This window comes from Sphingobacterium ginsenosidimutans (assembly GCF_039536865.1).
Lineage (GTDB): Bacteria > Bacteroidota > Bacteroidia > Sphingobacteriales > Sphingobacteriaceae > Sphingobacterium > Sphingobacterium detergens.
In genome coordinates this window covers 327,855-385,525 of sequence record NZ_BAAAZK010000005.1, presented here as the reverse complement: position 1 = coordinate 385,525, position 57,671 = coordinate 327,855, and the positions used below count along the sequence as shown (strand labels likewise).

At 40.3% G+C, this 57,671-nt stretch carries 31 protein-coding genes and 5 tRNA genes (1 of these 36 only partly in view); 22 read left to right on the top strand and 14 right to left on the bottom strand.

Annotated features, from left to right (window positions below):
• From nusG to ABFX33_RS10515, 8 genes are all read right to left on the bottom strand, one after another.
• On the bottom strand, positions 1 to 216 hold the beginning of the coding sequence (gene nusG / locus ABFX33_RS10550) for a transcription termination/antitermination protein NusG (RefSeq protein WP_046672242.1). It extends 330 nt beyond the left edge of the window; the window shows 216 of its 546 coding nt (coding positions 1–216); its start codon is at positions 214 to 216; its stop codon lies off the left edge, out of view.
• A gap of 19 nt (positions 217 to 235) precedes the next feature.
• Entirely contained in the window at positions 236 to 430 is a 195-nt protein-coding gene (secE, locus tag ABFX33_RS10545; RefSeq protein ID WP_028072657.1) for a preprotein translocase subunit SecE, read from the bottom strand.
• 23 nt (positions 431 to 453) lie between these two features.
• A tRNA-Trp gene (locus ABFX33_RS10540) sits at positions 454 to 524 on the bottom strand.
• 160 nt (positions 525 to 684) lie between these two features.
• Positions 685 to 1,869, bottom strand: a complete 1,185-nt coding sequence (gene tuf / locus ABFX33_RS10535) for an elongation factor Tu (protein WP_346085992.1) — start codon at positions 1,867 to 1,869, stop codon at positions 685 to 687.
• A 72-nt stretch (positions 1,870 to 1,941) separates the two neighbouring features.
• Positions 1,942 to 2,013 (bottom strand) — tRNA-Thr (locus ABFX33_RS10530).
• Between the two features lie 96 nt (positions 2,014 to 2,109).
• Positions 2,110 to 2,182 (bottom strand) — tRNA-Gly (locus tag ABFX33_RS10525).
• A gap of 49 nt (positions 2,183 to 2,231) precedes the next feature.
• Positions 2,232 to 2,312 (bottom strand) — tRNA-Tyr (locus ABFX33_RS10520).
• Between the two features lie 26 nt (positions 2,313 to 2,338).
• Positions 2,339 to 2,411: transfer RNA gene (locus ABFX33_RS10515), tRNA-Thr, on the bottom strand.
• Positions 2,412 to 2,736: 325 nt separating this feature from the next.
• Here ABFX33_RS10515 and ABFX33_RS10510 point away from each other — a divergent pair.
• On the top strand, positions 2,737 to 3,900 hold the full coding sequence (locus tag ABFX33_RS10510) for a BamA/TamA family outer membrane protein (RefSeq protein WP_346085990.1): 1,164 nt from the start codon (positions 2,737 to 2,739) through the stop codon (positions 3,898 to 3,900).
• A 207-nt stretch (positions 3,901 to 4,107) separates the two neighbouring features.
• Here ABFX33_RS10510 and ABFX33_RS10505 read toward each other — a convergent pair whose 3' ends face one another.
• The 4 genes from ABFX33_RS10505 to ABFX33_RS10490 form a co-directional block, all read right to left on the bottom strand.
• Complete coding sequence (locus ABFX33_RS10505) at positions 4,108 to 4,698, bottom strand: hypothetical protein (RefSeq protein ID WP_346085988.1); 591 nt, start codon at positions 4,696 to 4,698, stop codon at positions 4,108 to 4,110.
• 204 nt (positions 4,699 to 4,902) lie between these two features.
• The gene (locus ABFX33_RS10500; protein WP_346085986.1) at positions 4,903 to 6,222 is read right to left on the bottom strand and encodes a sensor histidine kinase; all 1,320 of its coding nucleotides are present in this window, start codon (positions 6,220 to 6,222) and stop codon (positions 4,903 to 4,905) included.
• Positions 6,223 to 6,225: 3 nt separating this feature from the next.
• Complete coding sequence (locus ABFX33_RS10495) at positions 6,226 to 7,587, bottom strand: sigma-54-dependent transcriptional regulator (RefSeq protein WP_346085984.1); 1,362 nt, start codon at positions 7,585 to 7,587, stop codon at positions 6,226 to 6,228.
• 31 nt (positions 7,588 to 7,618) lie between these two features.
• Complete coding sequence (locus ABFX33_RS10490) at positions 7,619 to 9,001, bottom strand: TolC family protein (protein WP_346085982.1); 1,383 nt, start codon at positions 8,999 to 9,001, stop codon at positions 7,619 to 7,621.
• A gap of 325 nt (positions 9,002 to 9,326) precedes the next feature.
• Here ABFX33_RS10490 and ABFX33_RS10485 point away from each other — a divergent pair, with 325 nt between their 5' ends.
• From ABFX33_RS10485 to ABFX33_RS10410, 16 genes are all read left to right on the top strand, one after another.
• The gene (locus ABFX33_RS10485; RefSeq protein WP_120261624.1) at positions 9,327 to 10,580 is read left to right on the top strand and encodes an efflux RND transporter periplasmic adaptor subunit; all 1,254 of its coding nucleotides are present in this window, start codon (positions 9,327 to 9,329) and stop codon (positions 10,578 to 10,580) included.
• Between the two features lie 35 nt (positions 10,581 to 10,615).
• Complete coding sequence (locus ABFX33_RS10480; protein ID WP_346085980.1) at positions 10,616 to 12,982, top strand: ABC transporter permease; 2,367 nt, start codon at positions 10,616 to 10,618, stop codon at positions 12,980 to 12,982.
• A 101-nt stretch (positions 12,983 to 13,083) separates the two neighbouring features.
• Positions 13,084 to 13,767 (top strand): ABC transporter ATP-binding protein, encoded by a 684-nt coding sequence (locus ABFX33_RS10475; protein ID WP_104385115.1) that lies wholly within the window; start codon positions 13,084 to 13,086, stop codon positions 13,765 to 13,767.
• A gap of 103 nt (positions 13,768 to 13,870) precedes the next feature.
• The gene (locus ABFX33_RS10470; protein WP_346085978.1) at positions 13,871 to 16,288 is read left to right on the top strand and encodes an ABC transporter permease; all 2,418 of its coding nucleotides are present in this window, start codon (positions 13,871 to 13,873) and stop codon (positions 16,286 to 16,288) included.
• Positions 16,289 to 16,331: 43 nt separating this feature from the next.
• The gene (locus tag ABFX33_RS10465) at positions 16,332 to 18,737 is read left to right on the top strand and encodes an ABC transporter permease (RefSeq protein WP_346085976.1); all 2,406 of its coding nucleotides are present in this window, start codon (positions 16,332 to 16,334) and stop codon (positions 18,735 to 18,737) included.
• 127 nt (positions 18,738 to 18,864) lie between these two features.
• Positions 18,865 to 21,240, top strand: a complete 2,376-nt coding sequence (locus ABFX33_RS10460; protein ID WP_346085974.1) for an ABC transporter permease — start codon at positions 18,865 to 18,867, stop codon at positions 21,238 to 21,240.
• 88 nt (positions 21,241 to 21,328) lie between these two features.
• Positions 21,329 to 23,746, top strand: coding sequence for an ABC transporter permease (locus ABFX33_RS10455; RefSeq protein ID WP_346085972.1), 2,418 nt, complete (start codon positions 21,329 to 21,331; stop codon positions 23,744 to 23,746).
• 56 nt (positions 23,747 to 23,802) lie between these two features.
• Positions 23,803 to 26,205, top strand: a complete 2,403-nt coding sequence (locus ABFX33_RS10450) for an ABC transporter permease (RefSeq protein WP_346085970.1) — start codon at positions 23,803 to 23,805, stop codon at positions 26,203 to 26,205.
• Between the two features lie 38 nt (positions 26,206 to 26,243).
• Positions 26,244 to 28,652, top strand: coding sequence for an ABC transporter permease (locus tag ABFX33_RS10445; protein WP_346085968.1), 2,409 nt, complete (start codon positions 26,244 to 26,246; stop codon positions 28,650 to 28,652).
• Positions 28,653 to 28,710: 58 nt separating this feature from the next.
• On the top strand, positions 28,711 to 31,092 hold the full coding sequence (locus ABFX33_RS10440; RefSeq protein ID WP_346085966.1) for an ABC transporter permease: 2,382 nt from the start codon (positions 28,711 to 28,713) through the stop codon (positions 31,090 to 31,092).
• 85 nt (positions 31,093 to 31,177) lie between these two features.
• Positions 31,178 to 33,538, top strand: a complete 2,361-nt coding sequence (locus ABFX33_RS10435; protein ID WP_346085964.1) for an FtsX-like permease family protein — start codon at positions 31,178 to 31,180, stop codon at positions 33,536 to 33,538.
• Between the two features lie 213 nt (positions 33,539 to 33,751).
• Positions 33,752 to 36,142 carry an ABC transporter permease gene (locus tag ABFX33_RS10430; RefSeq protein ID WP_346085962.1) on the top strand — a complete coding sequence of 797 codons (2,391 nt, stop codon included), beginning with the start codon at positions 33,752 to 33,754 and terminating at the stop codon, positions 36,140 to 36,142.
• 22 nt (positions 36,143 to 36,164) lie between these two features.
• On the top strand, positions 36,165 to 38,528 hold the full coding sequence (locus ABFX33_RS10425) for an ABC transporter permease (protein WP_346085960.1): 2,364 nt from the start codon (positions 36,165 to 36,167) through the stop codon (positions 38,526 to 38,528).
• 35 nt (positions 38,529 to 38,563) lie between these two features.
• A complete protein-coding gene (locus tag ABFX33_RS10420) occupies positions 38,564 to 40,948 on the top strand; it encodes an ABC transporter permease (protein WP_346085958.1) in 2,385 nt (794 codons plus the stop codon).
• A 29-nt stretch (positions 40,949 to 40,977) separates the two neighbouring features.
• Positions 40,978 to 43,383, top strand: a complete 2,406-nt coding sequence (locus ABFX33_RS10415) for an ABC transporter permease (RefSeq protein ID WP_346085956.1) — start codon at positions 40,978 to 40,980, stop codon at positions 43,381 to 43,383.
• Positions 43,384 to 43,433: 50 nt separating this feature from the next.
• Positions 43,434 to 45,818 carry an ABC transporter permease gene (locus tag ABFX33_RS10410; protein ID WP_346085954.1) on the top strand — a complete coding sequence of 795 codons (2,385 nt, stop codon included), beginning with the start codon at positions 43,434 to 43,436 and terminating at the stop codon, positions 45,816 to 45,818.
• A gap of 35 nt (positions 45,819 to 45,853) precedes the next feature.
• Here the strand turns inward: ABFX33_RS10410 and ABFX33_RS10405 are convergent, their stop codons facing one another.
• Positions 45,854 to 46,129, bottom strand: a complete 276-nt coding sequence (locus ABFX33_RS10405; protein ID WP_346085952.1) for a fibronectin type III domain-containing protein — start codon at positions 46,127 to 46,129, stop codon at positions 45,854 to 45,856.
• Positions 46,130 to 46,776: 647 nt separating this feature from the next.
• Here ABFX33_RS10405 and ABFX33_RS10400 point away from each other — a divergent pair.
• Together ABFX33_RS10400 and ABFX33_RS10395 are read left to right on the top strand one after the other, a co-directional pair.
• Positions 46,777 to 49,182, top strand: a complete 2,406-nt coding sequence (locus tag ABFX33_RS10400) for an ABC transporter permease (RefSeq protein WP_346085950.1) — start codon at positions 46,777 to 46,779, stop codon at positions 49,180 to 49,182.
• A gap of 27 nt (positions 49,183 to 49,209) precedes the next feature.
• A complete protein-coding gene (locus tag ABFX33_RS10395) occupies positions 49,210 to 51,606 on the top strand; it encodes an ABC transporter permease (RefSeq protein WP_346085948.1) in 2,397 nt (798 codons plus the stop codon).
• A gap of 150 nt (positions 51,607 to 51,756) precedes the next feature.
• Here ABFX33_RS10395 and ABFX33_RS10390 read toward each other — a convergent pair whose 3' ends face one another.
• Complete coding sequence (locus ABFX33_RS10390; RefSeq protein WP_346085946.1) at positions 51,757 to 52,431, bottom strand: hypothetical protein; 675 nt, start codon at positions 52,429 to 52,431, stop codon at positions 51,757 to 51,759.
• 136 nt (positions 52,432 to 52,567) lie between these two features.
• Here ABFX33_RS10390 and ABFX33_RS10385 point away from each other — a divergent pair, with 136 nt between their 5' ends.
• The 3 genes from ABFX33_RS10385 to ABFX33_RS10375 all read left to right on the top strand — a co-directional run.
• A complete protein-coding gene (locus ABFX33_RS10385; protein ID WP_257093817.1) occupies positions 52,568 to 52,792 on the top strand; it encodes a helix-turn-helix domain-containing protein in 225 nt (74 codons plus the stop codon).
• 418 nt (positions 52,793 to 53,210) lie between these two features.
• Positions 53,211 to 55,649 (top strand): ABC transporter permease, encoded by a 2,439-nt coding sequence (locus ABFX33_RS10380; protein ID WP_346085944.1) that lies wholly within the window; start codon positions 53,211 to 53,213, stop codon positions 55,647 to 55,649.
• Positions 55,650 to 55,673: 24 nt separating this feature from the next.
• The coding region (locus ABFX33_RS10375) for an ABC transporter permease (protein ID WP_346085942.1) at positions 55,674 to 57,671 on the top strand (1,998 nt) is incomplete at its 3' end.

Below are 57,671 nucleotides of genomic sequence, written 5' to 3'. Positions count from 1 at the left end.
GGCTTCTAATAAAACGTATCCAGGGTAGTAGTTACGCTCTTTAGCGACCTTCTTACCATCGCGCATTAAGTAATATTTTTCCATTGGAATCAACACTTGAGGAATCAAGTGTTCAATACCTAAACGACTAACCTCGGCATCAATATATTGCTTTACTTTCTTCTCTTTCCCACTTACAGCACGAACTACGTACCATTTTAAACCTTGATCTGCCATAAATAAATACTATTGAAAATTAAGAAGCAATACCGTACAAGAACTCTAACCCTACACTTGAAGCCTTATCCATTACAAAGACTACCAATGCAATAAGAAGAGATGCAACAAGCACAATAACAGCTGAACTTTGCAACTGAGACCATGTAGGCCAAGTCACTTTCTCAGTGATCTCTACATAAGAGTCTTTAAAAAAATCAAGTACTTTTGCCATTTTAGTTTATCTGTTTTTATAAGCACGGGCACCAGGACTCGAACCCAGACCAAAGGTTTTGGAGACCTTCGTTCTACCTTTAAACTATGCCCGTGTATTTCTTATTTTGTGATGCAAATATAGTGTTTTAAACCACCTTCTGCAAATCTTTTTGAACTTTTTTTTATTTTAATCCGATAAATCGCTTATCGAAAAAATAAGCTAATCAACTTCAGTCGATTAGCTTATTTTATATTTTTCTAGATCTTTACAGACTAGATGATTTCAGTTACCTGACCAGCACCTACTGTACGACCACCCTCACGGATAGCGAAACGTAGACCTTTTTCCATTGCAATAGCAGAAATTAATTTCACGCTGATTGTAACGTTATCACCTGGCATAACCATTTCAGTACCTTCTGGTAAAGAGATCTCTCCAGTTACGTCAGTTGTACGGAAATAGAATTGAGGACGGTATTTGTTGAAGAATGGAGTGTGACGACCACCTTCTGCTTTTGACAATACGTAAACCTCAGCTTTGAAATGATCGTGAGGAGTTACTGAACCTGGTTTACAGATAACCATACCACGTTTGATATCAGTTTTCTCAATACCACGTAACAATAAACCTACGTTATCACCAGCCTCACCGTAATCTAAGATTTTACGGAACATCTCAACACCTGTTACTGTAGATTTCAAGTTCTCAGCACCCATACCTAAGATCTCAACTGGATCACCAGAGTTGATCACACCTCTTTCGATACGACCTGTAGCAACTGTACCACGACCTGTGATCGAGAATACGTCTTCTACTGGCATCAAGAAAGGTAAGTCAGTTAAACGTGGAGGAATTGGAATGTAGTTATCTACAGCATCCATTAATTCCATGATTTTCTCAACCCACTCAGGCTCACCATTCAATGCACCTAAAGCAGATCCTTTGATTACAGGGATGTCATCACCTGGGAATTCGTAGAATGACAATAACTCACGAACTTCCATCTCTACTAAGTCTAACAACTCAGAGTCATCAACTAAGTCAGTTTTGTTCATGAATACTACTAACGCAGGAACACCTACCTGGCGAGCCAACAAGATGTGCTCACGAGTTTGAGGCATAGGACCATCAGTCGCAGCAACTACGATGATAGCACCGTCCATTTGAGCAGCACCAGTTACCATGTTCTTAACGTAGTCAGCGTGACCTGGACAGTCAACGTGTGCATAGTGACGGTTAGCTGTAGAATATTCTACGTGTGCAGTATTGATTGTGATACCACGCTCTTTTTCTTCAGGAGCAGAGTCAATTGAATCAAATGAACGAGCTTCTGACAAACCTTTATCAGCCAACACTTTAGTGATAGCAGCTGTAGTTGTAGTTTTACCGTGGTCAACGTGACCGATAGTACCAATGTTTAAGTGTGGTTTACTACGGTCAAATTTCTCTTTTGCCATGTTTATGCGAATTAGTAATTATAAATTATTTCTATTTGTTATATACTCTTGCTTAACTTTTACACAAGTACGAGCCAAAGATGGGATTTGAACCCACGACCTCTTCCTTACCAAGGAAGTGCTCTACCCCTGAGCTACTTCGGCTTACTAAAAAAACCTTATTTACGTATTAATGCCCCCACCTTTAGATACATTATTATCAAAGAAGATAGAGACTAAATTTAATACTTGAAAAATTTGAGCGGAAGACGAGGTTCGAACTCGCGACCTATAGCTTGGAAGGCTATCGCTCTACCAACTGAGCTACTTCCGCTTAATAATTAGAAACTAGAGTAAATCTAAACTCCAATTAAAAAAAAGTGTGGAGGGAGAAGGATTCGAACCTTCGAAGCCGAAGCAACGGATTTACAGTCCGTCCCATTTGACCGCTCTGGAACCCCTCCAGACCTGTAACTTTCGTTACATTTAGAGCCTCTTATCGGAATCGAACCAATGACCTACTGATTACAAGTCAGTTGCTCTACCAGCTGAGCTAAAGAGGCTTCTAATATTTTTTAAATAACTTACGTTCTATCAACGCCTACCAGATGTTTTATCTTTTCAGCGAGTGCAAATATCGAATTTACTTTTGATTATTGCAAGTTTATTTTTTACTTTTTTTTTCATTTAAAGAACTAAGCAAACTTCGTTGTTAAGAACCGTTGTTCCCTTGTTTGCTGATGCAAAGATAGACACAAAACTCACTTTACAAAAATATTTACCAAAAAAAAATAACACTTTTTGTCAATTATACTGATATGCAGCACAATAATTTTTAATTGTTTATTTGCCTATTTTGGTTATTTGCCTAATGTACTATCTTTGGGCATGCAAATTTTACCGCAATCACTTTCAAAACTTACTCGGTATGCAGCGCTCTGCACCCTGTTTATAGCCGGAACAAGCGATTTGAAAGCTCAAAATATTATTCAAAAATTGAGTAAAAAATTCCTCTCTGCCGAAAAGGACTCTACCCGTTCAGGCAGTTTTATGGTTTTACCTGCCGTCGGTTACGCACAAGAAACTGGAGTAGAATATGGATTAGCCAGCTCATATAATTTTTACCTGGACAAGTCAGATCCCCATATTCGTACTTCCACGATGACATTGATGGGAACCTTTACATCCAAACGTCAGTCAAATTTTAAATTTCAAACTGATCTTTGGACAAAAAATAACGACTACCATTTTGTCAGTGAAATCCGTTACCGCAACTGGCCATTTAATTATTACGGCATTGGTATGGATACCTGGAAGGCAGATGAAGAACGCGTCGATCAAAAGCTATTTCGCGTAAAATTGGAGGCGGAAAAAAAAGTCGGTAACAATCTGTATTCCGGAATCAATATACAGTACGATAATTTTTCGATCCGTAGTGATAGTAGCGACCATATATTTAACCGATCCGATCTTATTGGAAAAGAGGGCGGACAACAATTGCTGCTCGGTGTATCTCAGTTATTTGACAACCGGGACAATGTTTCCTATAGTACCCGTGGTTATTATGCCAAATTGCGGCTGGCTTACGCACCTAAGTTATGGACCAGCACAGACTTTAATGGAGCTAATCTGGATCTAGACCTCCGCGGATTTATTCCATTACATAAAAAAGTCACACTGGCCCTTCAAGGGATCTTTCGTTCGACATTTGGAAAAACAATTCCTTTCTATAATTACCGTGAATTAGGTGGTGATATGATGATGCGCGGGTATTACCTCGGGCGTTATCGTGACAAAAACTACCTCGCTTCGCAAGCTGAATTACGCTATCGCTTTCATCCTCGTTTTGGCATTGTCGGTTTTTCGGGAATTGGATCAACCTTTTCAAAAGAAAATAGCAGCAGGTATGTACCCAGTTATGGTGGCGGATTGCGCTACTTCTTCAGTTTAGAACACAATAGTAGTATTCGATTTGATTATTCTTATGGCGAACAGAGAGCTGGTGAGAAACGTCAATCAGGCTTCTATCTATCCCTAAGTGAAGCTTTTTAAAGAATATCTTCATGCGTTCACCGACAGCTACGGCTATGAACGCATGAAGATTCTTACTGACCGCCTCGAGTCCACGTCAAGTCCACCTTTTCAAGTGGAGTCATTATCCAGACAGCCTGCTTACGCTCCAGTCATAACACGAAGTTAATAGCTTTCAATATCCTGAGTAAACATTCATTAAAGATTTTAGGAAGGACATCGAACATGCTAAAACCTGATCAGAAAATTTTCTTTACGTTGCCCGGCTCTAAAAAAGACCAAGCCAATTCGATACAAATCTATGCTGACAACTACGCGACCATCATCCTTTAGCCTGTTCCAATAGTCTTCACGTTCTGCTGACGAATGCGGTTCGTTCACAATCAGCATATCCCTTTCATTGATAACATTCAGAAAATCCAGGTCAAGATTCATCTGATCTATATAATAGATCTTCCGAAAAGAATAACTCCCGACCCTATCTTTGAATAGCGTCTCGTAATTCGCTAGAGGTTTTTCGGTCAAAAGCATAAACTGATCATAAGCAAAAGCCCTTAATAAACGATCGACCAACAGATATTTTTTTTCCTCTGCCTTTCCTCCTGCCCTGATGTCGTGCGGTAAGTTTGAGACCGTATCACGATCATCTTTCTGATAAATTACTTCATCGACTAATTTATAAACAAAGGGAGAATGTGTCCCATGTCGGCTATGGGAGATGAAATAATGGCGCCAATACTTCAGGTGGTAATTCATTTTGCTGCAAACATCGAAAAATTTACCCTGATATACAATTAAATTCTCGCTCTGTAGCGGCATATTTAATCATCTGTAGCACTAATAAAAAGCATTTCACGTCCGAATCCAGCAAGAACCGACATTAGTTTTACATACCACAATACCGCTTTTACTAATTATTTCACATGGAACATTCAAGCACCTAGACATAAACAAGTCATTTAAAACCCTATTCGGGATATAAGGAGAGCTTCTGTATAATAAGACGTGTATCTGGGATGATATTTAAAATTGAAGTATAAAAGCACTACCTTCCCCCTCAACACTATTGAGAAAGATCGTACCCTTATGCAGCAACATAATTTGCTTGCTCAGGGTCAGACCAACCCCTGTTCCCGTTTTCTTTGTTGTAAAAAAAGGTGTAAATATCTGTTCCTGGAGATCAGCGGGAATCCCCGCACCATTATCTTCGATACGAATCTGCACACTTCCGTCAATTTCCAGTGCAGACAAACTGATATAAGCTTCCCCCCTGGTCTTTACTGCATCAATGGCATTTAGCATCAGATTGATAATAACTTGCTCAATCAAGTTGACATCAGCATATAGTATCAACCGGGTATTCTTTAAAATGATATCAACGTCAATATTTTTCTGAATTAACGTTGGCTCGAGCAACTGATAGATATGTTCAAATAATTGGGAAACCTGAATCGGAGCCACCTGTGGTTGATCCACTTTGTTGATCATGCGGTAGCTTTTTGCAAAATGTAAAAGCCCCTCGCTTCGACGTTTGATGGTAGATATACCAGTTTTTAAATCATCAATGTCCTCATGTCCCCTGAAATGATCCAAACGGCCGTTGAGTGTTTCAGCTAATGAACTGATCGGCGCAATAGAATTCATGATCTCATGTGTCAGTACACGCAATAATTTATGCCAGGCCTTTGTCTCAGTCTCGTCAATAGCTTCGTTGATATTTTGATAAACGACAATGCGAAATATGGCATCTTGTGTTTCAAAACTAGAACTCTGAATTAACAATTTTATCTTTCCTTTACTTGACTGAATAGACTCCATTTGTTGCCGCCCATTATCGAGTAACATAGTTTTTTCATAAAGGTCAGGATTTTTCTTTTTCAGTCCGGTGATATTCCCCAGATGTGGCAGATGAAAAAGCTGTTTGAAGGCATCGTTCACCCACATTACTTTTCCCGTATCCATTTCATAGAAGATAATAGCCGAGTTAAGCATATTGATGACACGATCGAGGTATTGATGCTGTATCTCCTGTTTAATGCTGATTTCCTTATAGGTTTCGTTAATCTGATTAAAAGCACGAAAAAGCTGCCCTTCAACCGATTTCGGGTTTTTCACCAAAAAACGTCGTGTGAAGTCGCGATATTTAACTGCCTCGGCAAATTCTACAAGCTGTCTTTCCAAAAAATTATATTGGCCATATAGATTAAAGCCAAGATAGAGCATAATACAAAAGATTAAAGACGCTTGTACATACTCACGCTTCAGCAAGAGGTAGGCACCCACAACCGCAGCTACCAACAGCAAAATAATCTTAATTACATTTAAAATCTTTCCATGTCTCATAGACTAGATATCGTATTTCTCCAAACGCCTATAGAGTGCCGCACGGGTAAGCCCCAATTCCTTTGCTGCCTTACTGATATTTCCATTATAACGTTCGATGGCCGACTTAATGGCTTTTCGCTCCAACTCTTCCAGATTTTGACTGCTAGGAACTGATTCAACAACGACCTGTTCTGCTTGCTGCTCAATAGGAGAGAAAAACAGATCATTTCCAGCAATACTTACTTGATCGGCCATGATAACAGCCCGTTCGATACTGTATTGTAACTCACGCACATTTCCGGGAAAGTGGTAAGCAAAGAGCTTTTTTATGGCATCCGGTTCAAATCCTTCTATCCGTTTATTGTACTTCTTCGCATAGATATCAAGAAAATGTGCCGCCAATAGTCTAATATCTTCTCCCCTATCCCGCAAAGGAGGAACTTGAATTTCCACGGTATTGATCCGATAAATCAAATCCTTTCGAAAACGGCTTTCATCAGCCAAGTGTTTAAGGGATACATTTGTCGCGGAGATTAGGCGTATATCCACAGGGATCGGCTGGTAAGAACCCAGTGGTGTAACCTGTCGATTTTGCAGTACAGTCAATAGCTTGGCCTGTTGCTGTAACGAGATATTTCCGATTTCGTCCAGAAACAACGTTCCACCATTTGCCGCTTCAAAACGTCCCTGACGGTCTTCCCGTGCATCTGTGAATGCCCCTTTTTTATAGCCGAAAAGTTCACTTTCAAACAAAGTCTCCGTCAATGCTCCTACGTCAACTTTCACATAGACCTGATCCGAACGTAATGAGCGCCGTTGAATAGCCTGCGCAATTAAATCCTTACCAGTACCATTTTCACCCAAGATCAAGATATTGGCATCCGTTGGTGCTATTTTCTCAAGCTTATATTGCAGTTCGTCCATGACCACCGAGTTACCGATCAGATCCGGGCTATTGCTGGAGCGCAATAGCGAACTCTTATTTTTCTTCTCTTTATTTTTTGATTCCGCAAGCGTGCTTTCAATTGTAGCCAGCAGCTGCTCGTTTTCCCAAGGCTTAACCACAAAATCAGCGGCACCCTGTTTCAGCGATTTTACAGCCAGATCTACCGCACCATAGGCAGTGATCATAATCACATGAACCTGCGGAAATTTCTCTTTGATACGCGACAACCAATATAAGCCCTCATTTCCGGTATTAATTGTGCTTTTGAAATTCATATCCAGAAGCACAAGGTCATAAGGCATTTTCTCCAAATGCCCAATCAGGTTCTCTGGATTAGATTCGACTTGAACGTGGCTGACTTTAGGTTTTAGCAAAATCCTTGCTGCTGTAAGTAAATCTTGGTCATCGTCGACAACTAAAATAGATGCTTTTTTCATATTCCCTGGCTTCATTCAGACACTAAGATAACTATAAATTTAACGAGCCTGCGTAATAATCATTGATATATTTTTGTAGCAACCACTCATATTGCTTGACAACCAATTGAATCTGACTATTATCATATTTGGTCTTTGCAGTTAAAAATATGACCGAATTACTGTTCCCCAGCTCAAAGACTACCTTAGCGATGCGAAATGATTCAGCGTAATTTGTATTTTGCTCATGTAATTGATTGATTGTATTGCTTGCATTTTTCAGGTTAAAAACCGCATTTGCAGTCTCGGCCCTCAAATTATTCAGTGCAATCTCACGTTGAAATTTACTTGATTCTAAATCCAATTTAGCCAGCTTAACATCATTCTTAACCTTAAATCTATTAAAAACAGGGATTGAAAGATTTAGTGATACATACTTCCCAACATTATTTCGCATCTGATACCAATAATCCCCATCCATTCCATTTTTGGAATAATTCGAGTTCAATCCACCATTTAAAGATAAAGAAGGCCAATAGGAGGATTGTGCTATTTTAATATTCTTTTCGGCTGCCTTAATTTTCCATTCCAGTGCAGGAATATCTGGAAGGCTCTCCGTCGCTAATTTATAAAGTGCTATAGCGTCCAATTTTTGTGCATCAGCTTTTAATTCCAATGCCTGCAAATCGCCCAATTGCGCCTCTTCAACATTTAAAAAACTGGCTAGCTTTACACGATTCGTATAAAGGATCTGTTTATTGCTTTCGATCGTATTAATATCGTTAGCAAGTTGCCCTTTTAGATCAAAATAATCACCGGGATTAATTGCTCCTTCTTTTTGCATCGCTTCAGCACGACGTACCTGCTCACGCGTGACCTCTGTTTGCATCTCCGATTGCTTCAACACATCTTGTGCTGTTAACACCTGAATATAAGCCGTAATAACATCCAGTTTCAACGTGTTGACCTGCGAATCAAACTCAAGTTTTCCAGCAGTCTTCGCATCTGCACGCATCCGAATATCATTCAATATGCGAAATCCATTAAAAACGGGTACACTAGCGTCCAACGAAAAATTTCCAGAGGAATTATTTCTCGTAATATACTGATTTGTGGAGTTATCAACTGAACGCCCCGAGGTAAGGCTATGACCTAAACGTCCATTTAAATCAGGCAATCGATTCGATTTGGCTTGTGAAAGATTCACCTCAGCACGCTTAACAGCTAATTCATTTTGTAATAAGGTAGGATTGGCTTTTATCGCCAATTGGATACATTCGGCCAAGCTGCGTTTTGCATCCTGCTTATCTCCATTAGCTGCAGCTTCTATTTTTAAAACATCCTTCTCCCCTGTTCCCTGCTCATGTTGCTGTGCTTCAACTTTTATATAAGTTAGCAAAAAACACAATGTACAATATATATAGATTCTCTTCATATCCACTTTTTGTTTTCCAAGCAGACCATCCCCATGCCAAACAATAAAATTTCTGATTATCAACAAGATGCACACCCCCCCCCAACGATCAATGTCCAAGTTCGTACAATCAACTGTCCGATATTGAACACCCATACTATCTTATTAAAATACAATAAAAATAAACGGTAAAAAATGCAGATAAGACCAGGGTTGTACGCCATCGTACATGAAGTGTCCGCTATCGAACACCGAACAGCAACACAAACAAAATAAACAACTAAAAATCAACAGGTTAAATTATTGGCACAGCTTTCATAGTTACATAGCAAATTGATATTAAATTATGGACAGACCTTTAGAAAAGAAGAAGTGGAATAGCAAACGTATCATGACCATTGTAGGGATTGCTGGCATCGTTGGATTAATCGGCGCTAGTTTTTACTTTACCTCGGGCAAAAGCAAGCTAAATGTAGAAGCGGACCGTATCTCTATTGTCGAAATAAAAAATGGTAACTTTCAGGAATTCATTCCAATCAATGGTACAGTGCTTCCAATCAGCAGCATCTATCTCGATGCTTCTGTAGGTGGCCGTGTAGAGGAAAAATTTGTTGAAGATGGTACTGTCTTAAAAAAAGGTGATCCGATTATGCGTCTATCCAATACAGATCAGGAACTCACGTTAGTTCAACAGGAAACACAAGTATTGAACCTTTTGACACAGTCGCAGATCGCGCAGACCAATGCCCAACAAGCAACTATTACCAACCGCAACCAGATGGCAGATGTCGAACAGGCTTTTAGAGAAGCCGAGCGTATCTATAACTTAAACAGAAAATTACTCGCGGAAAAAGCCATTGGCACACAGGAATTTGAAAAATCAAAAAACGAATATAATTATCAAAAGGAACGGGTCAATCTAACGAAACAGATTCTAAAACAAGACGAGATCTCCAACGCTCAAAAAACCAATCAAGATAAACAGACTTACCAACGTACACAAAGTGCGTTGGAATTAATGAAACGAAAAATTGGTGACCTCATCGTACGGGCACCTGTCGATGGTCAGTTAACCGCTTTTGATGCCGAAATCGGACAAAACAAAAATGCGGGTGAACGTTTGGGGCAGATTGACGTACTGACCGGATTTAAAGTGCGTGCTGATATTGACGAGCATTATATCAACCGTATTTTCCCAGATCTTCAGGGCGAATTTTCCATTGGTGACAAAACCTACAAGCTTCGCATTAAAAAGGTATACACACAGGTAACCAATGGCCGGTTCCAGGTCGATATGGAATTTATCAATGAAGTGCCCAAAGGAATCCGTCGTGGACAGACTTTACAGATACGTCTCGCTTTAAGTGATGAAACGAAAGCATTGTTATTAGCTAAAGGCGGTTTCTATCAACAGACTGGCGGCAACTGGATCTTCAAACTCGATAAGAATGGAAATACAGCCTATCGTGTCGACATCCAATTGGGCAGACAGAATCCGGAATATTATGAAGTGATCAAAGGATTGCAACCTGGAGACAAGGTAGTCGTATCAAGCTACGAGACCTATGATAAAGTACAGGAATTAAGTATCAAGAGGTAAATTTGAATAAGCAACACCAATTACGCAATACCACGATGATAAAGAACTTTATAAAAACAGCCTTTCGTAACCTTTGGAAAACCAAAGGGTACAGCTTTCTCAATATTTTTGGGTTAGCGATCGGCATTGCAGCGGCATCCTTGATCTTTTTATGGGTAGAAAATCAGTTAAGCTATAATGATAACTTCCCCAACAAAAAGGATATCTATATCGTCAAGTCAAAACAGACCTATGATGGTGCAACCTTTGTGTTCGAATCAACCCCCGGCCCCCTAGCGCAAAATATAGCGAAAGAGATTCCGGGCATTAAACATGCCGTACGCATGACATGGATTAGCCCAATGTTATTCTCTGTTGGTGACAACAATTTATTTCAGAATGGACTATATGCGGACGCGACCGTTGCCGACGTACTTTCGCTGGAATTTACGGAGGGGGATCGTAAGACCGCATTTGACAAAGTAGATAACATCATTTTATCAGAATCTGGAGCGAAAAAATTATTTGGTAGTCAACCAGCTCTAGGCAAAACAGTGAAGACCAATAACAAAGACCTTTACATCGTTTCAGCCATTACAAAAGACCTCCCTAAAAACAGCAGTTATAATTTTCAATGGTTAATTCCCTTCAAAAAATTTGAGTCTAGCCAAGACTGGCTGACCAGATGGGACAATAATGGTATCCAGACTTTGATCCAGGTTGAAGACAATACAAACGTTGATCAAATCAACAAACAGCTCATGAACTATGTCAAAAACAGAACCAATGGTGAGGTTACTTTTTCACAAAATTTCCTCTATCCAATGGAAAGATGGGTTACACATAACCGTTTTGATAACAGTGGAAATGAAATAGAAGGAAGTTTAAAAAATATTCGTCTGTTCAGCATTATTGCTTGGATCGTTTTGCTAATTGCCTGTATCAATTTTATGAATCTTGCTACCGCCAGATCCGAAAAAAGGGCAAAAGAAGTCGGTATGCGCAAAGTTGTTGGTGCAAGTCGTCAATCGTTGATTGGACAATTTCTCGCAGAATCATTGGTCCTAGCCACTATTTCCTCATTAGTTGCTATTTTATTGGTCTATATTTGTATTCGGCCATTTAATACCATGATTGGCCAAGACCTTCAGGTCGATTTATTCAAACCGATGCATCTTGCCTTTGTCATCACAATTACTTTAATATGCGGGCTATTTGCAGGAAGTTATCCCGCATTCTTTCTGTCTGCTTTCAAGCCACTATCGACTATCAAAGGAGCGAAGCAGAAAGCTGGCACCGGAAGTCTTATCCGCAAGGGATTGGTTGTGCTACAGTATACCGCATCGGTTGTACTGATCATTTGTACGATTATCATTTATCAGCAAATACAACATAACAAAAATAAAGACCTGGGTTTTGACAAGAGCCAGGTATTAACCACAGCATTACAAGGGGACATGGCCAAACATCTTCCCCTGATCAAAAACCAGCTCATCGCAACCGGGCTAGTGGAGCAAGTTGGTGTCAGTGATGTGAGTATTCTCAACATTTATAATAACACTTCTGGTTTTAATTGGGAAGGAAAAGATCCCAACAAGAGTATTCTGATCGGAATGTTGCGTGCAGATGAGGGCTTAGTACCAGCATTAGATCTTAAAATGTTTGATGGAAGAAACTTCCACGCCAACTTACTAGGAGATAGCACGTCGGTTCTTATTAATGAAACCCTTGCTAAATTAATCCGCAAAGATGGTCATGTAGTGGGTAGTATCCTTAATTACGGCGAAGAAAATTACACGATTGCCGGAGTCGTCAAAAACTTTGTTTATAACAACGTATATGCCGATCCAGATCCCATGTTATTTATTCCCTTAATCAGAGAGAGCGGTCTATTGAATATCCGAACAAAAGCAGGTATTGACCTGCCACAAGCTATTCAGCAAATTGAAAAGATTATTGTAAAAAATAATCCCGGATTTCCTTTCGATTACAAATTTTTGGATGAAACCTTCAATAGCAAATTTCAGGCTGAACTTTTTATACAACAGCTATCCAGCGTATTTGCCATCATATCGATTATTATTTCATGCTTAGGCCTATTTGGTTTAGCTGCCTTTGCGACAGAACAACGTGCCAAAGAGATCAGTATACGCAAAGTCCTCGGTGCTTCCGTTTCCGGTCTTATTCAGATGCTCAATCGCGAATTTATTATCCTTATTGGTATCTCCTGTATCATTGCATTCCCGATTGCGTGGATTTTCATGCACAAATGGCTCGCAGACTATGCACATCATATTACTATTTCTTGGACAGTCTTTGTACTGAGTGGCCTATCTGCAATAATTATAGCCTTATTAACGATTAGCTCACAAGCTTTTAAAGCAGCGATAGCCAATCCGACCAAGACACTCAGAGACGAATAAACAGAAAAATAAACAATTTAAAAGAATAGAATTAAACAGAATAATAACCGCCTAAAGCGATTGCCGAGGGCCCAAAACATAAAACCATGAGCGCAAAAAATATGATTAAAATAACCAATCTTCAAAAGTATTACCGTACGGAAGAAGTTGAGACTGTCGCATTGAACAATTTGAATATTCACGTAAAAGAAGGTGAATTTGTTGCCGTGATGGGCCCTTCTGGTTGTGGCAAATCAACTTTACTGAATATAATCGGACTATTGGATGATCTGGATGAAGGGAGCTATTTATTCAACGAGATCGAAGTGGCCAAATTTAAGGAACGTGGCCGTTCGGATCTGCGTAAGCACAATATCGGTTTCGTATTCCAGAGTTTTAATCTGATTGATGAGCTGACGGTATTTGAAAACGTGGAACTTCCTCTTGTCTATACCAATGTCCCTGCAGCCGAACGTAAGAAACGTGTCGAAGAAGTGCTAGAGAAGGTACAAATCATGCACCGTCGCAACCACTTTCCGCAACAGCTTTCCGGGGGACAGCAACAGCGTGTGGCCGTTGCCCGTGCTGTCGTCAATAATCCCAAATTAATTCTTGCCGATGAGCCTACGGGTAATCTGGACTCCAACAATGGTAACGAAGTGATGCAGCTCTTAACTGAACTGAACGAAGCTGGCACAACCATCGTCATGGTAACCCACAGTGAACATGACGCCAAATTTTCGGATCGTGTCATCCGTATGCTGGATGGTCAGGTCATTATGGAAACGACGTCATTAGGATCCTAGCGAAGCTAGCGACCCATTTTAAGGACAAGAAATGTTCTTAAAAATCTAAAGCGCTTACCTAAACAGGACCAAGAACTACGAAACGAGTTTAAAGTATAAAACGATGAAAGGTTTAAAATTAATTTTGAGACAATGGGGACGTAACCGTCTGTTTACCTTCCTTAATATCATCGGTCTAGCGATCGGGATCAGCGCAAGCTGGATTGTATTTAGAATTGTCAATTACGAATTCAGTTTTAACCAGAATCATCCCGACAAGGAACGGATTTATAAACTTTACTCGGCATTTAAGGAAGGTGAAAATATCCATCGCTTTGATGGGACTCCCTACCCTCTTGGTACTTATCTCGGCACTAATTTAAAAAAAGATCTGACCGGATTGGAATTGGTTGCACCTATCGCTAACCGATCATTTGAAAGCATTAAGGTAAAGCGTTCCAACAATGAAACGTTGGAATTCAATGCCCAGGACAAAATTGTCGCAGCCACTACAGACTATTTCAAACTTGTTCCCTATAAATGGATCGTTGGTAATCCAAATACCGCACTTAAAAACAACAATGAAGTTATCCTGACGGGCTCCCGCGCAAAACAATATTTTCCCGATGCAGATTTAAAATCCCTTCTTGGCAAAACAATACAATACGATGATCAGCTTCTTACGGTAACCGGGGTTGTTGCCGACTTAGACTATCCGAGTAGTTTTGTCGACAAAGAATTTATCCGTGTAAAGCCCAATCCGCAGGAAGCAGAAAACTGGGAGAATTCAAGTTCAAATTTCCATGTGTATGTTAAATTAACTGAAAATGGACAGCCTTCACAAGTAATTGCACTAGCAACCAAGAAGTTTCAGGAGATGGTCGGTGAGAAATTTAAACAGCACAATATAACGGCTGGTTATGAGTTAGCACCACTTACGGACTTGCATTTCAATAAATTCATCTTGAACGGAAGTGACAAGCAGGTGTTGTTCGGACTTATAGGTATAGCCGTATTTCTCCTTATACTGGCAAGTATCAATTATATCAACCTGACTACAGCCCGTGTTCCTGCCCGGGCCCGAGAAATTGGTATTCGGAAAACATTAGGAGAACAACCCAGACACCTGACGCGATCCTTTATCAAAGAAACCTTTTTTACCTGTCTATTTGGGCTGTTATTCTCCTGGCCATTGGTCAAGATATTTGAACTTACCTTTAGTTCATATCTTCCAGAAAATATAAACGCCTATTCGGATAGTCTACCAGTCTTTATCTTTCTATTGGGACTTATTATCCTATTAACGTTAATTTCCAGTCTGTATCCAGCTTACCTCATCAATAAGGTACATGTCGTAGAAGCCATCAAAATCCATGCAGCAGACAAAATTTCGTTTGGTGGTATTTCGCTCAGAAAGATCCTCATTGTCTTTCAATTTGTAATCGCTCAGGCTTTTGTCGTATTGACAGTGATCATGGGTTTGCAGCTACAACATGCCTTAAATAGCGATGTTGGCTTTCAGGATGATGCTGTTATTACACTCAAACTGCCCTATAAAAAAGCGGAAGATTCCGGCAAAAGTCCATTTCTGTTGAAAGAGCTTCTCCAAAAATATCCTGAAATTGATCAGGTTTCGCTAGGCCACCTCCCAATGAATAACGACCAATGGGGAAATAATATCGTTATGCAGAGCGATACCGGTCAGATCATGGTCAATATGCCTTTTAAATATATCGAAGAAAATTACCTCGATGTATTTAGAATGAAACTACTGGCCGGCCGGGCTCTCAAACTTTCGGATACAACTTCAGGAATACTGGTTAATCAAAAAGCCATTAGTAAATTTGGATTTAAATCCCCTGCGGAGGCCGTTGGAAAAACCGTTTCTGTAAACGATCGTCCAACGACAATTGTCGGCGTACTGGCCGATTTCCACAACTTTAATCTCCACGCCCCATTAGAGCCTCTTGCTATGCAAATATCAACCAACAAGGGCACGCTGCAGAATATTAATATCAAATTAAATGGAGATCCTAAAAAATGGCACCAGGCGATTGCATCCATAAAGACCGAATGGGAAAACGTATATCCAAATGCACCATTTACCTACCAATTTTATGACGAGCGGATCAAGGAACTCTATGAAAAAGACTATCGTTTTTATAAAATAATCAATTTATCAACGTCAATTACCATTTTATTAAGCTGCTTGGGATTGATCGGTTTAGTGACCTTAACTACACATCAGCGGACAAAAGAGATCGGTATCCGAAAAATTTTGGGAAGCACGGTCAGTGGAATTGTACTACTGCTATCAAAAGATTATATCAAACTAATTGTTATCTCGATCCTAATTGCTACACCGATTGCCTGGCTTGCGATTGATAAATGGCTAACCGACTTTGCTTTTAAAATAGAGCTCAGCTGGTGGATGTTTATTATTCCAGCAATAGTGACTATTGGCGTAGCGTTTTTAGCCATGAGCTATCAATCCGTCAGTGCTGCCCGTGCAAATCCAGTAGATAGTTTAAGAGATGAATAAAGAAGCATTTTATAAAAAATAAACCCAATAAAACCGAATTGTAATGAGTAATATGAAATTGATTTTTAGACAACTCTGGCGACATCGTCTTTTTACTTTGCTAAATGTATTGGGACTTGCAATAGGTATAAGCGCCTGTTGCTTTATCTTTCGTATTGTCAATTATGAATTTAGTTTTGACCAACAACATCCAGACAAAGAGCAGATATACAAAGTATTCTCGCATACACAAAGCGAAAAAGAAAGCGGAGATTTTGACGCAGTACCATTTCCCCTTCCTTATTACCTGAAAGAGAACTCGCAAGATGTCGAATTGGTTGTACCTTATTATAATCGTTATTTTGAAATTGTAACACCAGCTTCCAAAAGTGAAACACCCACGGAGTTTGCCCGACAGGAAAAGATTTTTGCAACGACAGCCGACTATTTTAAAATGGTCCCCTACAAATGGCTTGCCGGAAGTCCGCATCAGCTTTTCAAGCTCCAAAATGAAGTTGTTCTTACCGAATCGCGTGCGAAAGCCTATTTCCCAAAACTGCAAAGTCAGGATATTATAGGCAAGACCATTTCTTATGATACGACACAGTTTACTGTATCTGGCATTGTAGAAGACTTAAGTTATCCAAGTACTTTTATTGGTAAGGAATTTATCAAAATACCTGATCAGGATCCGAATTTAAACAATTGGTTGATGCTGATGAACTATTATCAGTTATTCGTCAAAGTCAAATCTGCCGATCATCTTAAAAATCTCGCCAATACCATCGATCAAAAATTAGTGCAGATGAATGGCGAAGAATATAAAAAAGAGAACTATAAGCAAACTACACGTTTTTCACCATTATCTGAGCTGCATTTTAACCCAATTATACAAAATCACAGCAACATCCAGGTACTCTATGGACTTATCGGAATAGCCGCATTTCTACTTGTATTAGCTGCTATCAATTATATCAATCTAAGTACCGCGATGGTACCTATGCGCGCACGATCCATTGGTATACGGAAAACATTGGGGGAACGGGAAGTCTATTTGACCCGAAGCTTTTTAACAGAGACTTTTTTGGTCGCACTATTCGCCCTCTTGCTTTCTTGGCCTTTTACAAAAATGATGGAAATACTGTTCAGCGATTTTATCCATTCGGACATCAACATGTACGACGATCAGTTCAATCTGTTGTTATTCATCATTGGGTTACTTGTCTTAATCACATGCTTCGCTGGAATATATCCATCGATATTGATCAACAAAGTAAAATTGATCGAAGTCATGAAAATAAAGAGTTTATCCAATAACTCAAACAAAGGCGTATACCTCCGCAAAGGACTGATTATTTTTCAGTTTATTATCGCTCAAGTTTTCCTTATTGGCACTTTCGTGATCACCATTCAGATCAAGCATATGCTCAAGAGCGATCTGGGATTTACTAAAGATGCTATTGTCACCGTATCAATTCCCAATCGGGCTGCTGATAAAGCGACAACAGATCCATTTGTATTTAAGCAGGCCTTATCCAAATATCCCGAAATCGCCCGTGTCTCCTTGGGCCATTTTCCTATGGATAATAGTTATTGGGGAAATAGAATCCGTAAATATGGCGAAGAGGAAATCAAAAATAGAATCATGCAATACAAGTATGTTGATCAGGATTACATTGACCTCTACGATATAAAACTTCTTGCTGGCCGCAAATTAATGACGTCTGATACGAGTTCGGGGATTATAATCAACCAAAAAGCAATGACCGAACTGGGATATAAAAATGTTGACGAAGCAATCGGACAATCTGTTATCTCCAGAGACAAAAATGTAAAAATTGTAGGTGTTATAGCTAATTTCCACAGCAAAGATCTTCACCAGCAGTTAAATCCTATTGTGATGGAAGTTTCAACCAATAGAGGCCCACTTGGACACATAAATATCCGTCTGGACAATGATCCTAAAAAATGGTCGACTGCCTTGGCGATCCTCGAAAAAGAATGGAAAAGCATTTATCCACATGCCAAATTCAGCTATCGCTTTTATGACCAGGAGATCAAATCTCTTTACGAAACAGATATGCGACTGTCCAAAATTATCAATCTGGCAACAGCAATCACCTTATTGCTGAGCTGCCTTGGTCTCGTTGGTTTAGTTACGATAACAACTGTACAACGCACAAAAGAAATTGGAATCCGCAAAGTATTGGGAAGTACCGTTACGGGTATCATTGGTCTACTTTCTAAAGATTACATCAAACTGATCATTGTTTCAATTTTGGTATCAACACCAATTGCCTGGTGGGCCATACACGAATGGTTGCAGGATATTACATTTAAAATTGAGATACAATGGTGGTTATTTTTTATACCCGCGGTACTCACGATAGGGATAGCATTTTTGACATTAAGTTTTCAATCATTGCGGGCCGCGCGTGCAAATCCAGTCAACAGTTTAAGAGATGAATAAAAGAAGCTCAATAGTGATCAGAGAAAGTGATGGGTCTCAATAATGAGCCCATTACAATCTCTATTTAATAAAAAGAGCAAACAGATATAACCAAAATATAAGGTCTAAAATTTCAAAACTAATCCGCATGATTAAAAATTATATTATAACGGCCGTTCGGGAATTGAGCAAAAAGAAATTCTACAGCATCATCAATATGGTAGGCTTGGCAATTTGTTTAACGATCTCTACGCTTATTATTTTGTGGGTGCAGGATGAAAAGAGCTTTGATACCTTTCATAAGGATTATGAACAGATCTATTCCGTTAATTCTATACTACAAAACAATGATAAAGAACAAGTTTGGACGACCTCCCCAGCTCCCTTATTCAAGTTTGCACAACAGTTGCCCGAAGTAAAAAATGCGAGTCGGGTAAATCTAGAAGAGAATGCCACATTAGTGGATGACAAAAAAAAGCAAACTTATTCGGATATAGATCTAGTCTATGTAGATCAAAACTTTTTCTCTCTTTTTAATTTCCCCCTACGTGCCGGATCCATCGAAAATTTTCAACAGGATCTCACGGCAATTCTAATTACCCAAAATCTTGCTAAAAAACTCTTTGGTGAAGAAAGTCCGATCGGCAAAAGTATCCGGAAAAATAATACCACCTTTGTGGTTCGCGCGATACTACAAGATATTCCCCAGAACTCAAGCATTCAATTTGATGCAATTATTCCACTCTCCTTTTATGCCAAACGATTTACTGAAAACGGAGGGAATGGTGAATGGAAAACAATTGATGAAGATCTGGGAAATTTTTATTACAGCAACTACATTCAAGTAAACAAAAATGCAGATCCAACACAGGTTGCTGCAAAAATAACCAATTACTATAAAAAAGCACAAAAAGCAGATGTTACTATACAGTACCGATTGGCCGCTTTAAAAGATATCCATCTCATTAGTCCAGAAGGAAACCAAACCGCACGCCGTACCGTACAGATTTTTTCGGTGATCGCAATTCTCCTGCTCGTTATCGGAGCGGTAAACTATATTAATCTGAGTACGGCGCGTTCGTTGGAAAGAATTAAAACAATCGGCATTAGAAAAGTAATTGGAGCAAGTAAAAAGCAGCTTTTTTTCCAATTTGTAGTAGAATCTGTTATCATCTTTAGTGTAGCACTTATCCTTGCTATTTCATTGGTCTTACTGTTAATCCCAAGTTACAATGAGCTGGCCGGAAAGTCCTTGGCCTTTACCCTGAGTAATCCCGAAATCTGGATCTATCTTACTTGCACCTTATTAGGCACCCTCTCCCTTTCGAGCATATATCCTGCGATCTATCTCGCTTCATTTCAACCGATACAATCGCTAAAAGGACAATCAACACAGCAAGATGGGACGAAGAGGCTTAGGAGATCATTGGTCATTATACAGTTCAGCATTTCCATTATATTGATCATCTGTACGATCGTTATCAGAAATCAACTCTCCTATATGCGTAAGATGGATTTAGGTTATGCTAAAGATCAAGTATTTACAGTTCCGCTCTCAGATGAACACATCAAACACGCAGACGCCATTATATCCGAACTCAAACAGTCTACATCCATAGCCGCAGTCTCACTGTCTGGATTTTATTCCATAATGGATTATGGCAATGCTACTGGCGACATTAGCTGGCCCAATAAAACGACGGAGAATCAAGCTATTGTAGGACGAGCGACCATAGACCAAAACTTTATTCCACTCATGGGAATGAAATTTGTCGCTGGCACCAATTTCACAGGACTTCCATCGGATTCTTCCAGTTATATTATCAATGAAACCTTAGCAAAACAAATGGGACTTAAACCGCCTTATATTGGAGCCCAAATGAGCTTGCATGAAGTTCCTGGCAAAGTAATCGGTATCTTAAAGGATTTCAACTTTAAATCCGTGAAAGAAAAAGTAGGACCAATTGTATTGTGGACACGTCAATTTAAAGGGACATTGTATATCAAATCAAACGCGGATCATATTCCTGAAGCCATCAAGACGATCGAAAAAATATACAAGGCACATCCTTCCGCAACACCATTTAGTTATAGTTTCATAGATGATCAATTTGACAAAATCTATAAATCTGAAAATCGGACGGCATTTCTTTTTAACCTTTTTGCTGGAGTTGCCATCTTTATTTCTGCTTTGGGTCTTTTTGCATTAAGTACCTATTCAGCCCAAATAAGAATCAAAGAAATTGGCATCCGCAAGGTCCTGGGAGCCTCCGTATTTGGTATTGTCAAGTTACTGAGCCGAGAATTCGTTATACTCGTATTTATTGCTATTCTCATTGCTTCACCGATAGCCTACTATCTTTCAACAAACTGGTTGCAGACGTTTGCGTATAAGATTAATCTCAATGTATTTACCTTTATTCTAGGTAGTATATTATCACTAGGCATTGCCTTATTTACGATTAGCCTGCAAGCAGTCAAAGCAGCATTGGCCAACCCGATACATAGTTTAAAAGATGAATAAATAAAATAATGATATGTCAAGCGGTTATCATGTCCCAGAAAAAGATGTAAAGGATGGCCCAGATAAACTTTCATAAAAAACAGTAACCATGATACAAAATTATATTAAAATAGCCTGGCGCAATATTCTAAAGAATAGAGGTTATGCCACCATAAATATTGTAGGCCTCGCCATTGGTTTGGCTTGCTGCTTATTAATTGTTATTTATGTACAGAATGAACTTTCTTACGATAAATATCATGTCCACAAAGACCGTATTTTCCGCGTTGTACATGATTATAAAGAAGTTGGTAGTACAGAACAACATCAGATCTGGGGAAATGCCCCGATCGGAGAAGCCCTGAAAGCCGATTTCCCAGAAATCGAGAAGATCGTTCAGTTCTCCGGGCAAACGTCCATCCTACTTAAACAAGGAGAAAATAGATTCCAAGAAGAAAATGTATTTTTCATGGATTCTACAGCATTCGATGTATTCAGTTGGAAAATCCTTGCCGGTAATCCGCATACAGCTTTAAAAAATGCATATTCTGTTGTATTGACAGAAAGCACAGCTAAAAAGTATTTCGGTGATCAGAACCCTATCGGCAAAACCATTGAAGGAGGATTAGCCGCCGGCCGTGCAGATGCAGGCCTGTATACCGTAACAGCCGTGATGGCAGATGTACCGGCCAACTCACATTTTACCTTCGATGCGCTATTATCTATGAGCACCTTCCGGAAAGCAAGACCAGGTGTCTTCGAAAAAGAAGGTTGGGACTATGTAGATTTTTATACCTACTTTTTGACATCAAAAGACTTTGATCCTACAAAGTTTAATCAGAAGGTAACTGACTTTCTCAAACGACATATCCCAGTAAATGAAAACGCCAATTCAAAATACAGTTTCCATATCGAGCCCATGCTTCAGGCATATATGCACTCCGCTGCGGATCGCCAACCGGGAACAACGGGTAGCTTTCAAAATTTGTACATTTTCGCGATTATTGGCGGATTTATCCTGCTGATTGCCTGTGTCAATTTTATGAATCTTGCTACGTCCAGATCCATGGAGCGTGCCAAGGAAGTCGGTGTCCGAAAAGCCATTGGGGCCAATAAAAGCAATCTGATTCTACAGTTTATGTCTGAATCGCTGGTACTCGTATTTATCGGCGGTATATTAGCTATCGCTTTGGTCATTGCCTTTCTCCCTTTTATGGAAGCTTTTTCCGGTAAACAGTTTGGTTATTCAACCCTCCTTAACGGCACCACATGGACAATTTTCTTTTTAGTAACACTAATAACCGGGATATTAGCCGCAAGCTACCCCGCATTGATCCTCGCAAATTTTAAACCGATTAAAGTTCTGAAGGGGACGTTTAGCAACAGTAAAGGTGGGACATTATTACGTCGGGGTCTCGTCGTCTTTCAATTTTGTCTTTCTATTGCATTGATTGCAGGTACGGTGATTGTATTTTCCCAATTGAATCAACTGCAACAGCAAGACCTTGGATTTCAAAAAGCACAACGTTTAATCATCGACTATAATTTCGATGAAAAAGTCAACAACAACTTAGAGGCAATCAAAAATACACTCGCAAAAGATAAAGATGTACAGTCGGTGACAGCCTCACGCACCATTCCGGGGGCATTTTTTCCAAATGCCGGAACAGAGATTATGTCTACCGATGGCAAAATGACCAATTTCGCTCCTTCACTATATGAAGTAGATATAGACTTTATCCCCAATATGGGCATCAAGATGGCAGCAGGAAGAGCCTACTCACGCGATTTCCCAGCAGATAGCGCCCATTCACTCGTGATTAATGAATCAGCAGCCAAATTATGGGGGTATTCAAACCCACAGGATATCATCGGAAAACAATTTAGACAGTGGGGCAAAGAAGGTACGGTCATCGGCGTTGTAAAAGATTTCAATTACCTGTCCCTGCATCGCAAAATTGAGCCATTAGCGCTACGACTTGAGCCAAGTAGCAGCCGTTATCTGACCGTGAATCTACAAAATGTCAATCAACAAACAGTGGCACGAATTGGTAAATTATGGGCCGAACTCGCCCCTCACCGTCCCTTTCTATATAGTTTCTTAGACGATAATTTTAACCGTCAATACGAAGCCGATTATAACTTCAGAAGACTCTTTACAGCCTTTTCAAGCCTAGCCCTTTTTATTGCCTGCTTAGGTCTACTGGGATTGGTAACCTATACTGCTCAACAGCGTACCAAAGAAATCGGGGTCCGCAAAGTGCTTGGTGCTTCCATATACAATTTAGTGCTCCTGCTTTCTTCCGATTTTATCAGACTATTAGTCATTGCGCTCTGTATCGCTACCCCGTTATCATGGATAGCAATGAACAAGTGGCTGGATAATTTTGCCTACCATATTGAGCCAAAATGGTGGATGTTTGCTTTTGCCGGATTTACAGCTGTTCTCATTGCCCTGGTTACCGTTAGTTTCCAAACGTTTAAAGCCGCTAAAGCCAATCCGGTCGATAGCCTAAGAGACGAATAAATAGTATACCATCAAGAACAAACTTAATATATCAGCACAACACAAACAGTACAATCATGATCAAAAACTACATAAAAACAGCCTGGCGAAGTATTCGGGCCAACCGATTTTTCAGCATCCTTAATATTAGCGGATTAGCGATTGGCATCTGTGTCTCGCTGCTATTGTTTGCTTTTATTCGTCAGGAACTGAGTTTTGATACGATGTATTCAAAAGCCGATAATATCTATCGTTTGCACATGCAGCTGTCGGCAGAATACAACCGGGAGAAAATGATCAACCTGCCCAATGCGGTGGGGCCTGCAATGAAATCAGATATTGCGCAGGTTGACAATATGGTGCGACTGGTAAAAGATGGCTTTGGAGCAACGGCTTCCATTCGCGCTGGAGAGGAAAATTTTAATGAGAAACAATTATACCTTGCCGATTCTACATTATTCTCCATTTTTGATTTCCAATTTATAGAAGGGAATATTCATACTGCGTTTCTAAATAAAAAAAGTATTGTCCTTTCTCAATCAACAAAAGAAAAGTTGTTTGGTAAGCGTGAAGCACTGGGAAAACTCATTTCCATTAACCAAAGAGATACCGTACAGGTCACCGGTGTATTCAAGGATCTTCCCGCAAATAGTACACTGGACTGTAATATGGTCATGAATATTATGGATTCTTGGATGGGACAAAATGTCTATTGGAGTAATGCCAGCTATGAGACGTATATATTACTAAAAAAAGGATCCGATCCAGCTGCTGTTGCGCAAGAAGCAACAAAATTGATTGACAAATACGTAGAAAAAGACAACCGGTATTTCACCGAATTTTTCTTACAACCACTGTTAAAGGTGCATCTCTACTCATCAAGTCTTGGAGAGGGAGTTACCAAACGCACAGGAAACATTGACACCATCCGAACACTATCCGTTCTTGCTTTTCTCGTCATCGCCATTGCCTGTATCAATTACATGAACCTGGCCACGGCAAAGTCACAAAAGAATGCTAAAGAGGTGGGTGTAAATAAGGTACTTGGAGCTACTCGAGGCCAACTCATTGTCCGCTTTTTTGTCGAAACCGCAACGATTAGCCTATTTGCGATGACAATCGGTGTGGTTTTGGCCATTATTTTGATCCCGCTATTTAATACCATCGGCAATACAAATATTACCGTGCAACAACTTCTGACCTGGGATATGCTAGGGATATTAGCGCTATCCTGGTTTATAATTACGTTTGTTGCTGGCAGCTACCCAGCCTTATTCTTATCAAAGATCAAATCGATCGCATTGATGAATAAAGGTTATAACAAACAAGGGAAAACCGTTCTGATCAGACAAATATTGGTGATATGCCAATTTACCATTTCGATTATATTGATCATCGGCATCTCTGTGATGCTCACCCAGATGAATTATATCCGAAATAAAGACCTCGGCTATCAACCGGAACATGTGATCTCTATCCCTATCCGTTCTTTCCGGAGTCAGGAAAAACTCAACACGCTCAATCAACAGGTCCAAAGCTTATCACATACGCTGTCTACCACATTCGTACAGTCCGTTCCTGGAAGCAATGAAAGCGGAAAAACAATCTATAAACTCAGCACAGATAAACAGGGATTACCGACACTAAGTTGTGTCACTTATGGAAAGACCGTAAATACACTTGGATTAAAACTGCTTGCCGGAAAAGATTTACCCGACATTTGGGGACGTCCAGATTCCACCTGTTATATGTTGATCAACGAGAAAGTAATGAAATACTTAGGGTATAAATCCCCACAGGAAGCGATTGGAAAACATATCGTCACCGAGATGAGCCCGACCAACTCGATCATCACGGGTGTCGTCCAGGATTTTAATTATGCAAACCTTAAATCCGAAATCGGAGGTTACAGCTATTACAGCATGAATGATCCCTCGGAATCACCACGCAACTTATTGATCCGCTATAAAACGACAGATGTTCAAGCATATATCGAACAAATAAAGAGGATATATACAGCTGTTGCTCCGGAAGCTGCATTCGATATTTCTTTTTTAGATCAACATGTGCAAGACCAATATGAAAATGAAATTCGGTCATCCAATGTCATGAGTATGTTTTCATTTCTTACTCTTTTTATTGCCTGTCTCGGTCTGTTGGGATTAGCAGCCTATACCACCGAAGCCAGAAGCAAAGAAATCGGTATCCGCAAAGTCTTGGGAGCTAGTGTTCCGGGCATTATTCATTTATTATCATCAAATTATATCAAACTGATTCTTCTCGCTTTTCTTATTGCCGGACCGATCGCTTATTATCTCTTCAGCCATTGGTTAAATGATTTTGTGTATCATATTGAGATGCCATGGTGGGCTTACCTGATTGCGATCGTATCGGTCACGCTGGTGGCGTTTATCACCATAGGATTCCAGACATTCAAAGCCGCGCTATTGAATCCGGTAAATAGCCTAAGAGACGAATAGATCTTCATCTGGTTGAATCAATTTAAAACTAAACGACAATGATTGGAAACTCACTAAAAACAGCCTATCGTTTTTTGAAAAAACATAAGTTGATTACATGTATCAATGTCATGAGCTTGGCCATTGGCATCACAGCGACATTAGTTATCTTTTTAATGATTCAATACGACTATAGTTTCGATAAAAATGTTCCCAACCGCGAACAGGTTTACCGTATTGTCAGCAACGGTGAGTTTAAAAATGCAGGTGTATACATGCCTTTAGTACGAACTATGGAAGAAGAGCTACCAAACCTCGACGCCATAGCTCCCATCTATCGAAGTCATGTTCAAAAATTGAAAATCACGACTGCTAGCAACAAAGTTCAAGTTTTTCCAAAAGAGCAACGTATTTTACTGACCAACAGCCAATATTTCAATATTTTACCACGCAAATGGCTATCCGGAAATCCACTTAGCCTAAATACAGCTGGTCACATCGTACTAACAGAAAAAACACTGGAAAAATTCTATGGCAATGAGTCTCCAGCCAATGTCATTGGCAAAACCATTGTCTATGCAGACAGTATCCCACTCCAGGTTGTCGGCGTAGTCGAAAATGCACAACAAAATTCAGATTTTAATTTTGACAGTTTTATCTCCGAAAAAACAATTCCACAGAACAACAGCCTGAAAGAGATGTTTAATTGGGAGGCATGGAACAGCATCTCCGATTCCCATCAGGTATTGATCAAAACCAAAGCAGGTACGGCTCCAAGTGCTATAGAAAGTAACATTGCAAATCTACTCAACAAATATAGGAACAAGAATGGTAAGACATTTAAAGATAAACTTATCTTACAGCCCCTATCAGAGGTTCATTTTGACACAACTTTCAATTATGGAGCGACCAAGCCCGAAACGCTCCGCAACCTGATTTTGCTCGCCATATTTCTTTTAGCATTGGGCGCTGTCAACTTTATCAACTTATCTACTGCACAATCCATTGAACGCGCAAAAGAGGTTGGTATTCGCAAAACATTGGGAAGTTCAAAATCCACTTTAATTAAGCAATTTTTAGTAGAGACATTTTTGATTACCCTAACAGCGACACTACTTGCCGTTCTATTACTCCCTTTGTTTTTACGTGTTTTTGAAGGATTTATCCCCCAAAATTTAAGTCTGGATTTGTTAGATAAGAAATTGATTGTATTGTTCCTATTTGCTCAGCTTATGTTGGTTACATTGCTGGCTGGTTTTTACCCTGCATGGGTACTGACGGGATATGCTCCTGTATTAGCCCTTAAAAATCAGCTGGGAAAAAACACCAATCTTTCCAGAAGTGCATGGATACGCAAAGCCTTGACCATTTTTCAATTTGTGATGGCCCAAGCTTTTCTGATCTGTGTGCTGATTGTGATTCGACAGATCAATTATCTATCCCACAAGGATATGGGATTTCAACGCGAAGCAGTCATCAACATCGATATTCCCGGAGCATTTCAAAATTCGGACAAAGGGCTAATGCTCAAAAACGAACTGCTGAAACTTCCCGAAGTAAAAGCCATAAGTTTTGGAAATATTGCACCGGCAATGAGTGGTTTTATGACCACTTCAATGGTGTATGATCAATCATCGGACAAAAAATCCTTAACTTTTGATAACCGGTCAGGCGATGAGAGCTATCTGGATGTTTATAAAATTCCACTTTTAGCAGGAAGAAATATTCGTTTACTGGACTCAACAAGTGAAATGCTGATCAATAAAAAAGGTTTAGAATTATTAGGTATCCAAAACCCACAGGATGCAATTGGGAAAACTTTTGAAAACGGAGAATCCACTATTGTCGGTGTTATGGAGAATTTTGATATCGCTTCGGCCCGTCAGACTGTCAAACCTGTACTCTACATCGGAAGCAAGACCGGTTATGTGCTTCATATCGCTTTAGACCAAAAGCATCCCGAAAACTGGAAAACAGCGATTGATAAAATTACCTCCACTTACAAAGCTTCCTTCCCTGACGATGAGATCGACCTCCGCTTTGTGGATGAGATTGTCCAACAATTCTATGAACAGGAAAAACAACTTTCCAAATTATTGTCCTGGGCTGTCGGGCTCTCCATATTTATTGCGGGGTTAGGATTATTTGGGTTAACCATATTTACCGCTAATCAAAGGACAAAAGAGATCGGCATACGTAAAGTTTTAGGTGCCTCAGTACTACAGATCACCTTTTTATTGCTTAAGAATTTATTGACGCTGGTAGCTATAGCCTGTTTGATTGCATTCCCGATCGCTTATTACTTTATGCATCATTGGCTAGATGATTTTGCATATCGTACTGATCTAAATCCATGGATTTTTGGGCTATCTGCCCTAAGCCTGATTGGATTTGCAAGCTTTGTACTATCAACCAAAAGTATTATGGCCGCAAAAGCAAACCCGGTAGATAGTCTAAGGGACGAATAGATCAGGCAATGACGGCGAGAATGGTATACAGTTAATTTTGAATCTAATACAGATTACAATGATAAAGAATTTCATCAAAACCGCATGGCGCAGTATTTTTTCCAACAAATTCTATAGCGCTATCAATATCCTCGGGCTGACTGCAGGATTAGTTGTGGGAACCTTCCTACTACTTTGGATAAAGGATGAATTGTCCTTTGATCGTTTTCATAAGAATCAAGGCTCTATCTACAAAATTGGGATTGAGGGTGGAACAGGGATCTCAAAACGCATATTTGGATCTATCATTGCCCCAGTTGGAAGTTTTGCCAAGAGAGAAATCCCTGAGGTTCAGGACGCCGTACGTATCTTTAGGATCGGTGATGCCACCATCAAGTATAAAGACAAACGATTTACAGAAAAGAATTTCGCTTTTGTAGATCCGAGTTATTTTAGTGTTTTTGACTTTCCTCTTATTCAGGGTAACCAGAAGCAACCTTTTCCCGATAACAATTCAGTTGTCCTTACCGAGAGTACCGCCCGTCGGTATTTTGCTGATGAAAATCCAATCGGCAAGACGGTGGTATTGGGAATAGAAGACCTATGCATAGTTAGCGGAGTTATCCCCGACTATCCCGAAAATTCTTCCTTTCAATTTCAGGTACTCCTCCCCCTTTCACGGTTTAACGAGCAAGCCTACATCAAAAATAAAACCACCTACGACAATAAAACCTATCTGTCATCGATGGATGAAGATTGGTCCAGTTTCGCCTTTGGAACCTACCTGCAATTGAGACCCGGTGCAAGCCCCGCTGTCGTGGCTCAGAAATTACAACAGATACATGAACGCAGTAAACCCGAAGATGCTCCTGTTCCTTACATTACACAAGAATTAGCGAAAATGCATCTTTATCAGATGGATGGTAGCGATGGCGGTATTGGCACGGTACATATTTTTATCGGAATCGCTCTGGTCATCCTTGTCATAGCCAGTATCAATTACATCAACCTCTCTACCGCGCGATCTTTATCCAGATCCAAAGAGGTTGGCATCCGTAAAATTATCGGAGCCGGAAGAAAAGAACTCTTTTTTCAATTTATGCTAGAGACCACGTTGCTCTTCACGATCGCCGCGACTTTAGCAATATGCATTGTTTTTATCTTTCTTCCCTTATTTAACAGTTTCTCTGGCAAACAGATTTCCCTGCAGCTGTTCAGTACTGAACTATGGAGCTACATTTTAATCATGCTGATCGGCACATTGCTATTGACCAGCATTTATCCGGCACTGTTACTTTCAAACTTTGACCCAATCAAAGTACTAAAAGGTAGATTCGGAATGAAGAAATCAAATTTTAGAAAGATATTAGTGGTCTTACAGTTTACAGTATCCATTGTTCTCATCGCAATGACGATCGTCATCGGCCGACAATTGGAATATATACGCAACAAGAATCTAGGATACGAAAAGAGCAATATTATCTCGGTTGCGATGGCACCAAAAATGGCGCAACATTTTGATGCCATCAAAAGTGATCTCCTAAAAAATAAAGGGGTAAGTGATGTCATTCGACTTGGACGGGATATGGTATATGGCGGAGTATCCACCGGCGACAACGATTGGGATGGAAAACCCAGTAATTCAAACCTGTGGGTCAGCATGACGTATTCGGATCAATTCGCGCTTGATTTTTTCAAAATAAAGCTAATTCAGGGGAAAAACTTCACCGGCTCGATGGCAGATTCTACGCACTTTCTCATCAATGAAACTGCCGTTCGTGAGATGGGATTAAAGGATCCAATTGGTGCCCGTCTACGGATCCGAACTGTTCCGGGAACCATTATTGGTGTGGTCAAAGATTTTAATTACGCAAGTGTACGTCAAAAGATCGAACCCATGGTCTTTCAATTTAGTCCGAAAGATTGCCAGCAGCTTTATATAAAAACAAACCCTGCCGGAACCGAATCGGCGTTGCATGCGCTGCGACAGATCTGGAAAAGCTATTATGACGATATGCCGATCAGTTATAGTTTCCTCGACGAAAGCTACCAACAGCAATATATGAGCGAGCAAAAACAAGGAACATTGTTTAATTTCTTTGCCATCATAGCGATACTGATTTCATGTCTGGGACTTCTTGGACTATGCACCTATACCGCACAACTGAAAACCAAGGAAATTGGCATCAGAAAAGTCCTCGGTGCAACGGTATTCAATATTATGCAAATGCTGAATAAAGAATTTTTGCTTTTGATCATTATCGCGAATATCATTGCAATTCCTGTTGCGCTATATTTCACTTCGAACTGGTTAGATGGATTTGCCTTCAGAACAACAGTGCCGATAACAATATTTTTAGGTGCGGGCATCCTAACGATTATGATTGCCCTGTTTACCGTTAGTTTCCAATCGATCAAAGCAGCTATTGCCAACCCCGTCAAGAGTTTAAAAGACGAATAGCTTATGTTCATAAAAATCAACTCTTTATATATTGGATAATTAATCAGTACACCAAAAACAACAAACATAAGCATCAAACACCGCCATGACTAAATTATTTTTGAAAACCGCTTTACGCAATCTTAAACGCAACCCCTTAAATACGGCAATCAATATTCTCGGGTTGTCTTTGGGATTTACGGTTGCTTTGGTGAGCACCTTGTGGATCTTGAAACAATTTTCCTTCAACCGCAATCATGAAAACTATGATAGTATCTATCAAGTCATGTTAACAGGTACCTTCAATAATGAAAAATCTACGGGTCCCTCTACTCCTGTCCCTTTAGCAAAGGTTATTGCATCTGATTTTACCAATGAGGTGCAGGATATTACATTGGTCACTAACGAAAGTAACAACCTTAAGGTTGGGGACAAGAAGTTCAACGTCGATGGTTTCTATGCAATGGGCAAATTTTCCGAATTGTTTTCATTAAAATCTGTACATGGAGATATTTCTACCCCTACCGCAGCATCCACCATGATAATCTCGGAATCATTAGCCAATCGTCTATTGGGGTCAACTGATGTAATCGGGAAGACTATTCAGCTCAACGGAAAAGAGCAATATAATATACTCGGTGTTTTTGAAGATATTCCCGAGAATAGTACTTTTCAAGGATTGGCGTATATTTTGCCTTTTGTCGATTACCTCCGCAAAAATGAAGGTATAGACGAAAGTTGGTCAAACTGCTTTTTTCGCACGTATGGCAAAATCGAGAGCCCACAAAATATCCCGGGACTCGAGCAAAAACTGACCAATATCTTTAGAACAAATCTTACAGATATCAACCCTGAGATCTTGTTGCATCCCATGTCCAAATGGAATCTTTATGATTCATTCAAAAATGGTAAAAATGCAGGTGGACAAATTCAATATGTGTGGATGTTTGCTTGGATAAGCATATTTATTCTTTTGTTGGCCAGTATTAACTTTATTAACCTCAGTACAGCCCGAAGCTTAAAAAGAGGAAAGGAAATTGGTATTCTAAAATCTGTTGGTGTAAACCGTCGGCAACTGATTGCCGGATTTTTAGTTGAGTCCATCCTCTCCGTATCCTGTGCTTTTCTGATAGCCCTTATAGTAAGCACTTTGCTTCTTCCGTGGATAAATACCATCACCAATACCGCATTACATGTTCCATTTACGCGTCTTCAATTCTACTTATACTCCTTTTTGGGGATTCTCTCTATTGGTGTTCTTGCTGGACTATATCCCGCACTATTCTTATCCTCTTTCAATCCGATCCTTGCGCTCAAAGGAAAGATGAACATCGGCAAACGGGGATTTAATGCTAGAAAGGGAATGGTTATCGTACAATTTGCGATTTCCATCTTTCTGATGATTGCAACCTATTTGGTCATCAAACAATTGCACTATACAAAGGATCGTCCGATTGGTTACAAAAGCTCAAACTTAGTCAACATCACCAGTACTAGTCAATTAATTTCCAAAAACTTTGAGATTCTTAGAAAAGAACTGATCGGTCAACGTTTGATCCAGGAGGCCTCACTTACTTCGAATTTTGTAAACAAACTCACTTTAACTGGTGGCGGTTTTAACTGGCAAGGGAATGAAACAAAGGAAGGATCCATTATGGGGATTTTCACGATAGACGAAAACTTTGCCAAAACCGTACAATGGAACTTTTTGAAGGGAAGAAATTTCTCCAAAGATTTCAAGACAGATTCCACAGGAGTAATCATCAATGAAGCAGCAGCCAAATTTATGGGGGTTACAGACCTGACGAGCAAGCAGCTATCCAAAAGAGGTATCAACTATACGATTATCGGTATTATACAGAACACCTTATCCGAGTCCCCCTTTAAGTCGATTACTCCTACAGCGTATTTTCTTGACTTCCTACCAAAAAATAAAATAACACTCAGACTGAATGAGCAGCAAGACATCAGTCAGACGATGAAAGCAATCGCTCAACAATTCAATCGTTTTGATCCAGATCTTATTTTTGATTACGCGTTTACAGATAAAGAATATGCCAAGCAATTTGAACAAATGGAAATGATCAAAAGCCTGACCAGTATTTTTACGGGGCTTGCCATACTGATTTCCTGTCTTGGGCTATATGCATTGGTCGCATTTCTAACCGAGCAACGTGAAAAAGAAATTGGTATCCGTAAGGTTCTTGGCGCATCAGAAGTTAGTTTATGGAAATTATTATGCACCGAATACCTCTGGTTGACATTGATCGGTTTCCTCGTTGCAGCTCCGCTGGCCTATCTGTTAATGGAAACATGGCTCAATGATTATGTTTATCGCATTTCAATTAGCTGGACTGTATTTGCCCTTACGGGATTAACTGCACTGGGCATCACCCTAATAACAGTCAGTTATCAAGCTATTAAAGCAGCATTGGCTAACCCCGTGAACACATTACGAAACGAGTAGATCCACATGTTCGGCGACGGACAGCAGACTGTCCGTTTCCGAACATACAACAGGCCGTCAAAACAAAACAACAATTAATAATCAACAAGTTACACTTATGGCAAACGAATTGAATTAGCTATTTCTATTGTGGCATGACCAGCAAAAGCCTATCTATCCAGATAAACGACTTTGCGGGACAGAAAATTATGGAAAAGTCAAAAACTCAATACGATGATTAAGAATTACCTTAAAATTGCCTGGCGGAATATCAAAAAAAATAAGGGTTTTTCCTTATTAAATATGTTTGGCCTAAGTTTGGGCATTACCTGCTTTCTGTTACTAGCAGCCTATATTTTTCACGAATCAAGTTATGAACGTTTTTTTCCAAATGCCGACCGTTTAGCTTATTTCAGTTTGACCTATAAGGCACCCAATAGTACCGAAGAGGTAAACTCCAGTGTAACGCCCACAGCACTGGCTCCCACCTTGCAAGCAGAGCTTCCCGAAATCGAACAAGCGACGCGATTATTCGAATATTCCAAGGCCGGAAATGTAGAATCGAAAGACGAAACGACGAAGGAAAAAAAACTGATGTACGCCGATCCTAATTTTTTTAACACTTTAAGCTATACATTTATCGAGGGCGACGCGAAACATGCGTTAACCGAACCGAATCAAATCGTACTGACAAAAAAACTAGCCGAAAAATATTTCCCAAAACAATCTGCACTGGGAAAAACCTTAACTATCGATAAAGTCAACTGGAAAGTCTCCGGTGTCATACAAGATTTACCGACAAATACACAGATAAATTTCACGGCCATTCTTTCCAACAAAGATTTAGCACGCTACAAGCAACCAGAATGGTCTTCGGCAAATGACATCACCATCGCGCTACTAAAAAACAAAGACAGTTTTGGCGCCATTCAACAGAAATTAGATCAGATCACCAAAGCAAAATTTGCCGAGGCAACCAAACAAGGTTATCAATTTAGCTTTTCAATCGAAAAACTAATAGATATTCATCTGCATTCTAAGGCTGCGGGTTCTGGCAACCTGGTATATATCTATATTTTGATGGCTCTAGGAGCTGCGCTTATTATCTTGACGAGCATTAACTTTACAAATTTAATATTGGCACATGCCATCGAACGCAAAAAGGAAATTGGAGTTAAGAAAGTTTTAGGCGCTGCCCGAAAAACGATTTTCTTGCAGTTCTTCTTAGAATGCAGTTTGATGGTATTGCTCTCCCTTTCTTTAGGTTTGCTGGCTACATTTCTATTATTGCCCGTATTCAGTTCGTACATGGGAAGCGAAATGCAATTAACGGTATGGACAGATCCTAGGTTCTATGCGATCCTGTTTTTATTTTTTATCATATTGACTTTAATCTCTGGTGGATGGCCGGCCTATTCCATTGCCAGCTCAAAACCAATGTCTATTTTCAAACGGAAATTGGCGGAGAAACAAAGCGGGATTTCTTTTAGCAAAGTATTGGTCACCTTCCAATTCAGCATATCCATCTTTTTTATCATCTGTACCCTATTTGCGGGACGTCAAATGCAATTTATACAATCCAAAAATACAGGACTAGACCGCACGGATATGCTGGTCATTGATGGGCAGGGATGGCAGGACAAAGAGCGGCAATTATTAAAAGATAAATTGATGCAACTCAATAGTGTTCAGGGTGTAACTGCTTCCTATGACAATCCGGTCAATATTCAGGGCGGATATAGCATTAATGAAGTTGAGGGCCAACCAACCGATTTTGAAATGAATGTGACAGCAATTCCTATTGAAAAAGATTTTGTATCAGTCTTCCGTATTAAAACGCTAGCAGGCGATCCACTTTCTGATACAGATATTTTACGTGCAAGGGATACCGCATCTCCGGAATATAGTTTTGTGATCAATACACTCGCGGCATCAGCAATGGGTTTTACACCACAACAGGCAGTCGGAAAGAAAATTAATTTAAACGGCCGTAAAGGCAGTATTAAACAAGTTGTTGCCAGTTTTAACTTTGCCTCACTCCACAATGAGATTAAGCCTATTGTACTTTTTCCCGAATACTATTATTTTGGTAATATTTTCATTCGACTCAACCCAAATACACCAATTCAGGACGCAATAGCACAGGTGAAATCGGTCGTGAAAGATATTGATGCGAAAAATCAATTTGAGTATCATTTTCTAAATGATGACTATAGCAAACTCTATTTAAAAGATCAACAGACGACAAAAGTCATGCAGCTCTTTTCGATTATTACAATTGCCATTGCTTGTATGGGATTATTCGCACTATCTGCTTATGCTGTGCAACAACGCGTAAAAGAAATCGGAATCCGCAAGGTATTGGGTGCTTCCGTATTCAAAATCGTCAAGATACTCAGCCTTGACTTTATAATACTAGTTTGTTCAGCACTTTTGATCGCCATACCATTGGGATGGTACGCCATGCATCGCTGGATGGACAATTTTGCTTATCACATTACACTGGACTGGTGGATATTTATTATCGCAGGATCAAGCGCACTGCTGGTTTCCTTTATTACAATCAGTTTTCAGACAGTAAAAGCAGCAGTCACAAATCCCATTGACAGTTTAAGGGATGAATAATTTTATAAAAAATAGAAATAACATGTTTAAAAACCATATTAAAATCGCTTGGCGGAATCTTTGGAAAATTAAGAGCTATTCTATTATTAATATTATTGGACTTTGCATCGGCATGACTGCTGTATTGATTATTGGCATATGGGTGCAAAACCAATTACAGTTTGACAATTTTTATAGCGATAAAGAAAACATCTACAAGGTTTTGAACAAAAACCGTAACGATGAAGGCAAAATCAGTTTGCAAGAATACACTTCAGGACAAGCCTCCCCAGCATTGATTGCCGATTATCCCGAAGTTGAGCGTGCAGCACGCATCTATTGGAGCATTAGCAAGCTACTCTCTTTTGGAGACAAAAAAATCAAATCCAAAGGCAACGAAGTCGATCCGGCATTTATTCAGATGTTTGATTTTAAACTTTTAAAAGGCAATAACAATAAGGCTCTTGGAGAGACAAGAAATATTATCCTGACGGAAAGCCTGGCAAAAAGTATCTTCGGGGAGAAGGATCCATTAGATCAAACAATTATATTGGACAATAAAGAGCCTTATAAAGTCTCCGCTATCATGCAGGACCTTCCAGGCAATACAAATTTTGATTTTACCTATCTCATACCCTTGGTAAATGCAGAAGGTTATTCGCCAAACTGGAATACGATCGCCTTCACGACCTATATTCAACTAAAAAAAGGAACCAATGTAGATGCTTTTAACAATAAGCTTATCGATATCATCAAGAAAAAGACCAATAGTGAATTGGGAGGATCCCTTTTTCTGTATCCAATATCCAAAATGCATCTGTATTCGAAATTTGAACAGGGTATCCCTGTTGGCGGAAAAATTGACCAGGTTAAACTTGTTACTGGAATTGGATTATTAATTTTATTGATAGCCTGTATCAATTTTATCAATCTCAGTACGGCGCGCAGTCAAAAAAGAGCTAAAGAGGTCGCTATACGAAAAGTTGTGGGCGCACAGCGTTTCAACCTCATCGCACAATTTCTGACAGAATCCTTATTATTGGCGATCATCTCAGGAACACTTGCGATCACATTGGCAATACTTACCCTTCCCCTATTCAATACAATATTTGATAAACCGTTGGTACTTGCTTTGTCAGATCCAACAATCTGGCTCGCGTTGATCGGTTTTATTTTTCTAACTGGCATACTGGCGGGACTATATCCCGCGTTTGTGCTATCAGGTTTTAAACCAATAAAATCATTAAAGATATTTCGCTCATCAAAAAAGATCGCTTTGAATTTCCGTGAATTATTGGTCATTTTTCAATTCGGTGTTGCTATCATACTTATTATTGCCACGATTGTCGTCCGGAGGCAAATTGAATATGCGGGACAACGTGATGTTGGCTATACTACTTCCCAATTGATAGAGATCGGCATGGAAGGCGATATGGGGAAAAACTACGAAGCAATTAAATCAGAGCTGCTCAACAATGGAATTGCAACTGCTGTCACACGTTCGGGGTCATCAATAACCAGTAATGCTGGCAGCGCATGGGGTGGTTTTTCCTGGGAAGGTTCAACGCCGGAACAAGGAAAAAAAATGGGTTTCAATCTGGGGAGAACAGAAAGTGACCTTATCAAAACACTCGGATTAAAACTTATTGCCGGTCGGGATATCGACTATGCTAGGCTAGCAGCAGACAGTTCGGCAGTACTCCTGAATGAGGCAGCCATCAAAGAAATGAATTTGAAAAATCCCGTAGGAACTTATTTAAAATGGGGAAGTACCACCTATACCATCGTAGGAGTTATAAACGATTATATCAGTGGTTCGCCCTACAATCCAGTAACACCCATGCTCATCTATGCAACCAAGAAATCCCTGTACAATTTAATTATCCGAACGAATCCAGGCTCGTCAGTACAGGATCAGCTCAAACAAATCGAACAGATCATTAAAAAATTCAACCCTGCATATCCTTTCGAATACCAGTTTGTCGATCAAAAATTTGCGGGTAAATTTAAAGATCAGCAACAGACAGCTCGACTGGCATTCATCTTTTCGGGGTTGGCGATTTTTATATCTTGCTTAGGCTTATTTGGATTAGCGTCTTATATTGCAGAACTAAGAACCAAAGAAATTGGCATACGTAAGGTACTCGGTGCCTCGGTTAGTGGCATTACAACTATGCTCTCCAAAGATTTTATCAAATTGGTGATTATTTCCATTGTGCTGGCCTCACCGATTGCCTGGTGGGCAATGAACAAATGGTTGCAAGATTTCTCCTATCGCATTGAGATACAATGGTGGATTTTTGCGCTGGCAGGTGCTGCAGCCGTTTTGGTCGCCTTCGTGACAGTAAGTTCACAAGCCATTAGAGCAGCAAATCACAATCCGGTAAAAACATTAAGGGATGAATAAAATTATCCATTATCTCATATTTCAATAGAAACAATATGCTTAAAACATACATCAAAGTAGCTTGGCGAAATTTACTGAAGAACAAAGCTTTTTCGGCAATTAATATCTTTGGTTTAGCCATCGGTATGGCTGGTGCCTTACTTATTGCCCTATGGTTGCAGAATATGTTGGGCATGGACAGGTTTCATGAAAAAAGTGATCGGCTTTATATTATCAGTAACCGCGATACCTATCAAGGCGAATCACACGCCTGGACAAATACACCTAAGATCATGGGGCCAACACTGAAAAGTGATTTCCCCGAAATCGAAAGCTTTACACGTATCGAGCAGGATGATAAATTTCTAACAAGCTATGGGGATAAAAATCTTGTTTCCAGCGCTACTTTTGCCGATGCTGGTTTCTTCAATATGTTCAGCTATCCATTGCTTAAAGGAGATAAAACCAATCCGCTTAAAGATGCAAACTCAATTGTCATTACAGAAAAATATGCGAAGGCTCTTTTCGGTGATACGGATCCAATAGGAAAAACCATCAAAATAGAATCGAAGTATTTAGTCACCGTCCAGGCGATCGTAAAAGATCCTTCCAGCTACAGCAGTATACAGTTTGATTATCTGCTATCATGGGATTTGGCCAAGAAAATGGGCTTCGTAGATGAAAATTGGTCTAACAATTCAACCTATACTTATGTGCTATTACGGGAAGGGACAACATTGGAAAACTTCAATGCTAAAATTAGACTTTTTAGCCAGAACCATATCAATGTAGGGGATAACGAAATCAAGTCAACAAACGAAATCTTTGCATTTCCATACAAAAACACTTATCTCTACAACAAAAGCGAAAATGGTGCTTATACTGCAGGGCGGATCCAGTTAGTTCATTTATTTACCTGGATCGGTGTCTTTATTTTGCTTGTTGCCTGTATCAACTTCATGAATCTCAGCACGGCCCGCTCCGAGAGAAGAGCCAAAGAGGTAGGCGTGCGTAAAGTAGTCGGTGCACAAAGAAAAAGTCTTATTCTACAATTTATTGTCGAGAGTATCCTGATCAGTATTGGAGCAATGATACTCGCGCTCGTAGCCATCGTATTAGTTCTCCCAGCCTTCAATGATCTGGTTGAAAAAAACCTTACCATCTCCATCCTGTCCAGTGATACCTGGTTATTCTTAATTGGCTTCACGTTGTTGACTGGAGTATTGGCAGGAAGCTACCCCGCATTTTTTCTCTCCTCCTTTAAACCTCTGAAAACATTAAAAGGGAAATTGAACACATACAACAAAGGGATCAGTGTACGCTCTATCCTGGTTGTCGTCCAATTCAGCCTCGCAATTATCTTGGTCATAGCGACCGTCATCGTTTCGCAACAGATCCAGCATACCAAGGATCGGGACCGCGGTTATAACGACAATGGGCTTGCTGCAACCCGATTTACGGGCAAACTTAACGGTGGAAAGATCTACCAGACTCTTCGAAATGAATTGTTGGCCAGCAATGCCGTGCTCTCGGTGACAAAAAATATGTCCCCAGTCACGGATCGCTACAGCAATGGCTGGGGCTTCTCTTGGCAGGGCAGTACGGAGAGCGATAAAAGAATCTCCTTTGACCGTTTCAGTACCGATGCCGATGCCGTGAAAACGCTGGGTTTTAAACTTGTTGCTGGACGAGATATAGATATATACAAATACCCAACAGATAGTAATGCCATGTTACTGTCTGAAACAGCCGTCAAACAGATGCGCTTGCAGCATCCCCTTGGGCAAACGATAAACGGTGACGGTCAGGACTGGATCGTCGTTGGAGTAATTAAAGATTTTATCACGGAATCTCCTTTTTCGGCAGGTTATCCAATGGTCATCTTTGGGCCTAAATCCTGGTTTACCAATGTCCACTATCGCTTAAATCCAAACAACAGCACTGCGGCGAACTTGAAAACCATCGAAGCCATCTTTAAAAAATTCAATCCGGAATATCCATTTGAGTATAAATTCATCGACGAAAATTTTGAAGCTAAATTTAAAGAAACACAATCTATCGGGACGATTTCAATGCTATTTTCAGGCTTGACCATCTTTATTTCCTGTCTTGGTCTACTCGCTCTGATCGCATATATGGCTGAGACACGTATGAAAGAAATCGCAGTTCGCAAGGTCCTTGGGGCAAGTTTGACACAGGTAACTTCATTGCTGTCGGTAGACTTTATTAAATTAGTGATTATTGCTATTCTGATCGCCTCACCAATCGCTTGGTGGATAATGGACAAATGGTTGCAGGATTATAGCTACCGCATCCAGATCCAATGGTATTATTTTGTGATTGCGGGGCTATTGGCGATATTAATCAGTATGGCAACCATAAGTTATCAAGCCATTAAGGCCGCACTTAGCAATCCGGTAAATAGTCTGAGGAATGAATAACCAATAATACAAACCAATACGATCCCATTATGATAAAGAACAATCTAAAAATAGCGTGGCGGAATCTAAGAAGAAATTCTTCCACCTCGATCATCAATATCACCGGGTTAGCCTTGGGGATTGCGATCTGCTTACTGATAAGCCTATATGTCGCGGATGAGTTCAGTTTTGATCGGTTCAATACAAATGCAGATCGTATTGTACGTGTCGTCTTTCGGGGTACGGTACAAGGGGGAACGATGAATGAGGCACATGTCATGCCACCTGTGGCAGCCACAATGAAGGCTGAATTAGCCGAAGTACAGGAAACAGCACGTTTGCGACAAGGTGGAGCACCCTTATTTACGGTTGGCGATAAGGTTTTTCGTGATGAACAGATGGCCTATGTGGATGCCTCCTTCTTTAAAATATTTACCTTGCCTCTTATCAAAGGTGATGCGAATACCGCCGTGAAGATGCCCTATACCGCGGTAATATCTGAATCCATGGCACGCAAATATTTTGGAACAACAGACGTCGTAGGTCGGGATCTCGCCATAAAAGGTGATCAAAATATCCTAAAAATTACTGGGGTAATGAAGGATATTCCCAGGAACTCCCACTTCCATTTTGATATTTTCACCTCAATGGCGGCACTGGAAGACTCCCGTTCAGATTCCTGGATGACATCCGAGTATTATACTTATGCGCTGCTCGCAGAAAATACCTCATTAAAAAATCTAGAGAAAAACTTAGCGACCTTATTTGACAAACATGTTGGCGCTCAGTTTATGGCTGGATTCGGAATGAGCTATGAGGATTACAAAAAATCAGGCAATACAATAGGTCTCTATTTACAGCCCTTGACTGATATCCACCTGCATTCCAATTTTGGCTACGATCTAAGTCCATCAGGTGATATCCGGTATATCTATATTTTTAGTGCTATAGCGCTGTTTATGCTATTGATCGCGACGATCAATTTTATGAACCTATCAACGGCAAGTGGTTTCCGGAGAAGTCGGGAAGTAGGTGTACGGAAAGTCCTCGGTGCTGACAAGCAAAGTCTGATCCGTCAGTTCCTATCTGAAGGCATTTTGCTGACCTATTTGGCCTTGTTTCTGGCCGTCGGAATTGTTTTACTGGCTCTTCCCCTATTTAATCAATTATCGGGTAAATCTATTGCAATCCATCAACTCAATTTCGCCAAAATAATCCCCCTCCTGCTCGCATTCGGCTTATTGGTCGGTCTATTTTCGAGTACGTATGCAGCTTTATATCTAGCGGCATTCAACCCTTTGGTTGTATTAAAAGGACGTTTGTTGCGATCTACAAAACGGTTCAATCTCAGGAGCAGCCTTGTGGTCTTTCAGTTTATTATTTCCATGGGGCTCATTTTCTGTACCGTAGTTGTCGTCCGACAGCTCGATTATATGCGGAACATCAAATTAGGTTATGAGAAAGAGAATGTCATTGTGATCCAGAGCTGGCCCCTGGGCAAAAACGAAAAAACGTACGTCAAACTGTTATCCGAAGATAGCCGTATCAAGCATATTTCCCGCTCATCTTACCTACCCGCTGGAGAAACCAACAACAATAACTTCTTTGTCTATCCCGACAGAAACACCGAAAAATGGGTCAAAACACTACGTTATGATGTAGACGAGGAATATATTGCTGCAATGGGTATGCAGCTTCATGAGGGCCGAAATTTTTCAAAGGCTTTTGGTAACGATACCTTATCCATTATCGTGAATGAAACCGCAGCAAAAGATCTGGGCTGGAAAGGAAAAAACCTTGGCCATACATTGACCAATAAGGATAATAAAACCTATCGTGTCGTGGGTGTTGTCAAAGATTTCCATTTTAAATCGTTACACGAACCCATCTCGCCCTTAGTCATGGTATTGGGCGATCAAGCTGGGAGTCTGATTGTCAAAACAGAGACAAAAGATACCGAGGCGCTAATTCAAAAGTTGAAAGCGGAATACGATGCCTTCCCTTCCGATATTCCATTCAATTATTCTTTCCTCGATGAGCGCTATGCCCAAACCTATCAGACCGAAGTCAAAACCGGAAAATTGTTGAGCATATTCGCCGGACTGACGATTTTTGTCGCTTGTCTGGGTTTATTTGGATTAGCTATTTTTACGGCAAACCAGCGCCAGAAAGAGATCGGTATCCGTAAGGTCATCGGCGCATCTGTTCCAGGTATTACAAAAATGCTTTCGGCAGAATTTATAAAACTTGTCCTGATCGCTATTGTGATTTCTTCACCGATAGCCTGGTGGGCGATGTACAAATGGCTGGAGAATTTTGCTTACCGCATTGAAATACAATGGTGGATGTTTGCCGTTGCAGGGCTACTTGCTGTACTGATCGCACTGCTGACAGTCAGTTCTCAGGCCATCAAAGCAGCTGTAGCAAATCCGGTTGATAGCCTGCGGGAGGAATAACCGCCAAGACGACCAAAACGGTGATATTGTAAACGCAACACAATAAAATTATGATTAAAACATATTTCAGATCAGCGCTACGGCAACTATGGAAACATAACTACTATACCTTTTTAACAATTGCTGGTTTAGGTTTGGCAATTGCATGTAGCTTATTTATCTATAGCTATAACAGCTTCCAATATAGTTTTGATCAGTTTCATACCGATAAAGATCGCACCTTTCTAGTCGTACAGGATCTCAAACTAGAGCAGGTCGAGCATAGCAAAGGCGGAGCCTATGCCATGTACAACGCTATTTCACGTGAAATTCCACAAGTGGAACGAACAGCATTGTATATGGATAATAAAGACTTGACGCTGCGGATAGGGGACCAATTGTATAAAACAGAAGGTAAAGCAGCTTTTGTTTCATCAGAATATTTCAACACCTTAAATTTCCCCTGGCTGGAGGGATCCCCAAAAGATCTGGATCAGCCTAACACCGTCGCTTTGACCAAAACAATTGCCAAAACTTATTTTAATAACGATAACCCCCTGGGCAAAACGATCCTGGTCGACAGCAAATTCCCCGTGAAAGTTGTGGGTATTATCGATGACAGCAGCAAAAATTCTGACTTCCGCTCAGAAGTCTATTTTTCACAAAGTTCTGTGGCTACCTTATGGCAGATCCCTCAAGAAGATGGATTCTTTACCAATTGGGGCTATTCCAACTCAAATAATAATATTCTTGTCACCTTAAAAAACGCAGCCGATAAAAATACCGTCGAGCAGGCCATTCGTACGCTTGTTGCCAAGTACTGGCACAAAGATGTACTACAAACATTCAATTATAAACTCCTGCCATTGACAAGTTACCATTTTGACACAGATTACGGCAAGGGAACACAACGTACACTGCTGAATATCCTGGTCGCAATTGCAATCGGAATCAGTATCATGGCTTTGGTCAATTATAGCAACATCACCTTTGCCAGACAAATGAACCGTAGCGTAGAAATGGGCGTGAGAAAGGTATTGGGTAGTTCCAAAAGACAGCTGTATATTCAGTTTCTGATCGAAACCCTGATCCTGACCGCTGCAGCTGTTATCTTTGCCTTAGTTTTATTGCTGATCTTTTCCAATTGGGCAAATCAGGCTCTTTTTCCAAATGAACCCATACAGATTGTACAACCGCTGTCATTTATAGCGATCATTGGTATTATCTGGATTTTAACCAGCCTGTTGACCTCCGTCTATCCGCTGATTTTCGTCAACCAGATGAACATCCAGCAGGCACTGAAAAAGCTTACCATAGGTCCCTGGAGTTTTAGCCGCAAAACGCTAATTGTGTTTCAGAATGTGATCGCCATGACGCTGCTGATTGCCACTTTCGTTATTGTCTTACAGGTAAATCACCTCAAAAACACAGATATTGGATTCAACAGGGAGCAGGTTATCCTGCTTCCGTTCACAAAAAAAATGATCCAATCAAAAGCGAAAATCGCTCATTTCATCAGCAATAGAACCGATATTCAATCCTATACTTTTAGCGACAATCCACCTTCATCTGAAAAGGTCTGGGGCGGAACCATCCAGTTTGACAACAGAACGGAATGGGAGAAATGGCCTGCCCGATACGCTATCGGGGATTCTGCTTATATCAACACATTCAACATCAAATTATTGGCAGGAAGAAATTTCAATGACAATCCGCAGAAGCCAGAATTTCTGATCAACAAGAATATGGCTACTGCATTGGGCTTTAAAGATCCCAATGACATTATCGGCAAGTCTTTAAACGCCGGCGGGCTGAACGAAGAACAAGCGGGAACAATAGTAGGCGTTGTTGCAGACTTTAGCACCAATTCGCTGAACGAACCCATCTCCCCTACTGTAATTGGGTATAATGAAACACGGTTAAAAAATGTAGCGATTAAACTAAAAGGTACCGATCATCAGCTGCTCGTGAAAGATCTGGAACAACAATGGAAAAACTGGTATCCCGATGAAGTGTTCCAATATAAATTCTATGATCAGCAGATTGCTCAGCTCTACAAGAAAGAAGCATTACTGGAAAAACTGATCTGGATCGCTGCTATCGTCGCGATAAGCATCAGTATGCTCGGTTTTCTAGGATTGCTCTCCATCAATATCCTGAAACGAACAAAAGAAATCGGAATCCGGAAGGTGTTAGGTTCTTCGGTAACGGGTATTATTGTATTATTGTCACAAGATTTCTTCAAATGGATAACCATCGCCTTTGTAGTTGCGGCACCACTGGCTTATTATCTTATGAATCGCTGGCTGGACAATTTCCCATTTCGGATCAGTATGGGCTGGTGGATCTTTGTATTGGCTTTTTGTGTTGGGCTTATTTTAACGATTGCCGTGGTATCCCTACAATCTATAAAAGCCGCTACAGCCAATCCTATTGATAGTTTAAGGGACGAATAGGAAAGGAAGCTGTCCCATATTCGAATAAATCCTGATTAAAGTACATAACTGCTGATGATATCGCTATAATTTGGAGTCGGGTCTATTCCGATATAGGAGACCCTAAATTCATATTCCCGAAAGGACTCCAACCCATCGATAATACAGCTACTTTTCGAACAGAGCCGTGTGTTCCAGTCTACATTTTGACCTTTGACGCGGAATTGATACTGATACATGCGTGCTCCCCGCCATCGTTGTGTTTTTAGCTTCACGCGCCCACTGCCCACCTCCTCGGGACGAGCAATTAGTTGCCCCGCTTTGGGAACCACCCCACCATAGGAAGTCTTGGGTTTTCTGACAGCGTAACCTGCTGCTAAAATAATCGTCGGATCCGCATTGGCGATCGTATCTACATATTTAGCCAGTTCTTTCAGTACATACGCCAGTTCAGTTCTTTTTTGATTACGGATCAGTATAGCACGTATAAAACCAATATGATGTCAGCGCTTCCAAATTAAGCATCGTACAAATCACATTGAAAGAACTGAACACCTCATTTACCGGTTCCTTTTCTTAATGGGGAACTCCCCCTCTCAAGTAAAAAACAGAAAATAGTTATTTGGTATAAGACGATTCTCCTCTTGAAAACCAGAATGTATATTCTATAAAACGGAACTGTTCACTTGATGCAGCCAATTGCTGCTATATTCTTACAGTATTCCATTTGATTATTCCTGCTTACCTGTCTGCTTATTTAATTTCCGTTCGATGAATCAACCAGACTGAGGTGTTCGCAGGTGTACAATGACTGTCCGATTTCGGACAGTTCACTCGACAAAATCCATTTTAACAAACTAACAATCAATAATGTACAGGCTTGGCTAAGGATTTGTGTTATCGTACACAAAATTAGCAAAAACCAAAGCCTGCAGCCAATCTATTTGCGGTGATGGAAATAAACTTTATACGAGTGACAATGACTTTTACAAACTTCAAGATTGCCTGGCGGAATATTCGAAAGAAAAAAGTTCAAAACCTGATCAACCTAGTTGGATTGACCCTTGGCATTACCTTTTTACTACTGGTCGGGGCTTATGTCTGGGATGTTCAACAGGTAAATAGCAAGATCAAAAATATAGATCAGCAATTTCTATTGCAGAGCAAGTATAAGAAGGAAGGATTTGGGATCAATTTGACCACAATCGGAGCGCTCCCCAAAGCCCTGTATGAAGAATATCCAAATTTGGTGGCCAACTATTATCGTATCGATGGACTGACAGGTATTATCGCCAATGGAGCTACGATCCACGAAGAAGGAATGGCCCTCGGTGATCCCAGCCTTTTAACCATGTTTGGTTTTGAAATTTTAGCAGGAAATCCCAAGACCGCACTGAATAATCCCTTTTCTGTGGTGATCACTGACCAGGCTGCTGTAAAATATTTTGGAAAAGTAAATGTGCTGGGAAAAACCCTTCAGATTAAAAATTTCAGAGGCGAAAAGCATGATTTTGAAATTACTGCTGTCATAAAAACTGCAATACAAAATGCGGTCATGGATCTGACAAAGGATATGCACTCGGATATTTTTCTGCCCATTGCCAACGAAGAATATTTCGGCAGATCCCTGGATAACTGGAATAATCCTTACATCGCCGGTTATCTCGAATTGAAAACTGGAGTGACGACGCAACAACTGGATGCGGCGATTCAAACGCTGGTTCACAAAAATACCGATAAGGAATTCGCCAGTCAGTACAGCCCCAATTTAAAACCCTTGAAAAGCTATTATCTAGACGATAATCAGGGCGCTGTCCGCAAGATGATTCAGACCCTAATCTGGATTGCTGTTTTTATTCTGGTCATGGCGATCATCAACTTTATCAATTTTAGTATTGCACAGCATATTACGCGGTTGAAGGAAATCGGTGTGCGTAAAATTATGGGCTCTTCCAGACCACAATTGGTAAAACAGTTGTTGACAGAATATATCCTTATCGTAGCTATTGCAGCATTGATCAGTCTGCCCATCTATAGCATAGTACGCCCTTTATTTGCACATGTACTGATGCGCGAGCTCCCCTCTTTAATCAATTTACCGGGCTATTTTTTCGGTTTATTGGGGCTATTGACGTTAGTGATCGGTATGCTGGCGGGATTATACCCAGCAATTAAACTGTCCAATATCAAGATACTTCCCTCGGTCAAAAATCAGTTCTCCGCATTAGGTGACAAGCAATTGGTTCGAAAAGTGCTATTGTTCTTTCAGTTCGCTGTTGCACTGCTCCTGTTGGTCTGTACCCTAATTATCTCCAAACAGGTCAATCTATTTATAAGCAGCAATTTAGGATACAACAAAGATTATCTATTGACGGTACAGGCACCAAGGGACTGGTCCGAAACTGGTATCCGGAAAATGGAGGCCATTCGGCATGAGCTGCTGCAGGAATCAGCGGTTAAGTCCGTGAGCCTTTCCTATGAGACACCGGGACTATTAGGTTTCAATATGCAACCGGCTTTTGGCAATAACAACGATACAGAGGTACAGGTGCAACGGATTAACAGTGACAGTTATTTTCTGGAAGCCTATGAAATACCCCTATTGGCGGGTACCTTCTTACCCAAAAATGCGGTGACAAATACCACGAATAGATCCGTTGTGATCAACAAGAAAGCCATGGAAGATTTTGGCATCCGTGATGCCGAGCGTGCAATCGGTCAACAGATCGCCCTGAACGACCCAAATGTTAAGATGACCATTGTGGGCGTCACCGATAACTTTGTCGCAAATTCTCTTCACCGGGCATCTCCAGCTATTGTCTGGACAGATATCCATGAAAATTTCCAATACCGATACCTGAGTATCCGTTTAAAACCGGGCCAACTGTCCAGCGCGGTACAAGGGCTGGAAAAGAAATGGAAAGAATTAATGCCTGATGCACCATTTAAGTATCAATTTATGGATGACCGCATCAAAGGTTTATATGAAACGGAACTGCAACTGCACCGGGCAGCTCAGATTGCGAGTGCTGTTTCACTTTTAATCGTTGTATTGGGGTTGACCGGCCTAATCTCCCTATCGATCCATCTCCGTAACAAGGAAGTAGGTATCCGCAAAGTACTGGGTGCCTCATTAGCACATTTGATCCTGTTATTTTCGAAGGAATACTATGGCATATTTCTGTTAGCGGTTTTGGTTACAGTCCCATCTAGCTATATGCTGATGCAACATTGGCTACAGAACTATATCATCCGGATAGAAATCAATGCATTTACCTACCTGTTGCCGCTGGGCATACTGCTGAGCGTACTTGGCCTATTGGTAGGCGTTATCGTATTTCGGGCGACCCGGTTTAATCCAGTTGAAAAATTAAGGGATGAATAATGTAAGTAACCAATCCATATAAACAGTATGATAAAGAACCATCTTAAAACCGCCTGGCGGACATTGATGCACAATCGTATCTATTCGCTATCAAACCTCATTGGTTTAACCATTGCGTTGCTGGTATTTATGTTAATCAGTTCGCTTGTCGTTGATGAGCTATCCTACGACAGACAGTGGAGCAATTCCAATGAACTCTACCGAATGCGAATAGTGCCTAAAGAAAAACAAAAAAATTTCACGAACAGTATTACTGGCGCCCCCCAAGGTATATCTGCGGCACTAAAAGCTAATTTTCCAGAAGTACTTGGTTATACTTCAATCAATTCATTTTCACCAAAATTAACAATAAACAAGCGCTCAAACCAGTTTACCGAAATCAGTACCTTGGAAATCGACAGCGGTTTTTTCAATCTTTTTGACACAAAAATCATCGCAGGCAACCCAAAACAAGTTATTGCCGGAGCAAAAAACATCACATTAACAGCCTCTGCGGTACAAAAATACTTCGGCGGCAAAGACGCGCTCGGTAGCACCTTCTACAATAAACCTCAAGAAGGTGAACCCGAAGCTTATTATGTCAATGCCATTATTGAGGATATGCCCCATAATTCTTCCTTTCAGGCAGAAGCCCTCGTGTTGATGCCTAAGGTGCATGAATTCAATCCTGAAAAAAGCGGTTCGCTACAGACACAAATTCTACTGCTCAAAAGTACAACCGATGTTAACAGCCTTTCAACCAAAATAAACAGGTGGTATAATACGCAGAAACTGGATGATTGGCTGAAAGGACACAATCTTTTTATCGAACCCATCAAAGATATACACTTACAAAGTATCACAGGATGGGAGAATCCCATGCAAGATATTTATCTGCTGGCAGGAATAGCGATCTTGATCCTTGTATTGGTCAGTATCAATTATATTAACCTGAGCTTCGCCCATGCGCTCAAACGCACACAGCAGATCGGTATCCGCAAAGTGTTGGGGGCAAGCCGAAAAAATCTGATCCTACAAATGGGCCTAGAAAGTACCATACTCTTTGTCGGCTCTTTTCTGATTGCATTTTTTGTGTATGTGCTTATCAGTCCAGCATTTGAACACTATTTAGAACATCCATTGACCATGAGCTACCAGCATTCCTTATTTATGTTTGTTGGACTACTATCCATTTGGATCGTTCTGGGCTGGCTTTGTAGTTTACCTACGGCCCTGTCACTATCAAAAACACAGCCATCACTGGAACTTCGGAAGCAGCTTTCTTTCTTTAGACTTCCGCTAAATATGGCATTTACCAAAGTACTGGTGGTTGTCCAGTTTGCCATTGCCATTATCGTAGCGATCTGTATGATGTCCATGCGGGCGCAATTGCATTATCTATACAACAAAGATCTTGGTTACGAGCCCAAAAATCTCATGGCCATCAATTATACCTCTTGGGAAGGAAAGGATCAGGCCTTCAAACAGGAGTTATTAAAAAATTCGTACATCTCCTCGGTCAGCCTCACAGGCTGGACTCCCTTTAGTGGTAGTGTGGATTTTAAAACAGTAAAAGACCCCAGTAATCCGAACGAAGAACTCCCGGTTGTATTTGTTTATGCGGATTATGATTACATCAAAACCATGGGTATAAAGCTCCTTGATGGTCGGCCTTTAAGCGCGGACTATGCGCTGGACAGACCCTTTACGGATTCGGTACATGCCGGACAGCGTGTATTTACAAATATGCTCGTCTCCGAAGGAACCGCCCAGCGGCTGTCTTTAAAACTCAATAAGAGCAATGAGCCTCTAAACAATACACCAGTGGGTGTATTTAAAGAGTTTAACGGAGCGAGTTTAAAGTTTCCGATCGGTCCTTTTGCGATTAAGGCACAAAAAGAATGGGAAGGCGGCTGTATGCTTATCCGTGTAGAAGAAGGGAAGAAAAAGGAAGCTTTAGCCTTGGTAAACAGTACCTGGAACAAGTTTTTCCCTAACCGGATCGCACAGATCAACTGGCAGGAAGATCAGGTACAGCATCAATATAACAAAGAAAAAAAACAGTACCAGCAATTGGCACTTTTTACGGGTTCCAGCATGCTGATTGCAATCTTAGGGATTGTGGCTATTGCCATCTATACATTAGAACGAAGAGTAAAAGAAATTGGTATCCGCAAAGTGCTTGGTGCTTCGGTAAATACGATCACCTATATGATTTCCAGATCCTTTATCATACTTCTGCTGATCGCTATTCTAATAGCTTTCCCAATCGCATGGTGGTTTACACACAAATGGCTGGAAAACTTCTACTATCATATTGATGTTCCGATCGCGCTATTTGTTTTCACCGGAATGTTTATCGGTTTGATGACCTTAGCGATTATCGCTGTCCGAATCTTCCAGACAGCCCGTATCAATCCCGTCAATAGTTTACGGGATGAATAAGAAAAAATAAGCCGTAGGTTGTTGACGTTCAAAAGTGCATTTATTATTAACCGATTGGGAATGGAAGTTTATAATTGATGTACCTACGGCTTAGGATCTTTGCAGCAATTTTGGTTATTCACAGTGATAACCAAAATTGCTTATTCTTTTTTAGTCGGGTCTTTCGCAGTCAGCTAAAACATACGCAAAACCATATTTAGATTTCTTCCGAACAATTTTGCGTTCATCAGACCAATTAAGTAAATCATCTAGCACCTTCATCAGGTTTTTAGGATCTATATATTTCTCTAGCTTAACACAGCAGAAGTTATGTATTTCATCAGGTCTTTTTTCCTCATTAAAATATCCTGCATCAATTTGCTCATCCAAAAAAGCATTTATCTTTTTCACTTCTTCTGCTGTAGAATTTTTATAGTGGTCAATATCATGAAGAGCGTCGATTAACTTAAATTCGATTACTTTCTGATCCTGCTCAACATCAACTTTATACATGTCGTAAATAACCCTGTCAGCCAATGTAGTCACATGCAATTCATATAAGTTTTTTTGTGAAGATAGTTCTACCCCCAGAGGCATCATGGCACTCATACTATTTATTTCTAGTACATGATACATGGTAACCAAATCATGAACAAAAATTCGTTTGAGTTTAAACCTCTCAATTTTACTCATAAAATCCAATGGTTTACCCATTAAAAAGGAAACTTCCTCGGGTGACAGGTGCCGCGAAATACGCTGTAGCAGCATGCGATAATAGATTAATATATCTAACTCTTCACATTTTCTCCTATACACTTTTGTTTTTTGAATTTTTGCTATTTTCATCTTCGGCACATTTAAATAGTATAGATTTTCAATACAAAGAAATAGAAAACATCTCAAAAACAAAAACATTTGTATAAATAAAAATAACATTATCTATATTTATCTATACAAAAGGACAGATTAATAAAATAATACGATGACAAAACTAGGCGAATTTTTAGCGAAGAAATCTGTAAATAAATCCCAGATTGCTCGCAAAACAGGATTAAGTAAAGCGAGGATCAATGAATTAACCATGACTGAGACGGCTAAATTACGTTTAGATGAAATGTACTTAATTGCCCTAGCCATCGATACGGACCCGGCCAAAATGATGCTCGAACTTTGCGAACATCTCCAACTGAAAGAAATTGAGAATTAAGTTCCACATCTCGTAATTTTATGCAGTTATGCGCATAAAACTACGAGATGTTATTGCTTCCTCCTATTTCCTGCCAATTCACCAGTACCTCTTATAAATTTCATCCTTAAAAATCGGAAACACCAAATCATTCGAAAAGATAAAGCCAAAGGTCACACATGGGAAAACATGATTATTGCTTGGCACAAATCATCTGATGCCGATGGATATAAAAAAAAGAAGGGATATCACATCGCGGGAATAATCTGTGCGGTATTGGACGTAAAACTGTTCGATATCGTACAGACATAAAATCCAATAAACAATACAAAAACCTAAAAATCAACAACTTAATAAAGTGGCAATACAATTGACTTCAGTATAATGTCTAGATTGACCGGTCGATTACGGATCAATAAGACCTTAAAAAAGTATTGTTATGATAGCAAATAGTCTTAAAATCGCTTGGCGAAATATGGCAAAAAATAAACTCTATTCTTTTATAAAGATCGGAGGATTTGCTTTTGGTATCGCAATCTGTATTCTCATCGTACTTTACATCAAGCAAGAGACGAGTTACAACAAATTTTATCCAACGATGGATCGAATTTATCGTCTGGTCGTTCAGCTTCCGATCGAAGGTAAAATAGAACGTTGGGTGTCACTTTCGGCACCCGTTGCCCCAACACTTAAAGCTGAAATTCCATCCATAGAACAAACGGGCCGGATACTTCCCAATCCTTTATTTGGCGCTGGAAGTAACCAGCTCTCCCTGAACGATAATCCGCAAAGTTTCTACGACGATGGCTTTGTGTATGTTGATCAATCTATTCTGGACATGTTTCCGACACCTATGGTTTCAGGCAGGCTTGCCCACGCATTGGATCAACCCAACACATTGGTCATTACGAAAAGTAAAGCCGAAAAATATTTCAAAACTGATCCTATCGGACAGACTATCTATCTAAATAATAACAAATCCAAACTATATACCATTACTGGTGTCATCGAAGACATCCCACAAAATTCTACGCTGGCCGGTTATAGCTTTTTTATGTCTCTTGCTGGGGAACCTTTTTACCCCGGCGAACAAAACCAATGGCTCAGCAATAATTACACGGTCTACGTTAAATTAAAACCACAGGTCAACATTGAACAAACAGAAAAAGAGATCTTAAAAAACTATAAAGAGCACTATTTGCCTGAATACAAAAAATCAGGTCGTAAGCTCAATCCTGTATTCGAGCAGGTAAAAATCAACTTACAAAATGCACTTGACATCCATTTAATGTCTACGGATATTGATGATGATAAAGTCAGTACACTGAATCGAGGCGATATCCGTATGGTCTGGACATTTGCCACTGTAGCGCTATTTATACTGCTAATTGCCTGTATCAACTTTATCAACCTGTCCACGGCCAATGCCGCTACACGAGCCAAAGAAATCGGTATCCGGAAAACAATTGGTTCGACGAGGACATTGTTGATCGGACAATTCTTGCTCGAAGCGATTTGCTATAGTGTATTATCCTTGTTCGTTGGTCTATTGCTGAGTTGGGTTTTATTACCCATATTCAACAATCTCGCCAATAAGTCATTGACCATTCCCTGGACATCCCCATACTTTTTCCCATCTTTATTGCTGGCGATAATTTTCATCGGCAGCTTGGCCGGAATCTACCCAGCCTTGTATCTATCCCGATTTAAACCGATTGCTGCATTGAAAAATAAGATCGCGGGAGCCAAATCATCATTATTCCGAAATGGTCTTGTCATTTTTCAGTTTGCAACTTCCATCATCCTCATTGTAAGCGCCCTGGTGACCAATCAACAGATACGCTATATCCTGGAAAAAGACCTGGGTTTCAAAAAAGAACAGGTGATCGTCCTGCGTGGCGTTGGTACATTGGGAAATCAGATCCTTAGTCTTAAGAATGAATTAAAGTCCATTCCAAATGTCAGCTCCGTTTCCCTAGGTGATTTCCTCCCTGTCCCCATTGATGGCGCCAAAAGAAATGGCAATCCTTTTTGGAATGAAGGTAGACGAGAGGTCGATATGGCGACACAAGGGCAGTTTTGGGAGATTGACCAGGATTATCTTGCGACCTTCGGATTGCAATTGACGAAGGGTAGAAATTTCGATCCCAAAATGGCTACCGACAGTACCGCTGCGATCATCAACCAGAAATTAGCGGACGACCTGGGATTAAAAAATCCCATCGGGGCAAAAATAACCAATGGCAATACTTGGACAGTAGTCGGTGTTGTGGACAATTTTATTTTTGAATCGTTAAAAGGGAAAGGGTACGCTGGCTTATGTATGGTATTGCGGGGTTATCCATCACTCCTCTCTATTAAAGTTAAGCCCGAAAACTTACAGGAGACCCTAAACGGGATTAACACGGTATGGAATAAATTTTCACCCAATCAAAAAATCAATTACAGCTTTTTGGATGAGGGCTTTGCTTCCCTTTATCAAGATGTTGAACGGACGAAAAATATATTCAGCTGTTTTGCAATCGTCGCCATTTTTGTGGCTGCCCTTGGTCTTTTTGGACTTGCCACCTATGTGACACAACAGCGGACAAAAGAAATCGGTGTACGGAAAGTGCTTGGCGCAAGTTCCCTCAGATTGCTGAAACTGTTGTCCGGAGACTTTATAAAATTGGTGTTTGTTGCCATGGTCATTGCCTCACCTGTTGCGTGGTGGGCAATGAACCAATGGCTCAGAGACTTCAACTATAAAATAGATATCAACTGGATGTACTTTATTCTGGCGGGTATGGGGGCTATCCTCATCGCCTTAGGTACCATTAGTTATCAAACATGGAAGGCTATCCGGACCAATCCGGTCGATAGTCTGAGGGATGAATAAAGTCAACATGTTAATTTTATTATTATGATCAGAAATTACCTAAAGATTGCTTGGCGGAACATGACCAACAACAAACTCTACTCAATCATCAAGATTGGTGGTTTTGCATTTAGCGTTGCAATCTGTATACTCATCTTACTGTACATCAGACATGAAAAAAGCTATGATAGGATGTATCCGGATATGGACCGTGTATTCCGTCTAGTTATTCAAGCTCCGGACGGGGACAAATCAGTGCAGTATCTTTCATTTCCGGCCCCCGCTGCTAAGACCCTCCAGGCCGAAATACCTAGTATTGAATCAGTCGGGCGGGTGCTCCCCAACACTTTATTTGGCGCAGGGAGTAACCTCTTCACAGTGAATGGCAACGCCGAGAATCACTTAGACGCAGGTTTCGTTTATGTTGATCAGTCTATCCTGGAAATGTTTCCACTCCCGATTATGGCAGGACAGTTAAATCATGCTTTAGACAAACCCAATAGCCTGGTCATTACAAAAAGTAAAGCGCAGAAGTTTTTCAAGGGAAATGCTGTTGGGCAAACAATCTATCTGAACAATAACAAGAACGTTCTGTACAATATCACAGCCGTTATTGATGATGTACCAAGCAATTCAAGCCTCTATGGTTATGATTATTTTATCTCGCTTGCCGGTGAACCTTTTTACCAAGGTGAACAAAACAACTGGGGAGCAACGAATTACATCACTTACGTTAAGCTTAAAGAAAATACGGATCTCGGAACGGCACAACATGATATTTCAAAGAACTATGTCGAGGATCATTACATTCCGATCAACAAAAAAAACGGAATGAAAATATCCCCGGAAACCATGCAATCCAAGGTGTTACTTCAAAATGCATTGGACATGCATTTATATTCCAAAAATATTTTAGAATACGCCATGGCGACGCAATATCAGGGTGATATCAAAATGGTCTGGGTATTTGCCGGGATTGCATTTTTCATCCTACTGATCGCATGCATCAATTTTGTTAATCTGTCTACCGCCAATGCCGCAACACGAGCTAAAGAGATCGGTATACGCAAAACCATTGGATCCAGTCGAAGTACTTTAATCACCCAATTTATGACTGAGGCGGTATGTTACAGCTTAATTTCTTTAATTATTGGTCTTTTACTAGCTTGGACATTACTACCTCTTTTTAATAGTTTGGCCAATAAGACCTTAGTTATCCCTTGGGCAACATGGTACTTTATACCTTCTTTGATCTTAACCATGTTGACCATAGGCGGCATAGCTGGTATATATCCTGCGCTATACCTCTCTGGATTTCAACCGATCAATGCCCTAAAAAGTAAATCAAGTTCCAACCCAAAAACAGCACTATTGCGTAATGGGCTTGTTGTTTTCCAATTTGCAACCTCCATCATCCTGATGATCTCTGCCTTGATCGCCAATCAACAGATCAGCTATATGCTCAACAAAGATATTGGCTTCAATAAGGATCAAGTCATTGTACTCCGTGGCATAAATAGCATTACCTCAGAAGTACAAAACCTGAGAAATGAACTGAAAGCCATTCCGGCTGTGAGCAATGTATCCATAAGTGATTATCTCCCAGTGCCATTGGATGGTGTAAAACGTAATGGCAACCCATTTTGGGCTAAGGGAAAAGAAGGCCTTGAACTGCCAGAAGCTGGACAATTCTGGAATATTGATGAAAATTACGTTTCCACTTTTGGACTTCGATTAATCGCAGGTCGAAATTTTAATCCACAGATTGCTTCCGATAGTAGTGGTACCATCGTCAATAAAAAAATGATCACAACGCTGGGTATTAAAGGTAATCCAATCGGTGCACAGATTACAAACGGAAGAACATGGACAATTATTGGCGTTGTCGATGACTTTATTTTTGAATCATTAAAAGGTGAGGGATATGTCCCTGTCTGTATGACCTTGGCCAGCAGCCCATCGCTCCTTTCGATCAAGACCAAGTCAACTGATATGGCTAAAACTTTGGCTGACATAAATACCGTATGGGACAAATTTGCACCT

Coding starts and splice junctions, on each gene's coding strand:
- secE (WP_028072657.1), bottom strand. CDS start 430: ATGGCAAAAGTACTTGATTTTTTTAAAGACTCTTATGTAGAGATCACT.
- tuf (WP_346085992.1), bottom strand. CDS start 1,869: ATGGCAAAAGAGAAATTTGACCGTAGTAAACCACACTTAAACATTGGT.
- ABFX33_RS10510 (WP_346085990.1), top strand. CDS start 2,737: ATGCAAATTTTACCGCAATCACTTTCAAAACTTACTCGGTATGCAGCG.
- ABFX33_RS10505 (WP_346085988.1), bottom strand. CDS start 4,698: ATGCCGCTACAGAGCGAGAATTTAATTGTATATCAGGGTAAATTTTTC.
- ABFX33_RS10500 (WP_346085986.1), bottom strand. CDS start 6,222: ATGAGACATGGAAAGATTTTAAATGTAATTAAGATTATTTTGCTGTTG.
- ABFX33_RS10495 (WP_346085984.1), bottom strand. CDS start 7,587: ATGAAAAAAGCATCTATTTTAGTTGTCGACGATGACCAAGATTTACTT.
- ABFX33_RS10490 (WP_346085982.1), bottom strand. CDS start 9,001: ATGAAGAGAATCTATATATATTGTACATTGTGTTTTTTGCTAACTTAT.
- ABFX33_RS10485 (WP_120261624.1), top strand. CDS start 9,327: ATGGACAGACCTTTAGAAAAGAAGAAGTGGAATAGCAAACGTATCATG.
- ABFX33_RS10480 (WP_346085980.1), top strand. CDS start 10,616: ATGATAAAGAACTTTATAAAAACAGCCTTTCGTAACCTTTGGAAAACC.
- ABFX33_RS10475 (WP_104385115.1), top strand. CDS start 13,084: ATGATTAAAATAACCAATCTTCAAAAGTATTACCGTACGGAAGAAGTT.
- ABFX33_RS10470 (WP_346085978.1), top strand. CDS start 13,871: ATGAAAGGTTTAAAATTAATTTTGAGACAATGGGGACGTAACCGTCTG.
- ABFX33_RS10465 (WP_346085976.1), top strand. CDS start 16,332: ATGAGTAATATGAAATTGATTTTTAGACAACTCTGGCGACATCGTCTT.
- ABFX33_RS10460 (WP_346085974.1), top strand. CDS start 18,865: ATGATTAAAAATTATATTATAACGGCCGTTCGGGAATTGAGCAAAAAG.
- ABFX33_RS10455 (WP_346085972.1), top strand. CDS start 21,329: ATGATACAAAATTATATTAAAATAGCCTGGCGCAATATTCTAAAGAAT.
- ABFX33_RS10450 (WP_346085970.1), top strand. CDS start 23,803: ATGATCAAAAACTACATAAAAACAGCCTGGCGAAGTATTCGGGCCAAC.
- ABFX33_RS10445 (WP_346085968.1), top strand. CDS start 26,244: ATGATTGGAAACTCACTAAAAACAGCCTATCGTTTTTTGAAAAAACAT.
- ABFX33_RS10440 (WP_346085966.1), top strand. CDS start 28,711: ATGATAAAGAATTTCATCAAAACCGCATGGCGCAGTATTTTTTCCAAC.
- ABFX33_RS10435 (WP_346085964.1), top strand. CDS start 31,178: ATGACTAAATTATTTTTGAAAACCGCTTTACGCAATCTTAAACGCAAC.
- ABFX33_RS10430 (WP_346085962.1), top strand. CDS start 33,752: ATGATTAAGAATTACCTTAAAATTGCCTGGCGGAATATCAAAAAAAAT.
- ABFX33_RS10425 (WP_346085960.1), top strand. CDS start 36,165: ATGTTTAAAAACCATATTAAAATCGCTTGGCGGAATCTTTGGAAAATT.
- ABFX33_RS10420 (WP_346085958.1), top strand. CDS start 38,564: ATGCTTAAAACATACATCAAAGTAGCTTGGCGAAATTTACTGAAGAAC.
- ABFX33_RS10415 (WP_346085956.1), top strand. CDS start 40,978: ATGATAAAGAACAATCTAAAAATAGCGTGGCGGAATCTAAGAAGAAAT.
- ABFX33_RS10410 (WP_346085954.1), top strand. CDS start 43,434: ATGATTAAAACATATTTCAGATCAGCGCTACGGCAACTATGGAAACAT.
- ABFX33_RS10400 (WP_346085950.1), top strand. CDS start 46,777: ATGACTTTTACAAACTTCAAGATTGCCTGGCGGAATATTCGAAAGAAA.
- ABFX33_RS10395 (WP_346085948.1), top strand. CDS start 49,210: ATGATAAAGAACCATCTTAAAACCGCCTGGCGGACATTGATGCACAAT.
- ABFX33_RS10390 (WP_346085946.1), bottom strand. CDS start 52,431: ATGAAAATAGCAAAAATTCAAAAAACAAAAGTGTATAGGAGAAAATGT.
- ABFX33_RS10385 (WP_257093817.1), top strand. CDS start 52,568: ATGACAAAACTAGGCGAATTTTTAGCGAAGAAATCTGTAAATAAATCC.
- ABFX33_RS10380 (WP_346085944.1), top strand. CDS start 53,211: ATGATAGCAAATAGTCTTAAAATCGCTTGGCGAAATATGGCAAAAAAT.